General features: G+C 37.5%; 56 protein-coding genes. 49 read left to right on the forward strand and 7 right to left on the reverse strand.

Annotated elements, in window-relative coordinates; translation table 11 throughout:
• The first annotated feature begins 738 nt into the window (after positions 1-738).
• From MHB55_RS06740 to MHB55_RS06770, 7 genes are all read left to right on the forward strand, one after another.
• The gene (locus MHB55_RS06740) at positions 739-2,196 is read left to right on the forward strand and encodes a DASS family sodium-coupled anion symporter (RefSeq protein ID WP_340862866.1); all 1,458 of its coding nucleotides are present in this window, start codon (positions 739-741) and stop codon (positions 2,194-2,196) included.
• A gap of 40 nt (positions 2,197-2,236) precedes the next feature.
• Positions 2,237-5,032 (forward strand): 2-oxoglutarate dehydrogenase E1 component, encoded by a 2,796-nt coding sequence (locus MHB55_RS06745; protein WP_154311161.1) that lies wholly within the window; start codon positions 2,237-2,239, stop codon positions 5,030-5,032.
• A 23-nt stretch (positions 5,033-5,055) separates the two neighbouring features.
• Positions 5,056-6,288 (forward strand): 2-oxoglutarate dehydrogenase complex dihydrolipoyllysine-residue succinyltransferase, encoded by a 1,233-nt coding sequence (gene odhB / locus MHB55_RS06750; RefSeq protein WP_154311160.1) that lies wholly within the window; start codon positions 5,056-5,058, stop codon positions 6,286-6,288.
• Positions 6,289-7,024: 736 nt separating this feature from the next.
• Positions 7,025-8,293: an ammonium transporter gene (locus tag MHB55_RS06755; protein WP_340862867.1), complete on the forward strand. Its 1,269-nt coding sequence runs from the start codon at positions 7,025-7,027 to the stop codon at positions 8,291-8,293.
• Between the two features lie 63 nt (positions 8,294-8,356).
• Positions 8,357-9,310, forward strand: coding sequence for a DUF294 nucleotidyltransferase-like domain-containing protein (locus MHB55_RS06760; RefSeq protein WP_154311158.1), 954 nt, complete (start codon positions 8,357-8,359; stop codon positions 9,308-9,310).
• Between the two features lie 24 nt (positions 9,311-9,334).
• Positions 9,335-10,054 carry an exonuclease domain-containing protein gene (locus tag MHB55_RS06765; RefSeq protein ID WP_154311157.1) on the forward strand — a complete coding sequence of 240 codons (720 nt, stop codon included), beginning with the start codon at positions 9,335-9,337 and terminating at the stop codon, positions 10,052-10,054.
• Positions 10,055-10,536: 482 nt separating this feature from the next.
• Positions 10,537-11,403 carry an alpha/beta fold hydrolase gene (locus tag MHB55_RS06770; protein ID WP_340862868.1) on the forward strand — a complete coding sequence of 289 codons (867 nt, stop codon included), beginning with the start codon at positions 10,537-10,539 and terminating at the stop codon, positions 11,401-11,403.
• Positions 11,404-11,472: 69 nt separating this feature from the next.
• Here MHB55_RS06770 and MHB55_RS06775 read toward each other — a convergent pair whose 3' ends face one another.
• The 3 genes from MHB55_RS06775 to MHB55_RS06785 form a co-directional block, all read right to left on the reverse strand.
• Positions 11,473-12,663 (reverse strand): M14 family metallopeptidase, encoded by a 1,191-nt coding sequence (locus tag MHB55_RS06775; RefSeq protein WP_340862869.1) that lies wholly within the window; start codon positions 12,661-12,663, stop codon positions 11,473-11,475.
• A gap of 110 nt (positions 12,664-12,773) precedes the next feature.
• Positions 12,774-13,256, reverse strand: a complete 483-nt coding sequence (rraA, locus tag MHB55_RS06780) for a ribonuclease E activity regulator RraA (protein WP_340862870.1) — start codon at positions 13,254-13,256, stop codon at positions 12,774-12,776.
• Between the two features lie 166 nt (positions 13,257-13,422).
• Positions 13,423-15,108: an Rqc2 family fibronectin-binding protein gene (locus tag MHB55_RS06785; RefSeq protein ID WP_154311153.1), complete on the reverse strand. Its 1,686-nt coding sequence runs from the start codon at positions 15,106-15,108 to the stop codon at positions 13,423-13,425.
• A 284-nt stretch (positions 15,109-15,392) separates the two neighbouring features.
• Between MHB55_RS06785 and gmk the strand changes: the two genes are divergently transcribed.
• The 13 genes from gmk to spoVM all read left to right on the forward strand — a co-directional run bounded on the left by gmk (position 15,393) and on the right by spoVM (position 27,926).
• Complete coding sequence (gmk, locus tag MHB55_RS06790; RefSeq protein ID WP_144538004.1) at positions 15,393-16,013, forward strand: guanylate kinase; 621 nt, start codon at positions 15,393-15,395, stop codon at positions 16,011-16,013.
• The gene (gene rpoZ, locus MHB55_RS06795) at positions 16,014-16,238 is read left to right on the forward strand and encodes a DNA-directed RNA polymerase subunit omega (protein WP_144538005.1); all 225 of its coding nucleotides are present in this window, start codon (positions 16,014-16,016) and stop codon (positions 16,236-16,238) included. It begins immediately after the preceding gene.
• A 161-nt stretch (positions 16,239-16,399) separates the two neighbouring features.
• A complete protein-coding gene (coaBC, locus tag MHB55_RS06800; RefSeq protein WP_340862871.1) occupies positions 16,400-17,608 on the forward strand; it encodes a bifunctional phosphopantothenoylcysteine decarboxylase/phosphopantothenate--cysteine ligase CoaBC in 1,209 nt (402 codons plus the stop codon).
• A complete protein-coding gene (gene priA, locus MHB55_RS06805) occupies positions 17,605-20,016 on the forward strand; it encodes a primosomal protein N' (RefSeq protein ID WP_340862872.1) in 2,412 nt (803 codons plus the stop codon). The genes coaBC and priA overlap by 4 nt, the downstream gene beginning before the upstream one ends.
• Before the next feature lie 24 nt (positions 20,017-20,040).
• Positions 20,041-20,532, forward strand: coding sequence for a peptide deformylase (gene def, locus MHB55_RS06810; protein ID WP_144538008.1), 492 nt, complete (start codon positions 20,041-20,043; stop codon positions 20,530-20,532).
• Positions 20,529-21,470 (forward strand): methionyl-tRNA formyltransferase, encoded by a 942-nt coding sequence (fmt, locus tag MHB55_RS06815; protein ID WP_340862873.1) that lies wholly within the window; start codon positions 20,529-20,531, stop codon positions 21,468-21,470. The genes def and fmt overlap by 4 nt, the downstream gene beginning before the upstream one ends.
• Positions 21,467-22,819, forward strand: a complete 1,353-nt coding sequence (gene rsmB, locus MHB55_RS06820) for a 16S rRNA (cytosine(967)-C(5))-methyltransferase RsmB (protein WP_340862874.1) — start codon at positions 21,467-21,469, stop codon at positions 22,817-22,819. Before fmt ends, rsmB begins: the two co-directional genes overlap by 4 nt.
• Before the next feature lie 38 nt (positions 22,820-22,857).
• Complete coding sequence (locus tag MHB55_RS06825) at positions 22,858-23,604, forward strand: Stp1/IreP family PP2C-type Ser/Thr phosphatase (RefSeq protein ID WP_340862875.1); 747 nt, start codon at positions 22,858-22,860, stop codon at positions 23,602-23,604.
• A gap of 2 nt (positions 23,605-23,606) precedes the next feature.
• Positions 23,607-25,595, forward strand: a complete 1,989-nt coding sequence (gene pknB / locus MHB55_RS06830; RefSeq protein ID WP_144538012.1) for a Stk1 family PASTA domain-containing Ser/Thr kinase — start codon at positions 23,607-23,609, stop codon at positions 25,593-25,595.
• 16 nt (positions 25,596-25,611) lie between these two features.
• On the forward strand, positions 25,612-26,493 hold the full coding sequence (gene rsgA / locus MHB55_RS06835) for a ribosome small subunit-dependent GTPase A (RefSeq protein WP_151110593.1): 882 nt from the start codon (positions 25,612-25,614) through the stop codon (positions 26,491-26,493).
• 2 nt (positions 26,494-26,495) lie between these two features.
• A complete protein-coding gene (rpe, locus tag MHB55_RS06840; RefSeq protein WP_144538014.1) occupies positions 26,496-27,164 on the forward strand; it encodes a ribulose-phosphate 3-epimerase in 669 nt (222 codons plus the stop codon).
• Complete coding sequence (locus MHB55_RS06845; RefSeq protein ID WP_144538015.1) at positions 27,161-27,817, forward strand: thiamine diphosphokinase; 657 nt, start codon at positions 27,161-27,163, stop codon at positions 27,815-27,817. The genes rpe and MHB55_RS06845 overlap by 4 nt, the downstream gene beginning before the upstream one ends.
• A gap of 16 nt (positions 27,818-27,833) precedes the next feature.
• Entirely contained in the window at positions 27,834-27,926 is a 93-nt protein-coding gene (gene spoVM, locus MHB55_RS06850; protein WP_144538016.1) for a stage V sporulation protein SpoVM, read from the forward strand.
• A 61-nt stretch (positions 27,927-27,987) separates the two neighbouring features.
• Here the strand turns inward: spoVM and rpmB are convergent, their stop codons facing one another.
• Positions 27,988-28,176 (reverse strand): 50S ribosomal protein L28, encoded by a 189-nt coding sequence (rpmB, locus tag MHB55_RS06855; protein ID WP_093263405.1) that lies wholly within the window; start codon positions 28,174-28,176, stop codon positions 27,988-27,990.
• Between the two features lie 322 nt (positions 28,177-28,498).
• Between rpmB and MHB55_RS06860 the strand changes: the two genes are divergently transcribed.
• The 29 genes from MHB55_RS06860 (at position 28,499) to MHB55_RS07000 (ending at position 56,559) form a co-directional block, all read left to right on the forward strand.
• Positions 28,499-28,861 carry an Asp23/Gls24 family envelope stress response protein gene (locus MHB55_RS06860; RefSeq protein ID WP_144538017.1) on the forward strand — a complete coding sequence of 121 codons (363 nt, stop codon included), beginning with the start codon at positions 28,499-28,501 and terminating at the stop codon, positions 28,859-28,861.
• A gap of 16 nt (positions 28,862-28,877) precedes the next feature.
• Positions 28,878-30,533 carry a DAK2 domain-containing protein gene (locus tag MHB55_RS06865; RefSeq protein ID WP_154311149.1) on the forward strand — a complete coding sequence of 552 codons (1,656 nt, stop codon included), beginning with the start codon at positions 28,878-28,880 and terminating at the stop codon, positions 30,531-30,533.
• Between the two features lie 224 nt (positions 30,534-30,757).
• The gene (gene sdaAB, locus MHB55_RS06870; protein WP_144538019.1) at positions 30,758-31,420 is read left to right on the forward strand and encodes an L-serine ammonia-lyase, iron-sulfur-dependent subunit beta; all 663 of its coding nucleotides are present in this window, start codon (positions 30,758-30,760) and stop codon (positions 31,418-31,420) included.
• A gap of 11 nt (positions 31,421-31,431) precedes the next feature.
• Positions 31,432-32,331, forward strand: coding sequence for an L-serine ammonia-lyase, iron-sulfur-dependent, subunit alpha (gene sdaAA / locus MHB55_RS06875; protein WP_154311148.1), 900 nt, complete (start codon positions 31,432-31,434; stop codon positions 32,329-32,331).
• A complete protein-coding gene (gene recG, locus MHB55_RS06880) occupies positions 32,300-34,369 on the forward strand; it encodes an ATP-dependent DNA helicase RecG (protein WP_445678229.1) in 2,070 nt (689 codons plus the stop codon). Before sdaAA ends, recG begins: the two co-directional genes overlap by 32 nt.
• A gap of 97 nt (positions 34,370-34,466) precedes the next feature.
• Complete coding sequence (gene fapR, locus MHB55_RS06885; protein WP_144538022.1) at positions 34,467-35,033, forward strand: transcription factor FapR; 567 nt, start codon at positions 34,467-34,469, stop codon at positions 35,031-35,033.
• 15 nt (positions 35,034-35,048) lie between these two features.
• Positions 35,049-36,044 (forward strand): phosphate acyltransferase PlsX, encoded by a 996-nt coding sequence (plsX, locus tag MHB55_RS06890; protein WP_340862876.1) that lies wholly within the window; start codon positions 35,049-35,051, stop codon positions 36,042-36,044.
• On the forward strand, positions 36,037-36,987 hold the full coding sequence (gene fabD / locus MHB55_RS06895; protein WP_154311145.1) for an ACP S-malonyltransferase: 951 nt from the start codon (positions 36,037-36,039) through the stop codon (positions 36,985-36,987). The genes plsX and fabD overlap by 8 nt, the downstream gene beginning before the upstream one ends.
• Positions 36,980-37,726: a 3-oxoacyl-[acyl-carrier-protein] reductase gene (gene fabG, locus MHB55_RS06900; protein ID WP_340862877.1), complete on the forward strand. Its 747-nt coding sequence runs from the start codon at positions 36,980-36,982 to the stop codon at positions 37,724-37,726. The genes fabD and fabG overlap by 8 nt, the downstream gene beginning before the upstream one ends.
• Before the next feature lie 115 nt (positions 37,727-37,841).
• Entirely contained in the window at positions 37,842-38,078 is a 237-nt protein-coding gene (acpP, locus tag MHB55_RS06905) for an acyl carrier protein (protein WP_093263354.1), read from the forward strand.
• A gap of 177 nt (positions 38,079-38,255) precedes the next feature.
• Complete coding sequence (gene rnc / locus MHB55_RS06910; protein WP_151110581.1) at positions 38,256-39,014, forward strand: ribonuclease III; 759 nt, start codon at positions 38,256-38,258, stop codon at positions 39,012-39,014.
• A 3-nt stretch (positions 39,015-39,017) separates the two neighbouring features.
• On the forward strand, positions 39,018-42,572 hold the full coding sequence (smc, locus tag MHB55_RS06915; RefSeq protein WP_340862878.1) for a chromosome segregation protein SMC: 3,555 nt from the start codon (positions 39,018-39,020) through the stop codon (positions 42,570-42,572).
• Positions 42,573-42,585: 13 nt separating this feature from the next.
• Positions 42,586-43,605, forward strand: a complete 1,020-nt coding sequence (ftsY, locus tag MHB55_RS06920; protein WP_151110576.1) for a signal recognition particle-docking protein FtsY — start codon at positions 42,586-42,588, stop codon at positions 43,603-43,605.
• A gap of 73 nt (positions 43,606-43,678) precedes the next feature.
• A complete protein-coding gene (locus MHB55_RS06925; RefSeq protein ID WP_144538029.1) occupies positions 43,679-44,005 on the forward strand; it encodes a putative DNA-binding protein in 327 nt (108 codons plus the stop codon).
• A 13-nt stretch (positions 44,006-44,018) separates the two neighbouring features.
• Positions 44,019-45,374 (forward strand): signal recognition particle protein, encoded by a 1,356-nt coding sequence (gene ffh / locus MHB55_RS06930; RefSeq protein WP_151110574.1) that lies wholly within the window; start codon positions 44,019-44,021, stop codon positions 45,372-45,374.
• Positions 45,375-45,477: 103 nt separating this feature from the next.
• A complete protein-coding gene (gene rpsP / locus MHB55_RS06935; RefSeq protein WP_053590001.1) occupies positions 45,478-45,750 on the forward strand; it encodes a 30S ribosomal protein S16 in 273 nt (90 codons plus the stop codon).
• A 14-nt stretch (positions 45,751-45,764) separates the two neighbouring features.
• A complete protein-coding gene (locus tag MHB55_RS06940) occupies positions 45,765-45,995 on the forward strand; it encodes a KH domain-containing protein (protein ID WP_144538031.1) in 231 nt (76 codons plus the stop codon).
• Between the two features lie 118 nt (positions 45,996-46,113).
• Positions 46,114-46,629, forward strand: a complete 516-nt coding sequence (gene rimM, locus MHB55_RS06945; protein ID WP_144538032.1) for a ribosome maturation factor RimM — start codon at positions 46,114-46,116, stop codon at positions 46,627-46,629.
• On the forward strand, positions 46,629-47,360 hold the full coding sequence (gene trmD, locus MHB55_RS06950; protein WP_144538250.1) for a tRNA (guanosine(37)-N1)-methyltransferase TrmD: 732 nt from the start codon (positions 46,629-46,631) through the stop codon (positions 47,358-47,360). Before rimM ends, trmD begins: the two co-directional genes overlap by 1 nt.
• A gap of 128 nt (positions 47,361-47,488) precedes the next feature.
• Complete coding sequence (gene rplS / locus MHB55_RS06955; RefSeq protein WP_144538033.1) at positions 47,489-47,833, forward strand: 50S ribosomal protein L19; 345 nt, start codon at positions 47,489-47,491, stop codon at positions 47,831-47,833.
• A gap of 348 nt (positions 47,834-48,181) precedes the next feature.
• Positions 48,182-48,745 carry a signal peptidase I gene (gene lepB, locus MHB55_RS06960; RefSeq protein WP_144538034.1) on the forward strand — a complete coding sequence of 188 codons (564 nt, stop codon included), beginning with the start codon at positions 48,182-48,184 and terminating at the stop codon, positions 48,743-48,745.
• Between the two features lie 81 nt (positions 48,746-48,826).
• Entirely contained in the window at positions 48,827-49,681 is an 855-nt protein-coding gene (gene ylqF / locus MHB55_RS06965) for a ribosome biogenesis GTPase YlqF (RefSeq protein ID WP_144538035.1), read from the forward strand.
• Between the two features lie 101 nt (positions 49,682-49,782).
• On the forward strand, positions 49,783-50,559 hold the full coding sequence (locus MHB55_RS06970; RefSeq protein WP_144538251.1) for a ribonuclease HII: 777 nt from the start codon (positions 49,783-49,785) through the stop codon (positions 50,557-50,559).
• Entirely contained in the window at positions 50,556-52,391 is a 1,836-nt protein-coding gene (locus MHB55_RS06975) for a hypothetical protein (protein ID WP_340862879.1), read from the forward strand. The genes MHB55_RS06970 and MHB55_RS06975 overlap by 4 nt, the downstream gene beginning before the upstream one ends.
• Entirely contained in the window at positions 52,388-52,669 is a 282-nt protein-coding gene (locus MHB55_RS06980) for an EscU/YscU/HrcU family type III secretion system export apparatus switch protein (protein ID WP_144538037.1), read from the forward strand. Before MHB55_RS06975 ends, MHB55_RS06980 begins: the two co-directional genes overlap by 4 nt.
• Positions 52,670-52,808: 139 nt before the next feature.
• The gene (sucC, locus tag MHB55_RS06985; protein ID WP_144538038.1) at positions 52,809-53,969 is read left to right on the forward strand and encodes an ADP-forming succinate--CoA ligase subunit beta; all 1,161 of its coding nucleotides are present in this window, start codon (positions 52,809-52,811) and stop codon (positions 53,967-53,969) included.
• An 18-nt stretch (positions 53,970-53,987) separates the two neighbouring features.
• A complete protein-coding gene (gene sucD / locus MHB55_RS06990; RefSeq protein WP_144538039.1) occupies positions 53,988-54,890 on the forward strand; it encodes a succinate--CoA ligase subunit alpha in 903 nt (300 codons plus the stop codon).
• A 103-nt stretch (positions 54,891-54,993) separates the two neighbouring features.
• On the forward strand, positions 54,994-55,878 hold the full coding sequence (gene dprA / locus MHB55_RS06995; protein ID WP_154311140.1) for a DNA-processing protein DprA: 885 nt from the start codon (positions 54,994-54,996) through the stop codon (positions 55,876-55,878).
• Positions 55,879-56,343: 465 nt separating this feature from the next.
• Positions 56,344-56,559, forward strand: coding sequence for a RusA family crossover junction endodeoxyribonuclease (locus MHB55_RS07000; RefSeq protein ID WP_195762016.1), 216 nt, complete (start codon positions 56,344-56,346; stop codon positions 56,557-56,559).
• 81 nt (positions 56,560-56,640) lie between these two features.
• Here MHB55_RS07000 and MHB55_RS07005 read toward each other — a convergent pair whose 3' ends face one another.
• The 3 genes from MHB55_RS07005 to MHB55_RS07015 all read right to left on the reverse strand — a co-directional run bounded on the left by MHB55_RS07005 (position 56,641) and on the right by MHB55_RS07015 (position 57,627).
• Positions 56,641-57,021: an STAS/SEC14 domain-containing protein gene (locus tag MHB55_RS07005; RefSeq protein ID WP_154311138.1), complete on the reverse strand. Its 381-nt coding sequence runs from the start codon at positions 57,019-57,021 to the stop codon at positions 56,641-56,643.
• Positions 57,022-57,149: 128 nt separating this feature from the next.
• Positions 57,150-57,275, reverse strand: a complete 126-nt coding sequence (locus MHB55_RS07010) for a hypothetical protein (protein WP_340862882.1) — start codon at positions 57,273-57,275, stop codon at positions 57,150-57,152.
• Between the two features lie 145 nt (positions 57,276-57,420).
• Positions 57,421-57,627: a hypothetical protein gene (locus MHB55_RS07015; RefSeq protein ID WP_154311137.1), complete on the reverse strand. Its 207-nt coding sequence runs from the start codon at positions 57,625-57,627 to the stop codon at positions 57,421-57,423.
• Positions 57,628-57,671: the final 44 nt, after the last annotated feature.

A 57,671-nucleotide genomic window follows, 5' to 3' on the forward strand; every position in this document is an offset into this window, starting at 1 on the left:
GGAGAAAAATCATCCCAACTCATGTGAAGTTCTACAAAGTCGTTTAGCTCACTGAGGACAGACGCATCGATTGATTAGCTAGACACTTAATAATTCGAATTTACTTATTAAGTACTATTGAAAAAGTGGATTAAATGTGAGTATATACCTTGTAAACCATAAAAAAATGACAAAAATATGAACAAAAGATTAAAAAATATTGAAAATTTTATGAAAAAGATTGGTATATATAAACAAAAAGAATTTGTAGAGGTATACTTATTGTGAATTAATTCACATTATTTAATGATATATAGTTCTTCCGAGCTTACTAAGTAACAAAGAAAGGTAGAGATAACCTAACTGAAATGCATTTTTAATATCCTTTCGGAAGAAAATCTAAAAGTTAATAGTACATATGCAAGGAATGACAATATCTATTACCCCGAGAGAGGCATAGTAGTTTATAGTGAAAAAATTAGAGATTTATTCCAGCTAATTAGATCTTGGATTGAGTCGGAAAACGCCAGTCAAATTTGTTTAGAAAGCATCGTATAAAAATGACTTCTATTAGCAAAATAAGTAACGATAACTAGCATGGATTCTCAAAGGGTCATAATTAATGGAATAGGTAAGATTTTTGAAGAATCACAGTAATAGAAAGTGTACCCCTATAGTTTGCAAAATAAAACTATATTAAAATTTTAAGATATATTCTATTTTACAATAATATTCTATAGAAATAGAGGAGGAATTGTAATGAAAAAGAATAAAACGTTTTTTATTCTCCTAGCTTTTGCAGTATTTTTAATTATTGTATTATTTCCCAATCCTGAAGGACTTCCGGTTGCAGGGCAGAGAGCTCTAGCTATTCTTGCGTTGGCGGTAATTCTATGGGTAACGGAAGCTGTATCGTTTCCAGTGAGTGCGGCAATAATCATTGTACTTATTTCTGTATTCATCGGTCTAGCACCAACCATCGATGATCCTTCAATAGATTACACAACTTCAGGTGCTTTAAAGTTAGCATTAGGAGGTTTTAGTTCCTCGGCTGTCGGCCTAGTTGCTGGAGCAACATTCATAGCTGCAGCAATGGAACTTACTGGATTACATAAACGTTTAGCACTGTTCATCATGTCTAAGGTAGGTACAAAAACGAAAAGCCTAGTTTTTGGAACAATAGTTGTAAGTATCGTGCTAGCGTTATTTGTTCCAAGTGCTACAGCTAGGGCAGGTACTATCTTGCCTATTCTATTAGGGGTTGTCGCTGCCTTCAACCTTCCTAAAACAAGTAGACTTTCTGCGCTATTAGTAGTCACAGCAGTTCAGTCTATTTCTATCTGGAACATAGGGATTAAAACAGCAGCCGCTCAAAACATGGTCGCTCTAGGATTCATTGAAGAAAACTTTGGTATCAATATTACTTGGGGTCAATGGTTTATATATGCTGGGCCGTGGTCAATTTTAATGTCTTTCGTATTATTCTTCATCATGAACAAGCTTATTAAACCGGAGCTATCTGAATTAGAAAATGGCGATGTAGTCATTAAAAATCAATTAAAAGAATTAGGTCAAATAACTGGTAAAGAAAAACGGTTAATCATTATTTCAATTGCTTTATTAATTCTTTGGGCAACTGAAGGCATACTTCACCCACTAGATTCAACGACTGTTACATTTATAGCTGTAATGGTTATGCTCTTGCCGGGTATTGGAATTTTCACTTGGAAAGAAGTCCAAAATAAGATTCCTTGGGGAACTCTAGTAGTATTCGCAGTTGGAATCTCTATGGGAACAGTACTTTTACAAACAGAAGGTGCATCTTGGTTATCTGAAAATACATTAGAGGCAGTCGGGTTAACAGAAATGCCACTTATTTTCATTATCATGGTTCTCTCACTGTTTAATATATTGATTCACCTAGGTTTTGCAAGCGCAACAAGCTTAGCTTCGGCGTTTATCCCTATCGTTATTGCGTTGGTGGTTTCAATGCAACCTACTTCGTTTAACGGTCCAGGTCTAGTATTGATCCAGCAATTTGTTGTTTGCTTTGGTTTTTTGCTTCCAGTTAGTGCGCCTCAAAACATGCTCGCATATGGTACTGGAGCATTTACAACAAAAGACCTTTTAAAATCTGGGCTACCAATTACTATTATTGGGTACGCGTTAATCATTATCTTCAGTATGACTTATTGGCAATGGGTGGGACTACTTTAAGACGAGGTACGAACTAAAAAGATTAGGATGTGTTAGTAAAATGAAAAGTAATTTATATCCGTGGAATGAATTTCAAGGTCCCAATTTGGCCTACCTTTTAGAACAGTATGATCTATATTTAAATTCTCCTGAAAATGTTTCAGAGGATATAGCGAATCTCTTTAAACAATACGGGGCACCGGTCGATTCTTTAAACAAAAATGAAGCGGTTGTAGGAAGAGGGAGTTCGGAAAACCTAGAAAAGATTCTTCGAGCTATTGAATTAGCAGATTCCATTCGAAGACATGGACACCACAACGCTAATATTTATCCGCTTAATAACGGCATGAAGGACCCTTCTAGAATTGATATGCAAGGATATGGTCTTTCTGAACAGGACCTTATGGATGTACCAGCTGTACTAATAATACCTAATCCTCCTGGTGACATAGTTAATGGTCTACAAGCTATAAATTATTTAAAGTCTATATACACAGATAATATAGCATTTGAAATTGGGCATATAGTTAACTCTGAGGAACGACAATGGCTTCAAAAAAAAATTGAAGGAAATGCTATCAAGGCAAATCTTTCGACTGGGGAAAAGAAAGAACTTTTGAAGCGTTTAACCAAAATTGAGGGCTTTGAAAAATTCATACATCGTACGTTTGTAGGAGCTAAACGGTTCTCTATAGAAGGATTAGATTCCTTGGTGGTCTTAATTGATGAATTAGTATCTCAAGCAAATCTAACCAATACAAAGCAGATTAATATTGGAATGGCACACCGTGGTCGATTAAATGTACTAACACATGTTTTGAAAAAACCTTATGAAATGATGTTCGCTGAATTTGCCCACGTTCCATCTGAATCTTTTTTACCAAAAGATGGTTCATTGGAGATTTCAGAGGGTTGGTATGGAGATGTGAAATATCATAAAGGGGCAACCTATCATTCAGGTGATGGAATGACCATTAAACTTGCCTATAACCCATCCCATCTCGAAGTTGTAAGCCCAGTAGTAACTGGTCAAACACGAGCAGCTCAGGAAGTGAAAAATGTTCCTGGCTATCCAGAGCAAGACAAAAACGCGGCTTTCGCAATTTTAATACATGGAGATGCAGCTTTTCCAGGACAAGGAGTTGTAACTGAGGTACTAAATTATAGTCGTGTGCGCGGTTTTCAAACAGGGGGCTCTATTCATATTATAGCTAATAATATGATTGGATTTACGACAGAGCAATACGATTCACGCTCCACTAACTATTCTTCTGACCCTGCTAAAGGATTTGAAGTTCCGGTTATTCATGTAAATGCGGATAATCCTGAAGCGGTTATAGGAGTAGCTCAACTTGCGTTTGAATATCGTAGACAATTTGGCAAGGATATAGTTATTGACCTCATTGGTTATCGTCGTTATGGGCACAATGAGATGGATGAGCCTTCGGTAACTAATCCAATGATGTACCATATAGTCCATAAGCATCCTACTGCAAGAAAAATTTATGGAGATCAGCTTGTAGAAGAGAAGGTAATTGAATCGACTGAAGTAGATGCACTAGATGAAATGATCTTAGAGGAAATGCAACAGGCATATGATCGTGTCAAAGAGTTACCTCAAACAACTGCACATGAAGTGATTATTCCAGAAGCAGTGTTAACTGGTTATCCCAAATTTACAACAGGAGTAGAGGGTGAAAAGTTAAGAAAGGTTAATGAGGAACTTTTAACTTGGACAAAAGAATTTACTCCATTTAAAAAGCTTGAGAAAATATTGAAACGCCGAGAAGAGCCTTTTACTAGCAATGGTAAAATTGACTGGGGGCATGCGGAAACACTTGCATTTGCCACAATCTTGCAAGAAGGAATTTCCGTGCGTTTATCCGGACAAGACGCTCAACGTGGAACGTTCTCTCATAGACATTTAGTTTTACATGATGAAAAAAATGGTGAAGAATTAATTCCTATGCATTTTATTGACAGTTCAAATGCATCCTTCGTTGTCTATAATAGCCCATTAACCGAATCAGCTATTTTAGGCTATGAGTTTGGATACAGCCTAGAGGACAAAAATACTTTGACAATTTGGGAAGCGCAATACGGGGATTTTGCAAATATGGCCCAAGTAATGTTTGATAACTTTATTAGCTCCGCACGAGCTAAGTGGGGGTTAAAATCAGGGCTTGTTATGTTGCTGCCACACGGTGCTGAAGGGCAAGGAGCAGAGCATACAAGTGCAAGGTTAGAACGTTATTTACAGCTTTCTGCTGAAAATAACTGGACAGTGGCTAATCTTTCGAGTGCAGCAAACTACTTCCATATATTGCGCAGACAAGCGGCATCATTAAATGAAGAGTTTGTTCGTCCGTTATTAATCGTTTCACCAAAATCTCTGTTACGAAATCCTTTAGTAGGTGCTGATGTGTCAGATTTGACTGAAGGTAGTTTCCAAGTTGTGATTGAACAGTCTGGTCTTGGTGGACAACCTGAAAAAGTGAAAAAAATCGTCTTTGCAAGTGGTAAATTAGCAATTGATTTAGCAGAAAAAATAAAGGACAGCTCTGAATTTAATTATTTGCATATTATTCGCGTGGAGCAGCTTTATCCTTTCCCAAAAGAAGAAATTACTGATATTGTGAAACGTTACCCTAATGTAGAACAACTCACTTGGGCACAAGAAGAACCTGAAAACATGGGTTCTTGGAATTATGCTCTTCCGTATTTGTTGCATATAGCAGATGGAAGAAACATTGTTTATACAGGACGAGTTCATCGTGCGAGTCCCGCCGAAGGTGATGCAGATACTTATAAAGTAGAACAGGCAAGAATTATAGAAGAAGCATTGAAAGGCTTGTAAGCAACTAAGAGGAGGTAGTTTAAGTGGCTGAAATTATTGTTCCAGAACTAGCAGAGTCTATTACAGAGGGCACTATCGCTCAGTGGTTAAAAAAACCAGGTGATACTGTTGAAAAAGGTGAGTTCATTGTTGAGCTTGAGACAGATAAAGTAAATGTTGAGGTTATTTCGGAGGAAGCAGGAGTAGTTAGTGAGCTATTATTTGGTGAAGGAGATACAGTGCAAGTAGGAGAAGTTATTGCGATTGTTGGTGAAGGATCTGGAGCTCCTGCTTCACAACCTAAAAATGAGAAAGTGGAAGTAGAAGAGAAAGTACCAGAAATACCTAAGGCAGAAAATGCACCGATTACTAATACAGAAGGGACCTCTGATCATCAAGGTCGACCAATTGCTAGTCCTGCTGCACGAAAACTTGCAAGAGAAAAAGGTATTGACTTAAATGATGTATCACCTGTCGATCCAATGGGACGGGTTCGTGTACAAGATGTATCTGCTCATGGTTCAAAACAAACAACAGAGTCGCCTAAATTAGCATCTGCTCCTGTTAATGAAAATGATGGGCGTACCACTCGCGAAAAAATGTCTCGTCGACGCCAAACCATTGCTTCACGTTTGTTAGAAGTTAGACAAAGCACTGCAATGCTAACGACGTTTAATGAAATCGATATGACGAATGTTATGGCTTTACGCTCTCGTAAAAAAGATAAATTCTTTGAGGATAACGATGTTCGTTTAGGATTTATGTCATTTTTCACAAAAGCTGTAGTTGCTGCTCTTAAAAAATATCCTTATGTCAATTCTCAACTCGATGGAGAATATATTGTCAAAAACAACTTCTATGATATCGGTATTGCTGTATCTACAGAGGGAGGTCTTGTAGTACCTATCGTCCGTGATGCAGATCGCAAAAATTTTGCGGAAATTGAAGGAGATATTGCTGGCCTTGCTAAAAAAGCTCGAGATAACAAGCTAGCTCTTTCTGACATGACTGGAGGCTCCTTTACCATAACAAATGGTGGTGTATTTGGTTCACTCATGTCGACGCCAATCTTAAATGGGACTCAGGTTGGTATTTTAGGTATGCATACGATACAGAAACGTCCGGTAGCTGTGGGTCTCGAAATAGAAATTCGTCCAATGATGTATGTGGCTTTGTCTTATGATCATCGCGTAATTGACGGAAAGGATTCCGTGGGATTTTTAAAAACCGTAAAAGAGCTACTGGAAAACCCGGAGGATTTAATGCTTGAATCCTAACAAATCTAAGTGGGACAATAAAAGGAATTTTAAGGTTAACTCAGCTAGAAATAATTTGAAAAATAGAATTTAAATATCTTCCAAGGAATGGTGTGCAGTAAATAACCGTGTTAATTCCTAATGGAAAAGTGATTCACACAACATAAAAGCTTACTGGATAGATTGTATAATCCAGTAAGCTTTTTTTATTATTAAGAAACCGAAAACCGTATAAAGAAGTAACAAAGCGATAGAGTTATTATTTTCTGGGAAATACTTTTGCGTAACGGATAATTGAAATGATAGGAATAACACTGTATTTAAGTGGTGACACATTAAATTTTATTTCAATGGACATTTCATGTCTGCTGGTAGGTGATCTTTTAGATAATAAGCTCGAGGATTAATGTGGATTTGTGAAAGGCACTGAGATACATTTCATATGTCTGTACTAATTCCAATAAATTTGCATGCACCTCTCGACTATTCTTCTTTCTATTGGAGTTGTTTGTCATGTCATCTTTAAAAAAAGCTTAAAGCAGTTATTAGCCTTGTGTGACAAGGAAAAGGGAAGGATTTATTCATAAATCGTATTCACAAGTCCATGTCACATATATTCACATAAAATAAATTAAATTCAGAAAATAATATTGACATTCGTTATAAAACCAGTAAAATAAAAATATAAATAATTTATGTTATATTTCATAACATGATAAAGGGAGTAAACATAACATAAATAAAAGGGGGAGTTAGAATGGAAGATGTCATGTATTTGATGAACAGCTTATGGACCATGGTTGCTGCAATTTTAGTTATTTTTATGATTGGTGGATTTATACTTTTAGAAGCTGGTTCAACAAGAATGAAGAATGCTGGTCACGTTGCTGGTAAAACAATTTTTACATTCGGCTTGGCTTCATTAGTATTTTGGGCCGTCGGATATGGATTTATATTTGGAGGAAATGCTAACTTTTTTGTAGGAATGACTGATTTCTTCTATGGTGGTGGAATACAGGAGGGAGCGAGCGTTTCTCCGACTGTCTTTTTTGTCTTTCAATTAGCGTTTGCTGGGATTGCAGTTACCATTGCTCTTGGTGGATTTGCAGAGCGTGCAAAATTATCTGCGTATGTTATTTTTACCATTCTATTCGGCATAATCGTTTATCCGGTAATCGCTCATTGGGTATGGGGAGGCGGATGGCTAGCGGAGCATGGTAAGCAAGATTTTGCTGGATCTACAGTAGTTCATTTAACAGGTGCAGCGGCTGCACTTGCTGCAACAATGATTCTTAAGCCTAGAATTGGAAAATATAATAAAGATGGCTCTGCCAATAATTTAGCGGGTCATAACCAAGTGTATACTGCATTAGGCGTATTGATCCTATGGGTTGGCTGGTTTGGATTTAATGCAGGCAGTACTGTTTCTGTAGATGCGGCATTCTTTGGGTATGTAGCCTTAAATACTGCGCTTGCAGCCGGTGCAGGAGCTGTAGCGGCGACATTTATATCGTGGGTAGCTTTAGGGAAATCGGATATACCGACTATTTTAAACGGTGCTTTAGCTGGGTTGGTTGCTATTACTGCGTCTTGTGCTTTTGTGGATGTATGGGCGTCGGTTGTGATTGGTTTAATCGCTGGCGTTTTAGTATTTTATAGTGCGCGATTCTTTGAAAAGAGAAAAATTGACGACCCAATATATGCTCTTTCGGTTCATGGAACTGCTGGTATTTGGGGAACTTTATCAACTGGTTTCTTTGCTACAACAGAACTTGCGACTACTGGTAAACCAGGTTTATTTTATGGAGGTGGGATTGACCAATTATTAGTCCAATTAATGGGAGTAGCGGCGTGTGGAGTATTCGCATTTGCAGTGTCATATGCTATCCTATTTATAATGAAAAAAGTCATGGGTGGTATTCGAGTGACTGAAGAAGAAGAAATTATGGGCTTAGACATGAGCGAGCATGGAAACTATGGTTATCCAGAGCAAATGGTTTTAGAGGAAGCAAAAGGCACTAATTGATTCGAATAAAATAGAAACAAAAGCCTCTGGTTCAGAGGCTTTTTGCTTAAAGGGAGTGTGGTCGTGGAAACATATGAATCCATAAGAGAATGGAAGGACCGGCAAATAATGTCCTATTTGAAAGATACCATTTCTCTCAATGTTTTTCATGATCAAGTAATGCACAAAGTAATGGATGTTGCTAAAACCACGGCAGGAACACCTCCTTGTGATTTTACGTGGTTCATCACGGGGAGTGGTGGGAGAAAAGAGCAAGGCTTGATCAGTGACCAAGACCATGGAATTGTATACGAATGGTCGAGTGAAAAAAATGATACTTATTTTAAAACACTGGGAGATGAGCTTGCGCTTGGCCTGTACGTAGTGGGTTATCCTTATTGTAAAGGGAATATTATGAGTTCCAATCCTATGTGGTGCAAATCGTTTGAGCAGTGGCAAGAACAATTGGGTGATTGGTTGAGTGATGAAGGATGGGAAGCTATTAGATATCTACAAATATTCTTTGATGCAAGAGCATTGTACGGCAATCAAAGTTATACACATCAATTAAAATCTATTATTTGTGAATTCGTACGGCAACATCCTTCCACCCTTCCACGCTTCTCCTCCAATATAAAGCATATAAAAAATGTGATTGGTCCTTTTGGTCAAATATTGGTAGAAAGACATGGACCCTATCAAGGAAATGTGAATTTTAAGTACGCAGCTTTTTTGCCATATGTAAACGCAGTGCGCTTATTGTCGATAAAGGAATGTGTTTTGGAGACCTCTACTTTAAATAGGATGAATCAATTGACTAGGCTAAATGATTATAAAAAAATGCTTCAAAATTGCGAAAAAAATTTCATGGAGTTATTAAAATACCGGATGATTTTACTTCAAAAAGAAGAATATGAGGATACGCATTACTTAAATATAAACAACTTAAACAAGGAACAACTGCAAAATATGAAAAGAATATTAAAGGATGGAAAAAGGCTACATGCGGAAGTAATTGAACTAACTAGTATAAGTTAATGAAATAAAGGGTGTTGGTTGGCGATGGCTTTTGAACCGTTTATGCAAATATTGAGAGGGCTACAAGGGAAGCGGACAAATGTGGGTATTAGTGACGTACAAAATGCTCAGCAAATGGCATTTTTACGTAATTTGCAAAAGGAAATAACTCAAGATGTGCTGAATATCCCTTTGGAGAATTTAAATGTTGTAGTCTTTGATATTGAAACAACGGGCTTCTTTCCTGAAAAAGGTGATTGCATCATTTCTATTGGAGCTATTAAAATGACAGGGGAAAAGATTATAGAAGAAGATTTTTTTTATTCTCTTGTACATGTCAAACGAGAAATTCCTGATGAAATTGTTCAATTAACTGGCATTACAAATGAACAATTAAGGGATGCATTGTCACTTGAGGAGGTATTTATTAAGTTTCTTCAATTTAAACAAAATAGCACCTTGGTTGCTCATCATGCTACACATGAAAGGAACTTTATGGAACATACCAGTTCAACCTTATTTCGAACACCATTTAAGCATCGGATTGTAGATACATCTTTTCTTTTAAAAGTAATAGAGCCTAATTTGAATATAATAGCATTAGAAGATTTGTGTGATTATAATAATATTCCAGTAATTGGACGCCATCATGCTCTAGGAGATGCTAAAATGACTGCTAAGCTATGGAGTATTTATGTGAATAAAGCAAAAGAGGTTGGCTGCGAGACGTTAAACGATGTCTACCATCGCTTTGCAAGAATATGAGCGAAATAAAAGAGATTCAAGTAAGTGGACGGGTCAAAATCCAACATAAAAATTTATACGCCCTAAAAATTTATCGATTAGTTAATTTTTAGGGCTTTTTTCTACTGCATAGCCGTTGTTCTCCGTTGCGGCGGCAGCTTTCCTGGGGCATGGGTCGAGCCTTTAGTCTCTCCTGCGAGCTTGTCCCCTAGGTGTCGCCGTCTTCGCTCCGAACAACTATAGTTTTCTTCGACATCAAGTGAAAACTGTACATAATTTCAGGTATAAAAGAGGACAACTTCACTTAAATTAATATTTACGAAACAAGAAAATCACTCAGAATGAAGTGTCCTTTTGGTTAGAAATTATAACAAGAATCAATTCCCGGCATTTTTAACTAGCATTAAACTACTCATTTTCCAGCCTCATATTATTATTTTAGAAGAGGGTATCTCTATATTTAAATCGAATATATACAGGAGATGAAGATAGGGAGTGAGTGCTTGAAGGATAAACAACTATTAATAGATAGAAGAAATATTATTAATTACTATGAAGCTGGTGATAAACGAAATCCTTTAATTATTTGTCTACATGGACTGGCTGGGAACTCTATTTACACATACAGTGAGTTATCTGTTCTATTAGACAAGGATTTTCATCTTATCATGTTGGATCTTCCTGGTCATGGTGGCTCGAGCTCTTTAAAGGGAGAAGACGATTATTTATTTTCTTCATTGGCACAGTGGTTGCAAAAAGTTATTAAACAAATTACTATAAAGCCTTTTTATATAATGGGTCACTCCTGGGGAGCTGATTTAGCACTTCATTATACACGGTATCATCCTACGGATCTATTAGGGATTATTTTGTTGGATGGAGGATTTACATTTCCTGTGAATCAACCAGAAATGACATTTGACGTAGCGTTAAGTGGATGGGATACATATATGGATAATTCCACATTAGTAGATTGGGATACTATTATAAAGGAATACAAGACTTATACAAAACAATGGAATAATGAAAAGGAGGAGTTTGTAAGTTCACTTTTTCGAAAAGAAGAGAATCGATATACTTTAATCTCAACTAAATATACGGTCATATCGATTATAAAAGCTTTCTTCCTAGAGCCTTTTGCCGATACCTATCCATCCATACGTGCTCCATTATTGCTTATTCACGCAACCTATCCGAAGTTTTTAGATAAAGCTCGTTTACTAGGTATACATCAGATAGAAACAGCTATCAAAGACGTAACCATTATTGCTATGGAACATTCAGGACATATGCTTCAATGGGATGAACCAGAACAAACTGCAATTGTTATTAAAAAATGGATTTTAGAGAAAGAATATATAACCAAATAGAAATTATATTGTCGTATTCATAGGTTAAAGCACTTAATCCGGTTTCGCAAAAGGAAACCGGATTTTTGCTTACAAATATAAGGCTGATAGAAAGATTCCTAGTGCGTCCTCATAAATTTCATCAAATTGAGATAGTGGAAGGGGATTGGTACCAATGCCAAGCTCAATAGTGAATCCTGGCCTCCTCCAATCTTGTATGAACCAGTCTTTATAGCCAGCATAGCTATTAGTTGTTTCTACAGGAATATAGCCGCTAGCTTCACCAAATTGAATAGCGAGGACCTCGTTTTCAGGAGGCTGAAGATCTTCAAAACCCCAATATATGACTTGGCCTTGTGTGTGAAAAGGGAGTACTCGAGCAAAGTCTCTTTTTCTAGTTAAATCAGCCATTGCGATTGCCTCTGGTTCAGAAAGGGGGCTTTCTCCACCGTAATCTCTCGGTCCGGGAGTTTTAGGGTTTCTATCTCTTTCTAGCTCCCATAGTGCGGGAAACTGATCATTTAAGTCTACACCGTTTATATTGGCCTTCCATCCAGAAAAGTTAGTACTTCCGCTATTCCATTCGGTAACGTTGCTTCTATATGGCTCCTCAGTTGGAGGACCATTAATGACTAAGTTTACACCGTCTGGATTGACCATCGGCACTATAGAAAGGAAGGTTTGCTCATATAATGGTGTTGTAAGAATCCCTCTAATCGAACCTTGACTTGTCAAAGAGAGCAAATAGTCATTTAAAAAAGTCATAATAATTGGTGTGGTGATCCATTCATTTGCGTGGAAGGACCCATCATAATGGACTCGCTTGTTTCCATTGCCGATTATAATTTCTTGGAGGTCTTTGCCCATAACAGAGCTGCCAATCGAAGAAACTTTAATAAATGGATACACTGTTTGGAGGCGTCTAATATCGATAGACAATGCCTCGTAGTCGTAATTTTGTTTACCATTAACGACTCTCCATGTAATTCTTAGGGGAATTTTAATTGTTTGACCAATCTGCAAAGAGCTTGGATCAATATTGGGGTTAGCTAAAAGAATTTCATCTACTGAAACATTTCGACTTTGAGCAAGCGCCCACAGAGATTCTCCTCGTCTGATTTGGTAATCCAATCCTACGTATCCAGGGACTTGTATACGCTGACCTAATGGAATTTGTTGAGGGTTTACGCTTTGGTTAGAATCGAGAATTAACTGTAGTGGAATATTAAACAACTGACTATAATAATAAAGGGAATCCCCTTGTCTTACAAAAACATCCATGCCTTTCCTCCACTTCATTCTATACATCTTAAAAGTATATGTATGTAGGGAATGTAAGATGACTTTTTAAACAATACAAAGCGGCCAAAATATATTTCGACCGCTGTTGTTTAGTCAATCAATTTTCTCTTAGAAATAACTAGGCCATCCTCATCGACATAAACATAATCTCCTGGATGCCAATCAACCCCTAAGAAAAACAATGGGATATCTTCTTCACCGGTCCCTTCTTTTTTACTTTTTAAAGGATTGCTTCCAAGTGCTAGTATTCCAATATCTAGCAGAGACAAATCTTTAGAATCTCGAATACAGCCATTTATAATAATTCCGGCTAAATTTCGACTTTCGGCAGTCCTTGCTAGCCGATCTCCCAATAGAGCGCACTTTTTAGATCCCCCTCCATCGATTACTAAAACATTACCTGCTGGAATGCTTTCTAAAGCATGACTTACTAACACATTGTCCTCAAAAACTTTAACGGTACAAATAGGGCCAGAAAAGCTATGGATTTTACCGTAAGATTTAAATTCGGAACCTATTACCTGTAGCTCATTTGAATAATCATCACATAAATCAGCGGTTTGAAATGTCATAGAATTTGCCTCCTAGTTTATTAAAATTATATTTCTACTAATTTACTATTACTTTATTCTATTATCAAAGGTTATGAGATATAATTCTGAAAATATTTGTGTGTTTTATTGATGTATTAGACTAAAAAAACGACTGGCAGGGATAGCCCTATCAGTCGTTTCTAAATTATCTTTTCATCTGTCTTATTTTCTCCTCGTCTGGAGTAACGAACAGGGTAGTTTGTTCAAAATAAATGACAAATCCAGGTTTTGAGCCATTTGGCTTTTTTACTTGTTTTACAACTGTGTAATCAACTGGTACTGAGGAAGATTCACGTGCTTTACTATAATATGCTGCGAGGTTAGCTGCTTCTGACAATGCAATTTCTGATGGTTTATCAGAATGTATAACTACGTGGGAACCAGGTATATCCTTTGTATGCAGCCATGTGTCTGATTTCTTCGCTAGTTTGAAGGTAACATAGTCGTTTTGTTTATTGTTCTTTCCAACAGAAATTTCTGTGCCATCTGAAGCTATATACTTTTCAGGTGTTGGTTTTACCGGCTTTTTCTTCTTTTTTGAAGCACGCATTTTTAGTAATCCCTGCTCCATCAATTCTTCTCGGATTTCCTCTATATCCGTTGGAGAGGCTTGCATCACTTGCTGAAGTAGCAATTCAAAATAGTCGATATCTTCTTTAGTAATTTCAAATTGCTGTTCAATTTTTAATAAGGCAGTTTTAGCTTTTGTATAGCGGCTATAGTAGCTCTGTGCATTCTGTGTAGCCGTCTTTCTACTATCTAAAGGGATAACTATTGTTCCTTGTGTTTCATCGTAATAGTTAACGAGCTCAACCTCAGACAACCCTTTTTCGATCGCGTAAGCATTCGCCATCAGTAATTCACCGTATAATTGGAATGTATCTAATCTTTCGGCCTGCTCGAAATCCTTCTGGAGTTTTTTCATTTTTAGTTTTAGCTTATTTAGTTCGTTTTGGAGCCATCTTTCCAAGTCTCCTGCCTGCTGCTTCACTCTGTCACGTTCAGCCTTAGCAAAATAAACGCGATCTAGTAAATTACCTAGTGTTTGTTCATTGAATTTATCTCCATCCAAATGAGTAAGTGCGTTCGGAGAGTAATATGTTTTACCATTTACCTCTACAATTTGCTTAGCGATTCCACCTTTTACAAATTCGTCCATAAATGATTTATATATCATTAGACGATCAGAAACGCCATCCATACGATGAAGTAATTCCTTGGCATGAAGTGGAGAAAAACCCGAAATTTGCTCAACTATTTCTTTAGAATCCTGAACCGAAAGAATCACATTTTTCAGGTCCTCTGAATATACTAGTGGGTTGAGCTTGTTCTGAGATGGTGGCGAGATATAGGGTTGACCAGGTAAAATCGTCCGATAGCTGTTCATAGATGGTGATAAGTGTTTTATGCTTTCTAATATAAGATTTCTGCTAGGGTCTATTAAAAGTAGATTACTATGACGACCCATAACCTCCATATGAATCTCACGTGTAATCTCATCACCTATCTCATTTTTTCCGAGTATTTCAAGGACAATAATGCGGTCCGTTTCATGCTGGCGTACTGCGGTGATGATTCCTCCTTCTAAATGCTTGCGAAGTACCATGCAAAACATTGGGGGAGAAGATGGGTTATCGATTGTCTCATGTGTAATTTGTATGCGCGAGTATGAAGGATGAACAGAAAACAGTAATTTGAAATTCTTTCCTTGAGCACGGACTTGCATTAATATTTCCTGAGCGTTTGGCTGGTGTATTTTAGAAATACGGCCTGTTACTATTTGTTGTAATTCAGTTGTCATTGAGATAGTAAATAATCCATCAAAAGCCATAATAATTCCTCTTTCAAAAACATTTTTTTATCAATCGAGTGCTAGCTATAATTGTGAGAGATGTATATCTGTCTAATTTGCTAATCTTTAAAGTGATTCATCTAGCTCTACTTTTATAAAAAAGACTAGAAAAAAAGTAAAAAGTCATTGTTACATTATAAAAGTAACAAACAAGTCTTTGCTTTTCTTTTAATCTTATCATTTTATAGAGGACTTGTGTTATAATCAGTAAAGTATGTATTAAAGTTAGCAGTCTGAGATAGCATGTAATTGAAGGAGATTTTATGCGAAGAGAAAAAGGTATACTAATCGTATTATCAGGTCCATCCGGAGTTGGTAAAGGGACAGTGAGAAAAGAATTATTCTCGGAACCGGGAACAAACTACGAATATTCCATATCTATGACGACAAGACTTCCGCGCGAAGGTGAAGTAGATGGTGTGGATTATTTCTTTAAAAAGAAAGAAGAATTCGAAGAGTTAATTGAGCAAGGTAAGTTGTTAGAGTATGCCTCTTACGTAGGGAATTACTATGGAACCCCAATCGATTATGTGAATGAAACGCTTGACTCAGGTCGAGATGTCTTTTTAGAAATTGAAGTCCAAGGAGCTGCATTGGTACGTGAAAAAGCACCAGATGCGCTTTTTATATTCCTTGCACCTCCTAGCTTGAGTGAGTTGGAGCAACGTTTAATAGGTAGAGGAACTGAAACAGAAGATGTCATCAATTCACGTATTCTTGCTGCAAGGCAGGAACTAGAGATGATGCATCTGTATGATTATGTCGTGGAGAATGATGAAGTAACAAAAGCTTGTTCAAAGATTAATGCAATTGTTGCTGCAGAGCATTGTCGGCGCGAACGTGTAGAAAAAAGATATTTATCCATGTTGGAAGGGGAATTTTAAATGTTATATCCATCAGTAGATTCATTAAAAAATCAAATCGATTCAAAATATTCATTAGTAAGCGTTGCTTCTAAGAGAGCACGTCAATTGCAAGAAGAGGGTGGAGAGCGTCTCGGCATCTACGTTTCTGCAAAACAAGTTGGAAAAGCGTTAGAAGAAGTAGCAGCTGGCGAACTTAAAATCGAATCAGCTAACGAAAACGCTGTATACGAGGACGAAGTATAAAATAACCTTCATTTAGCTTAGATATTGTTAGCTAAAGGAATTGTTAAAAGCCTCGACGGATACCTTAGGAGTAAACCCGCAAGGCTAATCGGATGATGAAGACACCTCCCAAAGAATGTATCTGTTCTTTGGGAGGTTGTTGTTTAGAGAGGGGATTAATAATGTTAACTTCTAAAAGAATTCTTGTTTGTGTTACGGGAGGTATAGCTGTTTATAAAGCGGTTGCTTTAGTAAGCAAGCTTTCACAGGCTGGAGCTGAAGTAAAAGTGATTATGACAGAATCCGCTATGGAATTTGTAAAGCCTTTAAGTTTTCAGGCGATGTCACGAAATGATGTTTACTTTGACACGTTTGATGAAAAAAACTCTAAAGTCATTGCCCATATAGATTTAGCAGACTGGGCAGATTTAGTTATTGTTGCTCCTGCAACAGCTAATACTATCGCAAAGTTAGCAAATGGAATTGCTGATAATATGGTGACCACTACCCTTTTAGCAACTACCGCAGATGTTTGGATCGCACCTGCTATGAATGTACATATGTACGACAATCCTGCAGTAAAACGTAATATTGAAAAGCTTTCAAACGACGGTTATTCATTTATCGAGCCATCTGAAGGCTTTTTAGCATGTGGTTATATTGGTAAGGGAAGACTAGAGGAGCCAGAAAAAATAGTTAAGCTAGTGGAAGAACATTTTGCACCTTGTGATTTGCCTTTAAAAGGTAAAAGAGTAGTTGTCACCGCTGGTCCAACTAGAGAAAAATTAGATCCAGTCCGCTTTTTGACTAATTTTTCTAGCGGAAAAATGGGTTATGCAATGGCAGAGGCTGCATCTAGGCTAGGTGCAGAGACTATTCTCGTTTCGGGTCCAGTTGCTATAGAAGCGCCAAGGAATGTTAAGGTAGTTAATGTTGAAAGTACTGAAGACATGTTTGTTGCAGTACTGGAGCATTTTGATAGTGCATCAATTATAGTCAAAACAGCTGCAGTAGCTGATTATAAAGCGAAAGAAATACACCCTCAAAAGATGAAGAAAAAAGATGGTGAAGTCACTATAGCTCTTGAAAAAACTACGGATATATTGTCAGAGCTTGGAAAACGTAAATCACATCAAATACTAGTTGGTTTTGCAGCTGAAACGAATGATGTAGTCCATTATGCTAAAGGTAAATTAGAGAAGAAGAATGCAGACTATATAATAGCTAATGATGTTACTGAAGAGGGTTCAGGTTTTGGGACAGAAACTAATTCTGTTACGCTGGTTGGAAAGAACGATATAGAAGTTCATTTCCCTCAAAACAGTAAGAAGGAGCTTGCTCTTCAGTTATTTCACACTATTATTGAGCTTGAAAAAGATGAGGCTCTATGATTGTAGAGGTCATAGTTGACGTAGCTGCATATCCTATTGATCGGCCATTTGATTATGTAGTGCCAGGGCATTTAGAGGATTTAGTGGAGCGAGGAAGCCGTGTCCATGTTCCTTTCGGTAATCGAAAAGTGCAAGGATTTATCACGAATATAAAACGAGAAACAGAAGTAGATAGATCGAAGCTAAAGGAAGTTCAATCTATAATAGATGTAGAGCCAGTTATTACAGAGGAACTGCTCAAATTATCCAAGTGGATGACAAAGAAAACTCTCTGCTATGAAATTGATGCACTTCAAGTAATGCTTCCCGCAGCATTGCGAGCGTCTTATAAAAAAAATATTAAAATTGTAGACCCCACCCAATTGGAAAAAGAGATTCTAGAGCTTTTTGGTAGAAAAGAAGTGCTTCCTTATGAAGCTTTTGAAAAATCGGGAATGCTAAAGATGATGAAAAAGCATTTAACTGAAGGAAGTTTAGAGCTCGAAAATGTTATCAAGCAACAAGCAAGGGTCAAAACAGTTACTAAATATACGCTTGTAGATGATAAGGATTTTGTTGTTGGCCAGCTCAATAAACTCACAAAACAAGCAGTGAGACAAAAAGAGTTAATCGAGTGGCTATTAGCTCAAGAAAAAAACTCATTTACAATGCAGGAATTAATTCAGGCTGCAAATGTTAGTAATGCTACCGTCAATACTCTTATTAATAAAAAAATATTAGTGAAAGAGCAAGAAGAAGTGTATCGAGAGATTACTTCGCTCGATTATCAGGATCGTGACAATCACGTTCAGCTAACAGTTGAACAGGAAACAGCATTATCTCATATAACTAAAGCTCAAAACAACGAAGAGAATACAACTTTCCTACTTCATGGCATTACTGGCAGTGGTAAAACAGAAATCTACTTACATGCAATTGAAAAATCTATAGCAGAAGGAAAACAGGCAATAATGCTAGTACCTGAAATTTCCTTGACACCTCAAATGACACGCCGTTTCAAGCTTCGCTTTGGTGATCAGGTGGCTGTCATGCATAGCGGTTTATCTACCGGAGAGAAATTTGATGAGTGGCGCAAAATTTGGCGTGGTGAAGTTATGGTTGTTGTCGGGGCAAGATCCGCAGTATTTGCTCCATTTAAGAATTTAGGTGTCATTATTTTAGATGAGGAGCATGAGTCCTCTTATAAACAGGAGGACACACCTCGCTATCATGCTAGAGATGTGGCAATTTGGAGAAGTGAGTTTCACAAATGCCCCGTTATTTTAGGTAGTGCCACCCCCTCATTAGAATCATATGCACGTGCATCAAAGGGAGTTTATACACTATTATCGTTAAGCATGAGAGCAAAAGAGCAGGCTCTTCCAACAGTTAACATAGTGGATATGCGCGCGGAACTGAAAAGTGGCAATCGTTCCATGTTTAGTCTACCTTTAGCAGATGCAATTCGAGAAAAATTAGAAATGAAGGAACAAATTGTATTATTCCTTAACAAAAGAGGGTTCTCTTCCTTTGTACTTTGTAGAGATTGTGGGACAGTTGTAGAATGCGACCAATGTGATATTTCCTTAACCTACCATCGAGAAGGCGAGCGATTAAAATGTCACTATTGTGGACATGAGGAGCCTGTGCCCCAAGAGTGCCCTGAATGTCAAAGTGAGCACATCCGTTTTTTTGGTACGGGTACACAAAAAGTTGAAGAGGAAATAACTAAATTATTTCCTTATGCCAGAGTATTGCGTATGGATGTGGATACTACAAGGACAAAGGGATCACATGAACGTATACTTAAAAAGTTTGGCGATGGCGAAGCAGATATTTTATTAGGTACACAAATGATAGCCAAGGGATTGGACTTTCCTAATATTACTTTAGTCGGGGTTTTAAATGCAGATACAACTTTGCATATTGCAGATTTTCGGGCTGCTGAAAAGACGTTTCAGCTTATGACGCAGGTTAGTGGTAGAGCAGGAAGGCATGATAAAGAAGGAGTTGTATATATTCAAACATATACTCCAGAGCACTATGCGATAGAGTACTCAAAGGATCAGTTGTACGAGCCTTTTTATCACAATGAAATGATCATGCGTAAGCAATATGAATATCCACCCTTCTATTTCGTAACACTTGTGCAAGTGACTCATGAAAATGTACTCCTTGCAGCTGAATATGCGAAACTTGCTACCGATTGGTTAAGAGATAATTTATCAAGCACGAGTATGGTAATAGGACCAACAGCAAGCGCAATAAGCAAGATACAAAATAGATATCGTTACCAATGTTTGATAAAATACAAAAAAGAACCACTATTAATCGAAAAACTACAGCAACTGATTAAAATTTATCGTACGGAGTGGATAAAAAAAGGTATCGTGCTTACGGTAGACCTTGACCCATCCACAATTTTATAGGCTGTTTGAAAAGAGGACTAAGAAATGGCAATTAGAAATATTATTACACACCCAAATGATTTATTGACTAAAAAATGTGAAGAGGTTCATGTATTTGATGAGAAGCTTGCAAATTTATTGGATGATATGTATGACACGATGATCGCCTCAGATGGAATTGGTCTTGCTGCGCCACAGGTCGGCGAAACGATTCAAGTGGCTATCGTGGATCTAGGAGAAGGACAAGAGGTGATCGAAATGGTCAATCCAGAAGTCGTCGAAATAGGTGGATCAGAAGTAGAAGTTGAAGGCTGTTTAAGCTTCCCGGATATTTATGGAGAGGTGGAGCGACCTTTTTATGTGAAGGTAGAGGCACAGGATCGTGATGGCGCTTTATATGAGTTAGAGGCAGAGGACTATGAAGCAAGAGCAATCCTTCATGAAATTGATCATCTACACGGGGTTCTATTCACTACTAAAATTACTCGTTATGTTGATGTGGAAGAATTGGAGAATGAACTGGAGGAAGAGCTATGACATCCATTGTATTTATGGGTACACCTGCCTTTTCGGCTCCTATTTTACGCATGCTAGTGGAAGAGGGTTATGAAGTAAGTGCAGTCGTAACTCAACCTGACCGCCCAGTTGGAAGAAAAAAAGTTTTAACGCCGTCACCTGTAAAGGAAGAGGCTTTAGAACTTGGATTACCGATTATTCAACCTAACAAGTTAAAGGGCTCTGAGGAGCTCAATCAAATACTTAATCTTGCTCCAGATTTAATCATAACTGCTGCCTTTGGACAAATATTGCCGAAGGAGCTCTTAGAGGCTCCAAAATACGGTTGTATTAATGTGCATGCTTCCTTGCTTCCTTCCTATCGTGGAGGAGCTCCAATACACCAAGCAATAATAGATGGTCAAGATAAAACCGGGGTTACCATCATGTATATGGAAGAAAAGCTAGATGCAGGAGATATTATATCGCAACGTGAAATCCCTATTACTCATTTAGATGATACCGGAATTCTTTTTGATAAATTAAGCGAAGTAGGTACACTGCTTTTAAAAGAGACTTTGCCGCTAATCATCACAGGTCGAAACGAACGCATAGTACAAGATGAATCGCTTGTGACCTATGCGAAAAATATTTCACGTGAGCAGGAAAGAATAGACTGGACTAAATCTGCTTTAGAAATTCACAACCAAATACGTGGTCTTCATCCATGGCCAGTAGCATATACAACATTGGATGGACAAACAGTGAAGCTTTGGAAAGCGGATATAATAGAAGTAAATACAAATGAACTGCCAGGTACAGTTGTAAAAATAGAATCGGATTACCTTGTTGTCCAAACAGGCGCTGAAGAAGCAATTCGAATTGACGAACTACAGCCAGCTGGAAAGAAAAGAATGTCTGCAAATGACTATTTGCGTGGCGTTGGTTCTAAATTGCGAATAGGAGATAAATTTGAATGACAAAAAAGAACGAAAAAATATGGACTGGTAATGTTAGGGATGCAGCCTTAACTATTTTAATGGCGGTTGAAAAACAACAAGCATATAGTAACCTTTTGCTGCATCAGACAATTGAAAAGTACAATATTGAGCCAAAAGATCGAGCGTTGTTAACCGAGTTAACCTATGGAACACTTCAGCATAAAATGACTTTGGATTATTATCTAAAACCATTTATAAAAGGAAAGCTTGACGATTGGGTTAGACAGCTTCTTCGATTATCTCTATATCAAATCCATTATTTATCTAGAATTCCTGATCATGCAGCAGTGAATGAAGCGGTTAATATAGCAAAGAGAAGAGGTCATAAAGGAATTTCTGGAGTAGTGAACGGTATTTTGCGTTCAATTCTTCGAGAGGGGGTTAGTTCGACAGAAAGTATTGTGGACGATGTCGAGCGTCTTTCTATTGAAACAAGTCACCCTCTTTGGATGGTTAAACGATTTATATCAGAATATGGTTTCGAAACAACTAAGAAAATGCTTGAGGAAAACAATGAGCCACCAGTAACAACTTTGCGTGTCAATTTGTTTAAACGAACTGTAGAGCAAGTGATGCATTTGATGACACAAGAAGGATATGTCGTTGCACAAAGCGAAGTTATTCCAGAGTGTATTTATTTGTTTAATGGCCAGGCAGCAAAAACCACCGCTTTCCAAAAAGGATTTGTTACGATTCAAGACGAAAGCTCCATGATCCCAGCGTATGCCCTTCAACCTGAACCGGGCATGATTGTTTTAGATATGTGCTCAGCACCAGGAGGAAAAACAACACATATTGCTGAAAAAATGAAAAACACTGGTAAGCTTGTAGCTATGGATATCCATCAACATAAATTGAAGCTAGTAAAAGAAAATGCGGAAAGGCTGGGCTTTAGTTTCATAGAAACAGTTGAAAAGGATGGACGCAAAGCTTCTGAGTTATTCCCAGAGCAAACATTTGACCGTATTTTAGTGGACGCTCCTTGCAGTGGTTTAGGTGTTATGAAAAGAAAGCCAGATATTAAATACACAAAAAATGAAAAGGATTTTGATTCATTAAAGCCTATTCAGCTCAAATTGTTAGATGAAGCATATAAGCTATTGAAGCCAAATGGATTAATGGTTTATAGTACGTGTACAGTGGATAAGGAAGAAAATGAAGGAACCGCTAAACTATTTTTGGAAAATCACCCAGATATGCAACTAAAATCTTTTCCAGACGTTGTAAAAAATATAAAACAACAAGAAGAGGATGGTATGTTACAGCTGTTTCCTCAAGACTTAAGAAGTGACGGATTTTTTGTAGCAGTTTTTCAAAAACAGAGCTGATTGCAACGAGCTCTATCTATGAAGAGGTGAAGGTATAAATGAGGTTCGTTGTTAAAACTGATGTAGGCATGAAAAGAACGATCAATGAAGATCGTGTGGGTGTATTTCAGCGAGAGGATGGTCGTGTATTAGCGGTTGTTGCAGACGGAATGGGCGGACATAATGCCGGGGATGTAGCAAGTGAAATGGCCATTACAGAATTTGAAAAATATTTTCATGCTTATAATCCTTCTGTTGTTCCAGAAAAAGAATGGTTAATGTACACTTTCCAAACGATAAATCAGCTTATAGCTCAGCATTCTACCTCAAATACAGGCTGTGAAGGAATGGGGACTACATTAATTGCCGGCTTGTTTGAAAACAGTAAAGGCAGTAAAGGAATTATTGCGCATATAGGAGATAGCCGTGTTTATCAAATTACCGAAAATTTGGTTCAACAGATTACAAGAGATCACTCTTTTGTAAATGTACTGCTCGATTCAGGAGAAATTAATGAAGAGCAAGCAAAAACTCATCCTATGAAAAATGCAATTATGAAGGCTGTCGGAACAGAAAAAACTATTCATCCAGATTTTTTTGAGGTAGAATTTGTCGCTAATTCTTATTTTCTTTTTTGCACAGACGGATTAAGTAACAAATTAAGTGATTCCTTTATACAAAGCCTGCTTTACTCCAAGAAGTCTCTTCAAGTAATGGGAGATGAATTAGTGGAGGAAGCGAACAAGTCAGGTGGAGAAGATAATATCTCTCTGATTTTGTTAACAAACAAGGATGAGGAGGTGTAAGGATGTTAATCGGTAAAAGAGTTAGCGGCAGATATAAATTGCTAGAAATGATTGGTGGAGGCGGCATGTCCAATGTTTATTTGGCACATGACATGATTTTAGACAGAGATGTCGCGATTAAAGTATTGCGATATGATTTTTCTAACGAAGAAGAATTACGTCGTCGCTTTCAACGTGAAGCACTATCTGCAACAAGCCTTACACACCCTAATATAGTCAATATTTATGATGTCGGAGAAGATGAAGATATTCATTATATTGTTATGGAACATGTAAAAGGTGAAACGTTAAAACAATACATACAGAGTAATGCACCGGTTTCACCGATCAAATCAATCACTATTATGAAACAGTTAACTTCTGCAATTTCTAATGCACATAATAATCATATTATTCATCGGGATATTAAACCCCAGAATATTTTATTGGACGAGCAAGAAAATGTGAAAATAACTGATTTTGGAATAGCGATGGCATTGAGTGCGACCTCCCATACGCAGACCAATTCAGTATTAGGTACAGTACATTATTTATCACCAGAACAAGCACGTGGGGGCACAGCAACTAGAGAATCTGATATATATGCATTAGGTATAGTATTATTTGAACTTCTAACAGGACAGCTTCCTTTTTCGGGAGAATCAGCTGTTTCGATTGCCTTAAAGCACTTACAGGCTGAAACACCTTCAGTTAGAGCAATTAATCCTGCAATCCCACAAAGTCTTGAAAACGTAGTATTAAAAGCAACTGCAAAAGATCCTAGAAATAGATATCGTTCTGCTGAGGAAATGGAAAGAGACTTATCAACTGCCATGTCACCAGAAAGGTCTAATGAACCAAAATTTGTTGTACCGGTAGACGATGGAGCTACCAAGGTGCTTCCTATTATTAAAGAGCCTGTTTCTTTCGAGGATGTAGCAGAAACAAAAAAAATACCTACGGAGGCTCCTTCACCAGTATCAACAAAGAAGCCAAAGAAAAAAATAAAAAAATGGAAAGTTATAACAGGGATAATTGCTGGCTTGATTTTACTTGCATTAATCATCATTATTGCTTTCCCGGGATTGTTTAAACCAGACAAGATAGAGGTTCCACCTATTGCTGGGTTAGAATTAGAGGCTGCCATAAAGCTACTTGAATCAGAAGGCTTCGTCATTGGGGAGCAAATATTGGAATTTGACGATGAGATTGAAAAGGATCATGTTATTCGTACAACTCCGGAAGAGGGGAAAATGCGCGATAAAGAAACTGAAGTAGATCTTTACGTATCTCAAGGTAAAAAAACATCAGCAATGAGTAACTATGAAAACCAGGATATTGATCAGGTGAAGGCTTTGTTACAAAAGCAAGGATTTCGTAGTATCGATGATAGTGATAAAATATACTCTTCTGCTTCCGCTGGTACCATCTTAAAGCAAGAACCTGCAGCTGGAGAAGATATTATACCAGAAGAAACTGACATCTATTTCCAAGTTAGTCTTGGACCAGAAATGATTACACTAAGAGACTTAAGGGAATATAATGAAAAAAACCTTAACGAATATGCAACAAGTACAGGTATAAAGGTCGTAAGAACAAAAGAAGTACATCATGATAAGATTCCAAAGGGAGCAGTTGTAGAACAATCCCCTGCACCTAATGTGAAGATAGTTAAAGGGAGTACGGTAGAGGTAGTAATTTCTAAAGGACCTCAGCAAAAGAAGACTCAGACAGTTGTGAAAACCGTAACCATTGAATATTTACCTCCAGAAATAGATGGAGAGGACGGAGAAGAGGACGGAGAGATGGAACAGGAAGTGGTTCCACAAATTATTCGTATCTACATCCAAGACAAAAACCATAAATTAACTGATCCCCCTGTGGAAGAATTTGAAATTACTTCAACAATCGATAAAAAGATTTCATTAGAAATTGTAGAAGGCGAGACAGGTGGATACCTTATCAAAAGGGATCAAGAGGTTGTAGCGCAAGATAGCGTATCATATGAATAAATTAGGGAGGCATAGGATGCCAAACGGACAAATAAGAAAAGCACTTAGTGGATTTTACTATGTATATGACAACGGTAACATCATACAATGCAGAGGGAGAGGCGTCTTTAGAAATAGAGGCGAGTCTCCTCTAGTAGGTGATTTTGTCGACTATACGGTAGAAGGAGAAAACGATGGAACTATCACCGTTCTTCATGAAAGAAAAAATAACCTAGTTCGTCCGCCAATTGCTAATATTGATCAAGCGATTTTAGTTTTTTCTATTAAAGAACCAGATTTTAATACCATTTTATTGGATCGCTTTTTAGTAGTTCTCGAATCGTTTAATATTGAGCCAATCATTTGCTTGACGAAAAGTGATTTAATGGATGAAAAAATGAAAAAAACAATGGCAGTATATATTTCTGACTATGAAAAAATTGGTTATGAAATATTAATGACCTATAAAGATGATCCGGCTTTTCATGAAAAAATTTCCCCGGTTTTAAAAGGAAAAACCACGGTACTAGCTGGTCAGTCTGGAGTAGGGAAATCTACTTTACTGAATACAATTCTACCTTCGCTAGATTTAAAAACAGGTGTAATTTCTGATGCTTTAGGAAGAGGAAAGCATACGACCAGACATGTAGAGTTAATAGAGGTTTGTGATGGTCTTTTAGCGGATACGCCTGGTTTTAGTTCCTTTGAATTCGATTTAATGGAAAAAGAAGAACTATCTAGTTGTTTTCCAGACTTTGTAGAACGTCAAGATGGTTGTAAATATCGTGGATGCTTACACGTAAATGAACCTAAATGTGCAGTTAAGCAAGCAGTAGAGCTAGGAGAAATAAAAGATTACCGATATAAACATTATCTACAGTTTTATGAAGAAATCGTAGAAAGAAAGCCGAGGTACTAAAAATGATAAAAATTGCACCTTCCATCTTAGCCGCAAATTTTGCTAAATTAGGAGAAGAAGTTTTAGAGGTTGAAAAGGCTGGAGCTGAACTTATTCATATTGATGTGATGGACGGCCACTTTGTTCCCAATATTACGATGGGTCCAATTGTTGTGGAAGCTCTTCGTCCACTAACAAATCTACCGCTGGATGTACATTTAATGATTGAAAATGCAGACCAGTACATTGAAGCTTTCGCTAAGGCAGGAGCTGATTATATTACAGTACATGTGGAGGCTTGTCCGCATCTACATAGAACTATTCAACTGATTCGTTCCTTTGGAGTTAAGCCCGGGATCGTATTAAACCCACATACACCAATAGAAACTATTCAACATGTGTTAGAGGATATAGACATGGTTTTATTTATGACAGTGAATCCAGGATTTGGTGGTCAAAAGTTTATTCATTCTGTTGTACCGAAAGTAAAACAGCTTTCACAGATTATTAAAGAAAGAAATCTTTCTATAGAAATAGAGATTGATGGTGGTATTAACGAAGAAACTATTGTTCCTTGTGTAGAAGCTGGTGCAACTATTCTTGTAGCTGGCTCTGCTATATACAACGCACCAGATAAAGCTAAAGCTCTTCAAAGAATTAAAGCTGCTGGATTAAGCGCGGTTTCTAGATGAAACGTGTCTTCATTTGTTCTGGAGGCCCTTTAGAGGAAGTTGTTGATCTTAGACAGCTTCCTTTTTTTCAAGAAGAAACTATTTTCATTGGAGCAGATAGAGGTGCCTTTCATTTAATCAATGCTAACATTATTCCAAATGAGATTATTGGTGATTTCGATTCTATTAGCGAGGAAGAGCTGAACGTTTTACGTGAAAAAATAACTCATATATCTATTTTGCCTACGGATAAGGATGAGACAGATACACACTTAGCGTTATTAGAGGCTATGAAATATAATCCAACAGAAGTCATTTTAACTGGTGCAAGTGGCGCACGCTTAGATCACTATCAAGCTGCTTTACATGACGTTTATTACTTCCAGAAACGGTATCCAAAAGTATCCTTTTATATTCAAAACAATAAAAATAAACTTCAATTTTTACTACCTGGTACTCATTACATACAAAAACAGGAAGAATACAAATATATTTCCCTCTACCCTTTTGGTGAGAAGATTGGGAACGTGAATCTTGATGGTTTCTTATACAATGTAGAAAATGAAGTAGTGAATTATGGTAATGCGAAGTTTACTAGTAATGAACAAGTAGAACGAACAAGTACTATCTCCTTTGAGTCGGGCATATGTTTAATGATAAGAAGCAGTGACTAAAAGGGAGGAAATATGTGTGAAGGTCTACACTTTTAAATTACCTAAATCAGTTAGTAGTATTATGAAGGTATGTATTCGTCTGTTTAAAAAGGACGAGGAGAAAAAATAGTTTTAGACAGAAATAATGCCAGGTCGACGAATAGTCAACCTGGCATTAACTATGAGAGCGATTATACGCGCTCAATTTTTCCTGATTTTAAAGCTCTAGCAGAAACCCATACACGTTTAGGTTTACCGTCTACAAGAATACGGACCTTTTGAAGGTTTGCCCCCCATGTACGCTTGTTAGCGTTCATTGCGTGAGAACGAGCATTACCAGAACGAGCTTTACGCCCAGTGATTGCACATACTTTTGGCATTATAATTTCCTCCTTTAAAAAAGAAGCTGAAAGATTTTTCAGTTCGATATTTCACATACTTTAATAATTTACCACAGTCTCTTTTGATAAGCAAGTATATCAAGAAAAAAACCTTTACACTATAAAATAGAAAAGTTGGTTTGGCTTTGACTTGCAGTAATGGTCTTTACATAGTTACTATAGTATCAGGAATTGTATTTTCACGAAATGGCAATCTAATTACACTTTATGCAAAAAGTAGACGAATAGAAACGTGTCTTTTATAATTTTAAAGGGTGTAGTACAATAAGGGATAGTCAAAAAGGACTTGGGAGGTTTCAACATGTCAATAGAATTAACAAATGAATTCGGGCACATTGATATATCACAAGATACAATTGCACAGATTGCTGGCGGAGCCGCGATTGAATGCTATGGTATCGTAGGTATGGCATCAAAGCATCAAATCAGAGATGGTTTAACAGATATATTAAGAAAAGAAAATTTTACTAAAGGTGTTATTGTTAGACAGGACAAAGAAGATCTACATATCGATATGTATATTATTGTGAGTTACGGAACAAAAATTTCTGAAATCGCTTATCAAGTCCAATCCAAAGTGAAATATACACTGAATAAATCTCTTGGTATGTCGGTGAAATCCGTAAATGTTTACGTACAAGGAGTTCGCGTGGCAAACGTGTGATTAAGGAGAGAAAACAATGAAATCAATCAATGGTAATCAATTTGCAGATATGGTCAAGATGGGAGCACACCATCTTTTTCAAAACGCGGACTATGTCGATGCATTAAACGTATTTCCTGTTCCTGATGGTGACACAGGGACAAATATGAATCTTTCAATGACCTCGGGAGCTAAAGAAACTGCTGCCCACACGAGTGAGCACATCGGTAAAACTGCTCAAGCATTATCCAAGGGGTTATTGATGGGGGCAAGGGGAAACTCAGGAGTTATCTTATCTCAGCTTTTCAGAGGCTTCGGTAAATCTATTGAGCAATATGCTACTTTGGATGCGAAGCAATTTGCTCAAGCTCTGCAATACGGCGTGGAAACTGCCTATAAAGCGGTTATGAAGCCGGTCGAAGGTACAATTTTGACTGTTGCTAAAGACTCTGCTAAAAAAGCAGTGGAAGTTAGTGAAACTGTTACAGATATCCCTGAATTAATGGCAGCTGTTGTAGAAGAGGCAAAACAATCACTGAATAGAACTCCAGACCTATTACCTGTTTTAAAAGAAGTTGGGGTAGTAGATAGTGGTGGACAAGGCTTAGTATTTGTATATGAGGGCTTCTTAGCAAGCTTAAAGGGAGAAGAACTTCCTGAGAAAACGGTTAGTAACTCTATGGATGATTTGGTAAGTGCCGAGCATCATAAAAGTGTTCAAGGATTTATGGACACGGCAGACATTGAATTCGGATTTTGTACGGAGTTTATGGTTCGTTTCGAAGAAGGGAAAAAATCCTTTGACGAAAATGATTTCCGCAATGATTTAAGTGCATATGGAGATTCTCTATTAGTAATTTCTGACGATGAGATTGCTAAAATTCATATACACTCTGAAACTCCAGGTGAAGTATTGACGTATGGTCAGCAATATGGAGATCTTATCAAAATTAAAATTGAAAATATGCGTCAGCAACATACGGAAATAGTTGGTGAAGGCCATTCAGCTGAAGCTGCTGTAAAAAAAGCTGAAGTGCATCCATATGCAGTGGTTACTGTTGCAATGGGTACCGGAGTTGCAGAATTATTAAGAAGCTTAGGTGCTTCAGCTGTAATAGAAGGTGGACAAACAATGAACCCTTCTACAGAGGATATTGTAAAAGCAATTGAATCGGTAGGTGCAGAGCGTGTATTAATCCTTCCAAATAACAAAAATATTGTAATGGCTGCTGAACAAGCGGCTGAAGTATTAGGAATAGAAGCAGCTGTTGTGCCAACAAAAACGATTCCTCAAGGGATGGCTGCAATTTTGGCATTCAATGCTCAAGTAAGTGTTGAAGAAAACAAAAAGAATATGACTGCAGCATTTTCTCATGTAAAAACTGGTCAGGTTACCTTTGCTGTTCGTGATACGTCCATTGACGGCGTTGAGATTAAAAAAGATGATTTCATGTCTTTAGCAGAAGGTAAAATTATTCTTTCTCAGCCTTCTAGAGTCGAAGCAGCCACTAAACTGGCAAATGAATTGATTGATAATGATTCAGAAATAGTAACTGTTATATACGGCGAAGATGTTTCTGAAGAAGAAGCAGGCAAGTTTGCTGCTTATATCGAAGAACAATTTGAGGATGTTGAAGTAGAACTTTATAACGGTAAACAACCGTTATATCCATATATCTTATCGGTCGAATAAAGAAGAGCGACTCCGCGTGGGAGAAATCCCACGCGTTTTTTTTAAGATGTGAGGCTGAATTATTAAAAAAATATTTGCTGACATTTTCATCAAACAATTAGGATATGTTAATTTAATCATCCTTTAACAAGGATGAGTATTGTATTTCTTTCGTACAATACTTTTGTTTAAACATCCCAATAAGTGTAAAATAGAATTATTAACATGAAAGAGAGGTCTGTCAATTGAAATTCAAGTCTGTTTTTGACATAATTGGACCGGTTATGATTGGACCATCCTCTTCTCACACTGCTGGAGCAGCACGTATAGGGCGGGTGGCAAGAGATTTATTTGGAAAGCAACCTACATGGGCAAAAATCCATCTTTATGGTTCCTTTGCCGAGACATATAAAGGACATGGAACGGATGTCGCAATTATCGGCGGCTTACTTGATTACGACACTTTTGATGAGCGGATTAAAACTGCGTTTAGTGATGCAGAAAAAGTTGGCTTGTCTTATGAATTTATCCCTGAGACAGGACATACCGAGCATCCAAACACAGCAAGGATTGTGTTAGGAGACGACGAACGAGAAATGTCGATGGTTGGTATTTCTATTGGTGGAGGTAAGACAGAAATAACTGAACTTAATGGTTTTCCATTAAGGTTATCCGGCAACTTAGCTGCTATATTAGTAGTTCATGAAGATCGTTCAGGATGTATTGCAAGCGTTGCCAATTGCTTGGCAAAGTATGATATAAATATCGGTCATATGGAGGTTTCTCGAAAAGAGAAAGGGAATATGGCCCTGATGGTTATTGAAGTTGACCAAAATGTGAACGAGGATATATTAGAAGAACTTAAGACCTTGCCGAATATAACCAAGGTTACAAGGATAGTAGATTAAGGAGGGGTACGATGGAAGTCTTATTTCGGAATGTGCGTGAATTAGTAGATAGAGCTAACAAAGAAAATAAGCTGATATCTGAAATAATGATCGAGCAAGAAATTCTTATGACAGAACGCACCCGTGAAGAAATTTTAACACAAATGGATCGTAATCTAACGGTTATGGAAGAAGCTGTAGAGAAGGGACTAAAGGGAGTTCATTCAACTTCTGGGTTGACTGGAGGAGATGCGGTACTTTTACAAGCTTATATGCAAAAGGGGAACTCTCTTTCAGGAGAGTTAATGCTGGATGCTGTAAGTAAAGCAGTGGCAACCAATGAGGTAAACGCGGCAATGGGTACTATCTGTGCAACACCTACAGCTGGATCTGCAGGTGTTGTGCCAGGAACTTTATTTGCTGTCAAAAATAAATTAAATCCAACTCGTGAACAGATGATCCGATATCTTTTTACTGCAGGTGCATTCGGGTTTGTCGTAGCTAACAATGCTTCTATATCTGGAGCTGCGGGTGGTTGTCAAGCAGAGGTAGGGTCTGCAGCGGGTATGGCCGCGGCCGCTATTGTAGAGATGGCTGGTGGTACACCGTCGCAATGCTCAGAAGCATTTGCTATTACACTAAAAAACATGCTTGGATTAGTTTGTGACCCTGTTGCCGGATTAGTGGAAGTACCTTGTGTGAAGAGAAATGCAATGGGTGCCTCTAATTCTTTAGTGGCAGCAGATATGGCTTTAGCCGGGGTTACTAGTCGAATACCATGCGATGAAGTAATAGATGCTATGTATAAAATAGGTCAAACAATGCCAACAGCATTAAAAGAAACTGCTCAAGGAGGATTAGCTGCTACACCAACAGGAAAATGGTTAGAAGCAAAGATCTTTGGCGGGGCTGTGGTCAGCAGTGGAAAATAAGGTAGACGAATTAGTTACCTCTTTAAAGGGTGTTGGAAGTGGGACTGCTAAGGCGTTAGAAGAGCTAGGGATTATCACATTAGAGGATTTAGTGATGACCTTTCCTTATAGACATGAAGATTTTCGATTAAAAAACTTAGCAGAAACAGCTCATAATGAGAGAGTAACAGTGGAAGGAAGGGTCGAAAGTGAACCTTCTCTTCTTTTTTTAGGAAAAAATAAATCCAGATTGCAGGTTCGTTTGTTGGCTGGACAGCATCTGATTAAGGCAGTATTTTTTAACCAAGCCTATTTGAAATCTAAAATTACACCTGGATCTGTAATCACGGTTACTGGCAAGTGGGACAGAGGGCGTCAGGTTATTAATGTCTCTACCTTTTCTGCAGGACCGAAAACGGACCAACAGGATTTTGAACCTGTCTATTCGCTAAAAGGGTCCATAAGCCAAAAGATTTTCAGACGATTCATGAGACAAGCTTTAGATGAGTTAAAAGGGTATATTATGGACCCTTTACCGGAATCTATCCGTTCCGCTTATAAACTACCCGACATAGTAGAAGCTCTCGAGGGGATACATTTTCCGCAGGATGCCAATCATTCAAAAAATGCAAGAAGACGGTTTGTTTATGAGGAATTACTTAACTTTCAACTAAAAATGCAGGCGATTAAGAAAGTCCGAAAAGAACAAAATGTTGGGAATAGTATTGCTTTTGACAATGAACGATTAAAAATCCTCATTGAATCCTTACCTTATGAGCTAACGGATGCTCAAAAGAGAGTTGTCAATGAGATTTGTCGAGATTTGAAGGAGCCACATCGTATGAATAGACTTTTGCAAGGGGATGTGGGATCTGGAAAGACAGTCGTGGCCGCTATTTGTTTATATGCAATTATTACTGCTGGATATCAAGGAGCTTTGATGGCGCCAACAGAGATACTTGCAGAGCAGCACGCCGCTTCCTTAGATGCATGGCTCGCTCCGCTTGGAGTTAGAATTGCACTTTTAACAGGATCTACCAAACAAAAAGCAAGAAGAATTGTATTGGAAAATTTAGCAGAAGGTAATATTGATTTGCTCATAGGTACTCATGCATTAATCCAACCTGAAGTTTCTTTTAAAAAGCTTGGTTTGGTTATAACCGATGAGCAGCATCGTTTCGGTGTAGAGCAAAGAAAAGTATTAAAGGAAAAAGGAGAGAATCCTGATGTACTTTTTATGACGGCAACTCCTATTCCACGAACTTTAGCGATAACAGCATTTGGAGAAATGGATGTTTCTATTATCGATCAAATGCCAGCTGGAAGAAAATCAATTGATACACATTGGATGAAGGAGGACCAACTTCCTAAACTAATTAGTCGGTTGAAAAAAGAACTAGCAAATGGTAGACAAGCCTATATTATCTGTCCCCTAATTGAGGAGTCTGAAAAATTAGACGTTCAAAATGCTGTCGATGTTTACAATATGATGTCAAATGAACTTGGTAAAGATTACACTGTTGGCTTAATGCACGGTCGACTTCACTCCGATGAAAAGGATGAAGTGATGAGAGAATTCACGGATGGAAATATTCATGTGTTAGTTTCTACAACAGTTGTGGAAGTAGGAGTAAATGTTCCTAATGCTTCGTTCATGATTATTTTTGATGCAGAACGCTTTGGACTTGCTCAACTGCACCAACTTCGCGGAAGGGTAGGACGTGGAGAGCATCAATCTTATTGTATACTTCTTGCAGATCCTAAAACAGAAGAAGGAAAGGAACGCATGATGTCTATGACGGAAACTAACGATGGATTCGTTTTGGCAGAAAAAGATTTAGAACTTCGTGGACCTGGGGATTTCTTCGGGAAAAAGCAAAGTGGCTTACCTGAATTCAAAATTGCCGATTTGGTTCATGATTATAGAGCTTTAAATACAGCTAAAATAGATGCAGAACGTCTACTAGAATCTGAGCATTTCTGGAAATCCGATGAAATGGAAGGTCTTCGAAACACTCTGATAAATTCAAAAGCATTGGATGGAGAAAGGATTAACTAAAAAGAATGCATGGATGATGTGAAATCATTCCTTGCATTCTTTTTTTAATGTTTATATACTGATATTAGTACCAAGTGCTAAAATGGCGGTGAATAGCTTGAAATATACGAAAAAAGAAAGACAAAGGCTTTTATTAGAAACTCTAGATAAAAATCCTTTTATAACGGATGAAAATTTAGCATCTACCTTTAAAGTGAGTGTGCAAACTATTCGTTTGGATCGAATGGAGTTGTCCATTCCTGAGTTGCGTGAGAGAATTAAGTCTGTAGCTGCTCATAATTTTGAAGAAGAGGTTAAATCACTCCCAATCGATGAAGTGATTGGAGAAATTATAGATATAGATTTAGATAAGCAAGCAATATCCTTATTGGATATAACGCAAGACCATGTTTTTGCTAGAAATGGTATAGCTAGAGGACATCATCTATTTGCCCAAGCAAATTCATTGGCGGTCGCGGTCATTAACGATGAGCTGGCTTTAACGAGAAAATCCAACATTACATTTGTGCAGCCAGTGAAGGCTGGAGACCGAGTTATAGCAAAAGCTGTAGTTCTTTCCAGTGATCCTGAAAAAAACAGCACACTTATTAAAGTCACAAGCAAGGTAGAAAATGAAACAGTGTTTGTTGGCGAATTTAACATGTATCGAGAAACTATGACTTAAAAAAGGTGATTAAAAATGAAAATATCTATAGATGCAATGGGCGGAGATAACGCCCCTCATGAAATAGTTAAAGGGGTCTATGAAGCTTTAGAGGCTTTCGACGATCTAGAAATTATTATGTTTGGGGACGAGAATAAACTAGAAACGCTTGTAACTAAGCATGAACGTTTGAAGGTTGTCCATACAGATGAAGTGATTGAAGGAACAGATGAGCCAGTGCGTGCCATCCGTAAAAAGAAAAATTCCTCTATGGTCAAAATGGCAGAATCGGTCAAAAACGGTGAAGCGGATGCTTGTGTTTCTGCTGGTAACACAGGGGCACTGATGGCAGCGGGATTATTCATAGTCGGCAGAATTGACCAAGTAGATCGTCCGGCATTGGCTCCTACTCTACCAACAATTGATGGAAAAGGGTTTGTAATGCTTGATCTTGGTGCAAATGCAGATGCAAAGCCCGAGCATTTGCAGCAATTCGCAGTAATGGGAAGTGTCTATGCGGAGAAGGTTCGTGGGATTTCTAATCCGCGCGTTGGTCTTTTGAATATTGGAACGGAAGATAAAAAGGGAAATGAGCTAACGAAAGCCGCGTTTACACTTTTGAACGAGACCCCTGTTAATTTTATAGGCAATATAGAAGCTAGAGATTTATTGTATGGTGTGGCGGATGTAGTGGTTACAGACGGATTTACAGGCAATATGGTATTAAAAACGATTGAAGGTACGGCAGCAGGGATATTTACCTTATTAAAAGAAGCTTTTAATACTTCGACAAAAACTAAAATCTCAGCATTGCTTGTAAAGGATCAACTAAAAGTATTAAAAAATAAATTGGATTACTCAGAGTATGGTGGAGCAGGGCTTTTTGGCTTAAAGGCTCCTGTTATCAAGGCACATGGTTCTTCTAATGGACGTGCGGTATTCCATGCGATTAGACAAGCGCGAACAATGGTAGAAAATAATGTTTCCGACATTATCTACACAACATTACGAAAGGAATCCTCCAATGACTAAAATAGCTTTTATATTTCCAGGACAAGGTTCCCAGACTGTCGGGATGGGGCAACAGCTAATCGAAAGTAACAGTGAAAGAAAGAAATTTTATGAACGAGCAGATCAAAAGTTAGGGTTCTCCCTATCGGACATCATGTTGAATGGTCCATCTGAGGAACTTACTAAAACTTATCACGCGCAGCCAGCATTACTAACAACAAGCATAATGATTGCAAAATCTTTGATTGACATAGGTATTACGCCAGATTATACTGCTGGTCATAGCTTAGGTGAATACTCTGCGTTAGTAGCATCTGGAGCACTTAGCTTTGAAGATGCAGTTTCGCTAGTTCACCAGCGTGGTCTTTATATGAATGAAGCTGTTCCAGCTGGAGAAGGGGCCATGGCTGCAATATTAGGCCTCGAAGCTTCTTTGTTAAAAGAGGTCACGCAGGAAGTTTCAACCAATGGAGATATAGTGCAAATTGCAAATCTTAACTGCCCTGGTCAAATTGTTATTTCAGGAACAGCGGCAGGAGTAGAAAAGGCTTCTGCTAAAGCGAAGGAGGTAGGTGCTAAAAGAGCAATCCCCTTAGCCGTAAGCGGACCATTCCATTCCGAATTAATGAGACCAGCTGCACATAAACTAGATGCAGCAATTGATTCTATTAATCTTTCGGATGCAATACCTCCAGTTATTTCAAATGTGACAGCCTTGCCAGTAGAGAAGGCGGCAGATATGAAGGATCTATTAGTGGAGCAATTGTATTCTCCAGTCCGCTGGGAAGAGTCTATTCGACAAATGCTTGATCTTGGTGTGGATATATTTATCGAATGTGGTCCTGGTAAAGTATTAAGTGGTCTAGTCAAAAAAGTAGATCGCTCTGTTGCTACTTATTGTGTTTATGATGAGGCTTCCATGCAGCAAGCGATTACTGAAATAGGAGAGGTTATCAATGGGTAAATTAGATGGTAAATCCACAATTGTCACAGGTGCATCTCGAGGTATTGGTAGGGATATTGCACTTTACCTAGCAAGCGAAGGAGCAAAGGTAGCGGTAAATTATAGTGGGAGCAAAGAAAAGGCAGAAGCCGTAGTGAAAGAAATTCAATCGCGCGGTGGTGAAGCCTTTGCTATTCAAGCAAATGTAGATCAAGCTGAGGATGTCCAAAACTTGGTCAATCAAACCATTGAAACCTTCGGCTCCATTGATATTTTAGTTAACAATGCTGGCATTACTCGTGATAATCTACTGATGCGTATGAAGGAGCAAGAGTGGGATGATGTTTTGAATACAAACCTAAAAGGTGTGTTTCTCTGTACAAAGGCTGTTACGAGACAAATGATGAAACAGCGCAAAGGGCGTATTATAAATATAACTTCCATTGTCGGGGTATCTGGAAATGCTGGACAAGCCAATTATGTAGCTGCTAAGGCGGGTGTAATAGGTTTAACAAAATCCTCTGCAAAGGAATTAGCTTCTCGTAATATTACAGTTAACTCAGTTGCTCCTGGTTTTATCACAACTGATATGACTGATGCTTTACCTGAAGATATCAAAAAACAAATGCTTAGCCAAATACCTTTGGCAAAATTCGGTAATCCTGAAGACATTGCTAACGCGGTAGCATTTTTAGCATCAGACGATGCTAGTTATATTACTGGGCAAACTATCCACGTCAATGGCGGCATGTATATGTAATGCCAGACGGAACTTAAGTAAGCACTATCTGATTTAGAATGTATTATATTTCATGTGAAATAGCCTTTCATAGACAAGAAGTTTTTTGTATAATCATTGAGGGGAGGTGACAAATGTGTCAACAGTTTTAGAACGTGTAACTAAAGTTATCGTAGATCGTCTTGGAGTAGACGAAAGCGAAGTAAAATTAGAAGCATCCTTCCGTGATGATTTAGGTGCCGACTCACTAGATGTAGTTGAGTTAGTAATGGAGCTTGAAGATGAGTTCGATATGGAGATTTCGGATGAAGATGCTGAGAATATTTCAACTGTGGGTAGCGCAGTTAGCTATATTGAAAGCAAACAAGGCTAATATCAAATAGTCACATTTTTATATAGTTGCTCTATATACGAAGGTGGATAAAGTTAAATAGCAACAGAGACGTTTTTTATTCTTCCGAATAAAAAGCGTCTCTATTTCTTTTTGCACATTGCTTTATAAACAGGTAAACTTAAACAGATAGATGTTAAGTAAGAAAGGCAGATCAGGATGAAAGTAAATAGAAAAAACAACCACCCTAAAAAAACGGGGTTCCCAGAAAGCGTTAAACAACAGTTCCAAAAATTTCAAAATCATTTTGAAATCCAATTCAATAATCCGACATTATTGTATCAAGCCTTTACCCATTCATCCTATGTGAATGAGCATCGACGTAAGTTTTTCACCGATAACGAACGCTTAGAGTTTCTTGGAGATGCCGTATTAGAATTATCGGTTTCTCAGTACCTATTTCAGCAATATGAGGTAATGAGTGAAGGTCAGCTTACTAAGCTTCGCGCAGCTATTGTATGCGAGCCTTCTTTAGTTGTATTTGCCAATGAATTAGGATTTGGTAAATATGTATTGCTTGGTAAAGGAGAAGAATTAACCGGCGGGCGTGAAAGACCGGCACTTTTAGCAGACGTGTTCGAAGCATTTATCGGTGCATTATATTTAGATCAGGGATTAGAGGTAGTCGTTTCTTTTCTAGAAAAGATTGTCTTTCCTAAAATCGAAGTCGGTGCTTTTTCGCATGTGATGGATTATAAAAGCCAGCTACAAGAAGTAATTCAACAAAAAAACAATGGTACACTTAGCTATGAAATTGTAGAGGAAAAAGGTCCGGCACATAACCGTACCTTTGTTTCACGTGTTATTTTAAATACTAAAGAACTTGGCGTCGGTATAGGACGTTCTAAGAAAGAGGCAGAGCAGCAAGCTGCCAGACTGGCGATACTCGCAATAAAGGATCAAGAACAGGAGGAATAATCGTTGTTCCTTAAGAGATTAGAAATTATTGGATTTAAATCATTTGCTGACAGAATTGGAATAGATTTCGTTCCAGGGGTAACAGCAGTGGTAGGTCCAAATGGTAGTGGGAAAAGTAATGTAACGGATGCTATCAGATGGGTACTAGGGGAACAGTCTGCAAAGTCGCTACGTGGAGCAAAGATGGAAGACGTAATCTTTGCAGGAAGTGATTCTAGAAAGGCATTAAACTTTGCAGAAGTAACCTTAATACTAGATAATTCTGATAATCGCGTCCCTCTTGATTTTGCTGAAATCAGCGTAACAAGAAGAGTTTATCGTTCTGGTGATAGTGAATATCTTCTGAACAAGCAACAGTGTAGATTGAAGGATATAACAGATTTATTTATGGATTCAGGACTTGGAAAAGAAGCGTTCTCTATTATTTCTCAGGGACGAGTGGATGAGATATTAAACAGTCGTCCAGAGGACAGAAGAACGATATTCGAGGAAACAGCAGGTGTTCTAAAATACAAGCAACGCAAGAAAAAAGCAGAATTCAAACTTATCGAAACCGATGACAATTTAAACCGAGTGCTCGATATTCTTCATGAGCTAGATGGACGAATGGAACCTCTGAAAATTCAATCCTCATTGGCTTCTGATTATTTAGAGATGTCTACGGAACTAAAGGATATTGAAATAGCGGTCATTGCTCATGATTTAAATCTTTTTAAGCAGGAAAGTGCAGAGCTACATAATCAACTTCAGCAAATAGACGAACAGAAGAAGCTTCTTCTAACACAGGTTAGTGAGGCAGAAGCTGATATTCTTACTGTTAGAAGAATTATTGGTACAACTGATGAAAAGCTAGATAAAGATCAAGGGGAATTACTTGAAGTAAGCTCTGAGCTAGAACGTTTAGAGGGAAGAAAACTGCTACTTGCCGAGAAAAAACAGAATGCAAGTCAACAAATATCACAGCTTAAAAGAGCTTTGGAAGAAGAAAAGACCAAGCTGCAAACATTTGAAAAGCAATTGGAAGAAAACGTAGTATCCAGTTCTGAGAAAAAAATATTATTAAAAGAACTAAGAGCAAAGAAACTTCAAATAGACCATGTACTTAGCAAATCGGCCTCCGAAGTAGAAGAAGAAATCGAAAACTTGAAGGGCTCTTACATTGATTTGTTAAACGAAGAAGCAACGATGAAAAATGAAATGAAGCATATGGAACAGCAGCTTCAATTTGAACTAGTTTCTTCAGAAAAAATGGTAGAGGATTACCGTGAGATTAAAGAAGAGCTCGAAAAGCTTACAAATAGAAAAAAAGAGATAGAGAAGCAGCTAGAAAGTTGTCAAAAGAATTTGGCGCAAAAGGTGCTAGACTTTAAAACTAAACGAGAAACCTCTGATAAATTAGAGGCCTCCTATGAAGAACAACAGTCAATGCTTCAAAAAGCCTATCAAATGAAGCATCAAATGCAGGCAAGAAAAGACTCTTTGGAGGAGCTTGAGTCAGAGTTTTCCGGATATTTCCAAGGAGTTAAGGAAGTACTGATGGCTCGCGACAAAAAAGAACTAAAAGGTATTCATGGAGCAGTTGCGGAACTAATTCAGATTCCATCGGATTATATGAATGCAATTGATACGGCCATAGGCCAGCAATCGCAACATATTATTACAGATACAAGTCAAGATGCTCGACTGGCAATTGAATGGTTGAAAAAGAAAAGGGTGGGAAGAGCTACCTTCCTTCCATTACAGGTTATGAAGTCTCGTAAATTAACGGAGCAAGCATTGGCCCCTATTAAACAGCATCCATCATTTGTAAATACTGCTGATATGCTAGTGAATTATAATCCTGATTATAAAATTATTATCGAAAGCCTGCTAGGAAATATTATTATAGCGACTGATCTAAAGGGTGCTAACGAAATGGCAGCCCGATTACAATATCGATATCGTTTTGTAACGTTAGATGGAGATGTAGTAAATGCTGGCGGTTCCTTGACTGGGGGTTCCGTGAAGCAGCAGTCATCCGTCTTTACTAGAAAAGCTGAGCTAGAACAATTGAATGACAAGCTAGTGGAGCTACAACAATCTGTTCTACAAGCCGAAAAATCCGTTTCCTTTAAAAGGCAACAGGTTCAGCAACTGAAAATAGAGCTAGAAGAAGCTCGTCTATCCGGAGAAGCATTGCGCGAGGAAGAGCATAAGCTATTATCAGAAGACAGAGAATGTGTGGCAATTATTTCTCGGCTGACCAATCGATTATTAGAGTTTGACGAGGTGCAGACTGAAAAAAATCACCTACATGAGGATTTAGTCCGCAAAAAAGAACAAACAGCTAAACGTAGTGCAGAAATTAATGAATCCTTAAATTCCATTCAGCAAACAATTGATCAATTGCAATTATTAAAACAACAGTCGATGCAGGAAAAAGACCAAGTACAAAATGAGCTTGGTGAACTTTTATCCTCTATTGCTGTAGTCAATGAACAAGTAAATCAGCAGGACAAAGAAAAGAAGCAACTGGAACAAGAGATTCAAAATTGTTCACAAAAAATCGGTACATTAGAAAAAGAAATTAGCTGGTTTGAAAATGATGATCAGTCTGGACCATCACCGGAAGAAATCAGTCAAATGATTATAAACTTTAAAGAGAAAAAAGATTATTTGATTGATCAAATCAAAACTGACAAAGAGAAAAGACTAGTACTTTCTCAAAAAGTTAATGATTCCGAAAATCATCTAAAGCAACTTCAGCAGCATGTAAATATATACGCCAATGATGAGCGTACATTAGAATTAAGGCTTGGAAAGCTAGAAGTAGAATCTAACTCGCTTCAAAATCAACTAGAAGAAACATATGAATTAACTTTAGAAGAAGCAAAACGAGATTACCCATTTAATATGGATGAGGAGCTTGCTCGTAAAAAGGTCAAATTGTTAAAGCGTTCTATTGAAGAGTTAGGTCCTATTAACTTAGGGTCTATACAAGAATTTGAACAAGTAAGTGAACGCCATTCTTTCTTGACTGAACAACGGGAAGATTTGCTTTCTGCTCAAGAGACACTTCATGAAGTCATTAAGGAAATGGATGAAGAAATGACCATCCGTTTCGAAACTACCTTTAATGAAATTCAAAGGAATTTTAAAGTGGTATTTAGACAATTATTTGGTGGAGGACAGGCAGACTTAGTGTTAACGGATCCTAGTTCAATGCTTGATACTGGTATAGATATCGTGGCGCAGCCACCAGGCAAAAAGCTCCAAAATCTTTCTCTCTTATCTGGTGGAGAGCGTGCGCTAACAGCTATTGCCTTATTATTTTCTATCCTGCACACACGTCCGGTTCCATTCTGTATTTTGGATGAGGTGGAGGCTGCACTGGATGAAGCTAATGTAACTCGCTATAGTGATTACTTGAAGAAATTTAGTCATGATACGCAGTTTATCGTTATTACTCATCGCAAGGGCACTATGGAGGGAGCGGATGTCCTGTATGGAATCACTATGCAGGAATCAGGAATATCCAAGCTCGTTTCTGTAAAATTAGAAGAAGAATTAGTAACTTAAAAGGAGTTTAACTATGAGCTTTTTTAAAAAAATGAAAGAAAAGATGTTAGGTTCTACACCAGAGGCGGAAGAAACAGTCTCCATTACCAATAAATTTAAAGAAGGTCTATCGAAAACACGAAATCAGTTTACTTCTAAAGTAAATGACTTAGTAGCAAAGTATCGTAAGGTCGATGAGGATTTCTTTGAGGAATTAGAAGAAATTTTACTTCAAGCAGATGTTGGATTTGAAACAGTAGTGGAGTTAATGGACAAACTCCGCTTTGAAGTTCAACGAAAAAACATCAAGGATACAGCTGGTATTCAATCGGTTATTTCAGAAAAATTGGTAGAAATTTATGAAGCTGGAGATAAAGATTTAACAGAGCTTCAGCTAGAAGAAGATGGGTTGACTGTTATTCTTTTTGTAGGAGTAAATGGAGTAGGAAAAACTACGACCATTGGCAAGCTTGCACATCGATTAAATAATGATGGCAAGAAAGTTATGCTTGCTGCTGGAGATACATTCCGTGCGGGCGCAATCGATCAGCTTCAGGTATGGGGAGATCGTGTAGGAGTAGAGGTTATTAAGCAGGCGGAAGGATCGGACCCTGCTGCTGTTATGTATGATGCAATTCGAGCTGCAAAGACAAGAAAGGCGGATGTCTTGATTTGTGACACTGCTGGTCGCCTACAAAATAAGGTCAATTTAATGAATGAATTAGAAAAGATCCATCGTGTCATTTCAAGAGAAGTACCAAATGCCCCTCATGAGGTATTATTAGCTCTAGATGCCACTACAGGTCAAAATGCGCTTGTTCAAGCTCAAACTTTCAAGGAAGCAACAAATGTTACCGGAATTGTTTTAACAAAGCTTGACGGCACGGCTAAGGGCGGTATAGTACTTGCCATTCGTAACAAACTGCATATTCCAGTTAAATTTGTTGGTCTGGGAGAGCAAATGGATGACCTTCAGCCTTTTGATGCAGAGAAATACGTATATGGATTATTTGCAGAAGGCTTAGAGTTAGAAGAAACAACAGAAGACAAGTAATTTTACTTGACAGTTAAAGACTCTGTTTATAAACTATAAGATGAACCATTACACATGGTAAGGAGAGATGGGCATGATTGAAAAAACAACTCGCATGAATTTTCTCTTCGATTTTTACCAGGCTTTATTGACAGATAAACAACGAAGCTATATGCAGCTTTATTATTTAGATGATTTATCACTTGGAGAGATTGCAGAAGAATATAATATCTCTAGACAGGCTGTTTATGATAATATTCGTCGCACTGAAGCAATGTTAGAAGAATATGAAGATAAATTAAATCTTCTATCTAAGTTTGAAAAACGACAAGAAACCATTAAACAGCTTTTACAAATAGCAAAAGATAAATCATCAGTAGAACTGACTCAACTCATTGAGCAATTAAAAGAATGGGATTAGGAGGCGAGCTTGCATGGCATTTGAAGGATTAGCTGAGCGTCTTCAAGGGACGATTCAGAAAATCAAAGGAAAAGGCAAAATTTCTGAGGCTGATGTCAAAGAGATGATGCGTGAGGTTCGCTATGCGTTATTGGAAGCGGACGTTAACTTAAAGGTAGTAAAAGAGTTCGTCAAAAATGTTTCAGAACGAGCTGTTGGTCAAGAGGTTATGAAAAGTCTAACTCCAGGTCAACAGGTCATTAAAATTGTAAAAGACGAATTGACCCAGTTGATGGGTGGAGAACAAAGTCAAATAGCTTTCTCTTCTAGACCACCAACTGTGATTATGATGGTGGGGCTTCAAGGTGCCGGTAAAACAACTACTACAGGTAAGCTAGCCAACGTACTTCGTAAAAAATACAATAAAAAACCTTTATTGATTGCTGCGGATATTTATCGTCCTGCTGCTGTTAAGCAGCTTGAAACGATTGGAAAACAGCTTTCTTTACCTGTTTTTCAACTTGGTACTGATATTTCACCAGTAGAAATAGTTAAAAAGGGTCTAGAGCATGCAAAAGAGGAGCATTATGACGTTGTGATCGTCGATACGGCTGGTCGTCTTCATATTGATGAGACTTTAATGCAAGAGCTTAAAGATATTCGCGCCTTAAAAGAACCAGATGAAGTATTCTTAGTAGTAGATGCAATGACAGGGCAGGATGCAGTCAATGTAGCTAATAATTTCAATGAATCGATTGGAATAACTGGGGTAGTTCTTACAAAGTTAGATGGGGATACTCGAGGAGGAGCAGCTCTTTCCATACGTTCAATCACTCAAAAACCGATTAAATTCGTCGGAATGGGAGAAAAAATGGATGCTCTAGAGCCGTTCCACCCGGAGCGTATGGCTTCTCGGATTTTAGGCATGGGCGATATGATGTCTCTAATTGAAAAAGCACAAGCGAATGTGGATGAAGAAAAGGCGAAGGAATTGGAAGAAAAATTCCGTACGCAGTCTTTTACATTCGATGACTTTTTAGAGCAGCTTAGCCAAGTTAAACAAATGGGTCCACTAGATGAAATTTTAAAAATGCTTCCAGGAGCAAATAAAATTAAAGGGTTGGAAAATGCAAAGGTCGATGAGAAGCAAATGGATCGTGTAGAAGCGATTATATACTCTATGACTACGCAAGAGAAGACGAATCCTGAGATTATTAATGGACCAAGAAAGAAAAGAATTGCTAAAGGGTCTGGAACAACAATTCAAGATATTAACAGACTTTTGAAGCAATTTGAAGACATGAAAAAAATGATGAAGCAAATGACTAATATGCAACAAAAAGGAAAGAAAAAGATGAAAATGCCTGGTTTTGACTCTCTTTTCAAGTAAATTTCCTAGAAAAAAATAAGGTGTTAAGAAAAAACACTTTACAAACAATTAAAACCTTGATAATATACTATCTTGTGTGAAACTATTCGGAGGTGCAATAAAAATGGCAGTTAAAATTCGTTTAAAACGTATGGGAGCAAAAAAATCTCCTTTCTATCGTATTGTAGTAGCAGACTCTCGCTCACCACGTGACGGTCGTCAAATTGAAACAGTAGGTACTTACAACCCACTTACTAAACCAGCAGAAGTTAAAATTAACGAAGAATTAGCGTTAAAATGGCTTCAAGATGGTGCAAAACCATCTGATACAGTACGTAACTTGTTCTCTGAACAAGGTATTATGGAAAAATTCCATAACGCAAAACTCGGCAAATAATCGGAGGGGACATTGTGAAGCAGCTGATCGAAGCAATCGTTAAACCATTAGTTGATTATCCGGACAAAGTTCAGGTGGAAAAGGAAGAAAGTGCAAACCGTATAGTTTACAAACTTTCTGTACATCCTGAAGATATGGGAAAAGTAATTGGCAAACAAGGAAGAGTAGCTAAATCTATTCGTACTATTGTTTACTCAGCAGCAGGCAGTCACCAAAAGAAAACATATGTCGACATATTAGATTAACTTCATTTTAGAATGAAGCTAATACCACTAGCGAATATATTTTGCTTTAGGTAAATGTAATATTAAGAAGAGGGAGAACAATTTGTTCTTCCTTTTTTGATAGGAGGAAATATATTATATGGAATGGTACAATGTTGGAAAAATCGTCAATACCCATGGGATTTGGGGAGAGGTACGTGTCATTTCTACTACAGACTTTCCGGACGAGCGTTATCAGGTAGGAAATGAACTTGGACTTTTTAAGACAGATGGCTCTAAGCCGATTATCGTAAAGATTACAAGTTACAGAAAGCATAAAAACTTTGATTTGCTAACTTTTGAAGGTTATACATTGCTTAAGGATGTGGAAGCTTTCCGTGATGCGACATTGAAAGTATCAGAGAAATATCTGACAGAGTTAGACGAAAATGAATATTACTACCACGAAATTATTGACTGTACAGTTATTTCTACTGAAGGAGAAACAATCGGAACAGTTACTGAAATTCTACAAACGGGTGCGAACGACGTTTGGACAGTGCAACCTTCTAAAGGAAAGGCGCACTACATCCCTTACATTGAGGATGTAGTGAAGAAAATAGATGTGGACAAGAAGGAAATCACGATTGAAGTGCTAGAAGGTTTATTATCATGATGAAAATTCATATTCTTTCGCTATTTCCAGAAATGTTTACAGGTGTATTTAATTCATCTATTTTGAAAAAAGCGCAAGAGAAGAATGAAGTATCTATTGATGTAGTAAATTTCAGAGAGTATTCAGGAAACAAACATCATCAGGTGGACGATTATCCTTATGGTGGTGGAGCAGGTATGGTATTAAAGCCAGAGCCTATTTTTAATGCAGTAGAAGCTCTTCCTCCAAGTACTAATGGGAAAAGAAGAATTATATTGCTATGTCCCCAAGGAGAGCGTTTTAACCAGCAAAAAGCAGAGGAATTAGCGAAGGAAGAGGAGCTTGTTTTTATATGCGGTCATTATGAAGGATATGATGAGCGTATCAGAGAGCATTTAGTGACAGACGAAATTTCGATTGGCGATTTTGTTTTGACAGGTGGAGAATTAGCAGCAATGACAGTAGTGGATAGCGTTGTGAGATTACTGCCAAATGTTCTCGGTAAGGCTGCATCTCATGAACAGGACTCTTTCTCGACCGGACTTCTTGAGCATCCTCATTATACACGTCCAGTAGAATATCGTGGATATAAGGTACCTGATGTTTTATTGTCAGGTAATCATGCTGCTATAGATAAATGGAGAAGAGATCAGTCCTTAAAACGGACGTTCGATAGAAGGAATGATCTACTAGAGAATGCTGATTTAACTGAAGCAGAAAAACAAATGCTTCAATCTATCAAAGGGTTATAAATTATGATTGCATATTGCTAGTAGGTATGATATATTTTACTATGTGCTTTTATGTAAAGTACTGATTTTGGGTGTTCCGCTGCAACAGGTAATGTGTGTAAGAGCATTCTATATAAGGAGAGAAAATGATGCAAAACATTATTTCAGAAATCACAAAAGAACAATTACGTACGGATCTTCCAACTTTCCGTCCTGGTGACACAGTACGTGTACACGTTAAGGTTGTTGAGGGAACTCGCGAACGTATCCAAATGTACGAAGGTGTTGTAATCAAACGTCGTGGAGGCGGAATTAGCGAAACTTTTACAGTTCGTAAAATCTCTTCCGGTGTTGGTGTAGAACGTACTTTCCCAGTACACACACCAAAAATTGCAAACTTAGAAGTTATTCGTCGTGGTAAAGTTCGTCGTGCTAAATTGTACTACCTACGTGAACTACGCGGTAAAGCTGCTCGTATTAAAGAGCGTCGCTAATAGTGTAAGTAAGGCAGAAATGCCTAATGTAAATGTTGTAGTGGAAGTGAACTCACTTTTGCTACAACATTTTTTACTTTTAGGAATTTATAGTATAGGTGTTTTATTAATCTAATATATAATTCTTGCGTTTTAGGGCATATATAATTAAATAGCTTTTAAAACTATGTCAAAAAACGCATTCATTTACCTCTGTTTGTTGTAATTACAATAATGGAGTACATAGTTCTAAATTTAAAATGACTTAAGCATTAAATTTATGAGAATTTATTATTGTCGATGGAAATCTTTTTGCCTCTCTAACATTTTCCTTGTACAATATAAAGAGTATATAAAGGGGGCAAATGAATGAGACAAGCACAAAAAGAAAAGAAGAATGAGTTATGGGAATGGTCAAAAGCACTTTTAATTGCTTTTGGACTAGCGGCAATAATTCGCCTCTTTTTGTTTACCCCTATAATTGTGGACGGAGAATCAATGATGCCGACCTTAGAAAACGGGGATAGTATGCTAGTTAACAAAATTGGTTATATAGTTGGTGAGCCAAAACGATTTGACATTGTTGTATTTCATGCTCCTGAGCAGAAAAATTATATCAAACGTGTAATTGGACTACCTGGTGATCATGTTGAATACAAAAATGACCAACTTTACATTAATGGTAAAGAAGTATCTGAACCCTATTTAGACCAGTATAAGGATGATATAACTGAGGGAACACTAACCGATGACTTTACTCTTGAAAGTATAACTGGGGATAAAGAAATTCCGGAAGGTTATGTTTTCGTAATGGGAGACAACCGCAGATATAGTAAAGATAGTCGAATGATTGGTTTAATTGAAATTGATGAAATTATAGGAAAAACAAACTTTGTTTTTTGGCCAATTGGTGAGGTTGGCTTTGTTAAATAAGCATTTACGAAAGTAAGGAGGTAATTACCTCTTCCGGCTATTTTGACGAATTAGCTGAGTGCTTCAAGAAGGAGGTGCGATATGACGATACAATGGTTTCCAGGTCATATGGCCAAAGCGAGAAGAGAAGTTACCGAAAACCTAAAGCTAGTAGATATTATATTTGAATTAATTGATGCACGTTTGCCTTTGTCTTCAAGAAATCCAATGTTAGACGAGGTAGTCCATCAAAAGACAAGGCTACTTATTTTAAACAAAATGGATATGGCAGACGATACTCAAACAAAAAAATGGATAGCGTATTTTGAATCAAAAGGGCATCCTACAGTAGCGATAAACTCTTTAGAAGGAAAAGGTCTACAAACTGTTTTTAAGGCCTCTAAAGAGCTTTTAAAGCCTAAATGGGACCGTATGAAAGAGCGTGGGATTAAACCGAGAGCTATTAGAGCCATGATAGTGGGTATTCCGAACGTAGGGAAATCCACATTGATTAATCGATTCGCTAAAAAGAACATTGCTAAAACTGGAAATACTCCAGGTGTAACAAAAAGACAGCAATGGATTAAGGTTGAGAAGGAAATAGAGCTGCTGGATACTCCGGGTATTTTATGGCCGAAATTTGAAGACCAAGAAATAGGTTACAAGTTAGCTCTTACTGGCGCTATTAAGGATGCGGTCATAAATATGGAAGACTTGGCGATATATGGACTGCGCTTTTTGGAGAGCCATTATCCGAGAAGAATGGAAGAACGATATAAAGTTACAACAGTGAGTGAAGACCTAGTGGAAACCTTTGATCATATCGGGAAGCTAAGAAGATGCTATGGACCCGGTGGAGAGGTTGACTACGATCAGGTTGCTGAGTTAATTGTTCGTGATATTAGAAATCAGCAATTAGGAAAGCTAACTTTTGACTTTGTAAATGAATATGAGTGAAAAATTTTACCCTTTTTACCTTTTGGTAAAGAGGGTTTTCTCGATTTATAATATTTTTAGCCGATACATATATAAATTGAAAGAAAGATGAAGTGAATAAAATGCTACGTTTACAGGAATTAAAAGAAAAATTAAACTTTGCAGATGGTACAGAATCGTGGATGAAAGAATTAGAACAGGATCCAAGGGCAGGGGCGCAGAAGTTATTAGGAAGCTGGAAGAGAAAACAGCTAATTCAGCAACTAGAAAGAGAAGCGCATATAGAGAAAGTAATGTTTGATAAGAGTTTTGACATTAACCAAAGTGGACTCATTGCAGGAGTAGATGAGGCAGGCAGAGGGCCATTAGCGGGCCCAGTTGTCACTGCCGCTGTGATTTTAAACGACAATACAGATAGCTTAATTGGACTAAATGACTCTAAGCAGGTTTCTAGGGTTAAAAGAAACGAACTAGCTATGAAGATTAAAGAAAATGCTATAAGCTATTATGTACATTTTCAACCTGTTGAAAAAATTGATGAGTTAAATATTTATGAAGCAACGAAGCAATCGATGGTGGAAGCTGTCTATAACCTAAAAAAACAACCTGCTGTTGTATTAGTAGATGCTATGAAGTTGCCAATAGAAATAGAGAATCATTCCATAATTAAAGGCGATGCACAAAGCTTAGCGATTGCAGCGGCTTCCATTCTTGCCAAGACGGCAAGAGATGAATATATGGACGAACTTCATGAAAAGTTTCCTGTCTATCTATTTAACAAGCATGCTGGTTATGGAACGAAAGAACATATTGAAATGATTATGCAGCATGGTCCAACCGTGCACCACCGTAAAACTTTTGAACCGATTAAAACTTTATTGAGCGAGGTGAAACTATGACTGGATCCTCTTTTTCATCTATTCAAGCGCATATGCCAAACGCCATTTCTTCGAAAATGCCAATGACTATGAAAGATGGACAAGTAGTACATGGTACTATTAAGAAGCTTTTCCCAAATCAAACAGCAGAAGTTCAAATAGGTAATCAAAAGATTATTGCTAAGCTAGAGACTCCTTTGAAGGCAGGAGATGCTCACTTTTTTCAAGTAACTAAATCCGAACCTGAAGTACAGTTGAAAGTAGTCGCAGGTCCCTTAGGCGGAAACACAGCAGTACAACAGGCACAGCAACTGCTACAGGCGATGAACCTGAACAAGTCTAGTGAACTACAAGCAATTGTTCAGTTTTTTATAAAAGAACAAATTCCTATTTCCAAGGAATTGCTATTACAGGCAGAACAGCTGATCAAGCAACTTCCTGCCAATATTTCTGTAAGAGAAGGATTGGAAGCAATTCAAAAAATGATAGACTTGAAGGTTCCTTTGACATCAAATATGTTTGAAACAATATTGAGTGGGAAATCTACTGATGGTTTTTCTTCCTTAATTGCTAACATGAAAAATGTATTACAACAGGATCAAATACTCTCTCCCTCCTCTAAAACACTTATTCTTCAAAGTCTACAGAAGGTAGGAGAACCTTTTAACATGCCCGTGGCAGGTGCTATTTTAGGTAAACAGCTGGAAATACTTCAAAATTTACAGCTTCCTACAAGCACCCGACTACCAATATTACAACAGTTGAAAAATGCTGCTATTTTACCTTCAGAAGCTACATTAAATAATCCTGTGCCAACTTCAAGCAAGCAGGCACTAACACAAACAGCGGGTGAAATAGTTAGTAAATTAATACAACCTAATATAGAAAATAGAGGTGGGGCTATAGAGCAAGTGCGTCAATGGATTCAAGCTCAGCCTTTGCTTACAGCAACACAAAAGGATCAAATTTTAGCAACCTTGAAAAATGGGGAAGTTAGTCCGAATGTTGTAGCACAATCCTTGGTAAAAGTTTTTTCAGAGCAAAGTCAACAAGCCATTTTTATGAGGGACTTAAATGGGTTTACGCCTAAAGACCACTTAGTTTCTTTGTTAGGAAAAGGTTCTTCAAATGAAATGATTAACCAATCCTTAGACCAAGTAAGCCTATTAAGTAAGGACTTATCCTTTGCTACTCAGAGAAATCATGCAGAGCAAGCAGCGCTAAGTCAATTAGATGGCAAGGCTTTTGAACACGCGATGAAAGAAGTATTAAAATCTCTTGGCTTTAGCTATGAGGGGAGTCTTGGAAGTGAAAAAGAAAATGTTAGACAACTAGCAAACCAGTTAAAGCCACAACTTGTTGAGCTACTGCAAATGTCTAATTTACCTAATGTCATTAGAGAAGGAGCAGAATCAATTCTTGGAAGAATGAATGGCTTGCAGCTCCTTTCTGGAGAAAATGGTCCACAGCATCAGTTACTAATGCAAATTCCGTTAGAATTTTTAGGCAAACGAATGGATGCGACATTAGAATGGAATGGAAGAATGAAGGAAGACGGGAAGATAGATTCAGAATTTGCAAGAATCATGTTCTATCTTCAATTAGACTCTCTAAAGGAAACGGTTGTTGATATGCAAGTTCAAAACAAGATTGTCACTATTAATGTCTTCAATGATGATCAAACGATTGGTATGATTGCTAATCAGTTTAAAGCTTCACTCAAGGATGGTCTCGCTTCCACAGGGTATCAATTATCTGGAGTTTTCGTAAAAACATTTGATGAACAGAAATCTAATGCGCTATGGAAACAAAAAAACACTTCTATAGAGCAAGGAGTGGATATACGAATATGACAGAGGGGAAGTTCGTCAGAAAAGAAGCAGTTGCTTTAACTTATAAACCAGGGAACAATGAAGCTCCAACAGTTGTAGCAAAGGGAAAAGGGAAGATCGCTGAGAACATATTAGAAAAAGCTAAAGAGCACTCAGTACCTATACAGGAGGATGCTAGCCTAGTGGAGCTCCTTGGACAACTAGATATTAATCAATCTATTCCAGAAGAGTTATACCAAGCAGTAGCTGAAGTCTTTGCATTTATATATAAGGTGGATAAAGAAAAGGGCAAAGTATAATATTTTACCTTTTTCGACATCTATTTTGAATATTCTATGTTTTTAAGAATCATTAGACTTTTGTGGACAAGTTGTGACAGCTTTATTACAATGATAGAGGTAGCAGATTAGTGACATTAGTTTGAGGGAGGATGTATAAATGAATATCCATGAATATCAAGGTAAACAGCTCCTTAGACAATATGGCGTAGCAGTTTCTAATGGAATCGTTGCTTTCTCACCAGAAGAAGCGGTGAAGGCAGCTAAAGAATTAGGCTCTGACGTTATTGTTGTAAAAGCGCAAATCCACGCAGGTGGACGTGGTAAAGCTGGTGGAGTTAAAATTGCAAAAAATTTGGACGAAGTACGTGAATATGCTAAAGAACTTTTAGGCAAAGTTCTAGTTACTCACCAAACAGGACCAGAAGGTAAAGAGATTAAACGTCTACTTATCGAAGAAGGTAGCAAAATTAAAAAAGAATATTATGTAGGCTTAGTATTAGACCGTGCAACTTCACGTGTAACATTAATGGGCTCTGAAGAGGGCGGTATGGACATCGAGGAAGTAGCAGCAAATTCTCCAGAAAAATTATTTTATGAAGAAATTGATCCTGTTGTAGGATTAACTGGATTCCAAGCTCGTCGTATGGCATTCAACATGAATATTCCAGCGAAACTTGTGAACAAAGCAGCTAAATTTATGCTTGGTCTATACCAAGTGTACAAAGAAAAAGATGCATCTATCGTTGAGATTAACCCATTAGTAGTAACTGAGGACGACAATGTTTTAGCGTTAGACGCAAAATTTAACTTTGACAGTAATGCATTATACCGTCATAAAGACATTTTAGAACTTCGTGATTTCGATGAAGAGGATCCAAAAGAAATCGAAGCATCTAAATATGACTTAAGCTATATTTCTTTAGATGGGAATATCGGATGTATGGTTAACGGAGCAGGTTTAGCTATGGCAACTATGGATACAATTAGCTACTATGGCGGCTCACCCGCTAACTTCCTGGACGTTGGGGGCGGTGCTACAGCTGAGAAAGTTACTGAAGCATTCAAAATTATCTTAGCTGATCCAAACGTTAAAGGTATTTTCGTAAATATTTTTGGTGGGATTATGAAATGTGACGTTATTGCTGAGGGTGTTATCATCGCGGCAAAAGAAGTTGGACTTCAAGTACCACTAGTAGTTCGTTTAGAAGGAACTAATGTAGATTTAGGTAAAAAATTATTAAATGAATCAGGCTTAAACATTGTTGCGGCAGATTCAATGGCAGACGGTGCTCAAAAAATCGTTAATCTTGTAGGATAAGAAAGGCAGGGACATAAAATGAGCGTATATATTAATAAAGATACTAAAGTAATTGTTCAAGGAATTACGGGCTCAACTGCTCTTTTCCATACAAAACAAATGCTAGAATATGGTACAAAAATCGTTGCTGGGGTTACTCCTGGTAAAGGTGGAACAGAAGTAGAAGGCGTACCTGTATTCAATACAGTAACTGACGCTGTAAAAGCTACAGGTGCTAATGTATCTGTAATTTATGTACCAGCACCATTTGCTGCTGATGCGATTATGGAAGCGGTTGACGCTGAGCTAGATATGGCTATTTGTATTACAGAACATATTCCAGTTTTAGACATGGTAAATGTGAAGCGCTATATGGAAGGTAAGAAAACACGTTTAGTGGGACCAAACTGCCCAGGTGTTATCACTGCTGATGAGTGTAAAATTGGTATTATGCCAGGATATATTCATACAAAAGGTCATGTAGGAGTTGTTTCACGCTCTGGTACTTTAACTTACGAAGCTGTTCATCAACTAACTCAAGAAGGCATTGGTCAAACTACTGCCGTTGGTATTGGTGGAGACCCAGTAAACGGCACAAACTTTATCGATGTATTAAAAGAATTTAATGAAGATGAAGATACTTATGCAGTTGTTATGATCGGAGAAATCGGTGGTACTGCTGAAGAAGAGGCTGCTGAATGGATTAAAGCTAACATGAAAAAACCAGTAGTTGGATTTATCGGTGGACAAACTGCACCTCCAGGTAAACGTATGGGTCATGCTGGAGCAATTATCTCTGGTGGCCAAGGTACAGCAGAAGGTAAGATTAAAGCAATGGAAGCAGCTGGCATGAAAGTAGCGGCTACACCATCTGTAATCGGTGAGACTTTAATCGAAGCTATTAAAGAAGCCGGAATTTACGACGCTTGTAAAACACATTAATAATATTTGTGCGGCTCATCAATGATGGGCCGTGCTTTTTAATAAAAATTAAAACAGCTAGTTATAATCATCATTAACAATCCAATTAAAAAGGAGCAAATAGATGACAGTACGATTTAAAAACCGCATACTTGCCCTCCATTATGTATTCCCAGTCCCTCTTCCCAAAATATACTCACTTCTTAAGCAAGATCCAGATTTATCACAACTTGAAGAAATCCAACCAAGCCTTCTAGCAAAATTGTGTAATATTACTATAGAACGAGCTATTCATCTGAAGAATATGTACAAAGAGTTTATTCGACATCCAATCCTCGAAACATATGAGAAGCACAATATCCTTCCGATTATTTACAATGATGATATTTATCCAGAAAGTCTTCTAAATTTGTACGATCCTCCAGCTATTTTATACGTACAAGGGGATATTCGTTTCCTAGCAAACAAAAGGAAGATTGCTATAATAGGTTCTAGAAAGGCAACCTCTTATTCAGAAACTAGTATTGAGAAGATATTACCTCCTCTAATTGAAAAAGATTTTATCATAGTAAGTGGACTAGCAAGCGGTGCAGACACAATAGCTCATCGGAAAACGATTGAAATGGGCGGCAAAACAATAGGAGTGCTAGGCACAGGGCTTTTTAATATGTATCCAAAAGATAATAAGGAACTAGCTAATTTTATGTCGAAGCATCACTTATTAGTAACAGAATACCCTCCATATATTACCCCTAAAAAGTGGAATTTCCCCATGAGGAATCGAATTATTAGCGGTTTGTCGTTAGGTGTCGTTATTACAGAGGCGAAAAAAAAGAGTGGTACAGTTTCTACAATGGAGCATGCCTTAGAAAATGGAAAAGAAATTTTCGCAATCCCGGGTTCAATCGATTCAGATCTTTCAGAAGGGCCACATCACCTTATTTTAGAAGGGGCAAAGCCAATTTGGAACGGCCATCAAATCATAGAAGAATTGATCAAAATCACCTAAATTTTGCTTTTTAAAAATTGCATTTCTCAGAAAAATGTTATACTTTTTTGGAAATCTCATCAATACCAAGCTGAGTACCGCAAACTAGAGGTCGATTATCGTAAACAAAGTACTGAACTTGCTCGAGTAATAAGTAATGCTTGAGAAGTTAAAATACACCGCTCAAATCAATGTGAGATAAATGAAGCATCATAGAACAGGCAGATTTGATGGCTACTAGGATGTGATCCACATTGCTAATCCCAACTATGTACATGGCCGTGGACCGCCAAGTGATGACAGTTAGTGGACATTTAAACAAACAAGAGATTAGTAGTTTTAAACGGAGGGTTGGCGATTAGAACAACCACAAATCAATAAAACAGGAATACCAGTACAAACCTAGAGGAGGGAACATTCAAGAAACCAATTATCGATTTAAATACATTTGCAAGTGGTGCACTAGCTGAAAAGGTAAATATCGAGTTGCAGATAGCTCTTGATAACATTGCTGACCCAAATACGGACCATAAGAAAGCTAGAAAGGTTACAGTTAGCTTAACACGTAAGGCAAATGAGAAGCGTAACCTAGCTGATGGAATGAGTAAAGTGATATGGCATGATGATGCTCAAATTGTAAAAATGAATGTTCGTAAATTTTACTCGGAGAATCCGAGGGCTGTAGTGAAGGTGGAATGGTAATTATCAACACTATTACCACAGCTGTGGATAATTTATTGAAAATTTAAAAAACGTGGTGTTATGAGATGGTGAATTAGGAATCTATTGCCTAAAAGTACTAAGCCAGTCAAATAATTGCTCATAGTTACTAGAGAATAATACATTCTCCTTGCTATTAGAATTTTGAAGATGATTTAAAATATCCCCTTCTTCTAATAAAAAAGCGATTGCAATAGTGTTGTCTAGTATATTATTAGAAAAAAATTTATCTTTCCATAATTTTTGAACAGAAAAATGTTCTGGAGTATAACCTTTACGATTAACGAACAACTTAAACTTTTTTTCCTGACTAATAAAGGGATAGCATGCTTTCTCGAATGAATTAAACCAAGTATCTACATCAGTAGTGGTTATGTAACCTGTCAAATTAGTAATAATAATATCTTCATAAAAAATGGATGTACTCAAATTTTTAATATTCAAGTGAAAATCAACTCCTTACCATTATTATAAAGTAATGTAGCGAAAAAAAAGAGCCATAGAGGCTCAGAAGCAAACTGATTAAGTAATGGATATTCTGTTCGATTTAATATTTACATCTCATAATCGCACTATACACCGCTTGAATCACTGACAACAGCCTTTATTACTTCAACTTTTTTATCAGCATGTGCAGGTGAGGAAACAACTAAAATAAGTGCAGAAGTTAACAATGCTGTAGTAATCCACTTTTTCATATTTTCACCTCCTTCAACACTAATAATTAAACTATATAATATTATAAATATTTTGAAAACACTGAATGAGTAATAGGTAAATAGGCTAGTTGATTAGAAAGTAAGTGACTTATAGGTCGCACTAGAAACATAATGAGCAACAACTCTATTTTCTTGCATCTTCATATCTAGCATCTTTATTTCTAAATAGAAGCCAAGTAAAAAAAATATTTAATGAAACCATGATGATGTCATGACCAAGTTGCCCACCGTCAATTGTATGTAAATTATTCATTATGGCAATTGGGATTACAAGCAATAATAAAATGGACAAAGCAATCCAATGTAAATTAATACATATTTTTCTAAACATATTTCCACTCCTTATAAGAACGCTTACCAATTTTAATTGAGTGT

Source organism: Psychrobacillus sp. FSL K6-1267 (assembly GCF_038003265.1).
GTDB lineage: Bacteria > Bacillota > Bacilli > Bacillales_A > Planococcaceae > Psychrobacillus > Psychrobacillus faecigallinarum.

Bases quoted from the DNA above. Each gene is read 5' to 3' on its own strand.
- MHB55_RS06775 (WP_340862869.1), bottom strand. From the start codon at position 12,663: ATGGATGTTTTTGTAAGACAAGGGGATTCCCTTTATTATTATAGTCAG.
- ylqF (WP_144538035.1), top strand. From the start codon at position 48,827: ATGACGATACAATGGTTTCCAGGTCATATGGCCAAAGCGAGAAGAGAA.
- rpe (WP_144538014.1), top strand. From the start codon at position 26,496: ATGATAAAAATTGCACCTTCCATCTTAGCCGCAAATTTTGCTAAATTA.
- def (WP_144538008.1), top strand. From the start codon at position 20,041: ATGGCAATTAGAAATATTATTACACACCCAAATGATTTATTGACTAAA.
- MHB55_RS06860 (WP_144538017.1), top strand. From the start codon at position 28,499: ATGTCAATAGAATTAACAAATGAATTCGGGCACATTGATATATCACAA.
- MHB55_RS06980 (WP_144538037.1), top strand. From the start codon at position 52,388: ATGACAGAGGGGAAGTTCGTCAGAAAAGAAGCAGTTGCTTTAACTTAT.
- coaBC (WP_340862871.1), top strand. From the start codon at position 16,400: ATGTTAACTTCTAAAAGAATTCTTGTTTGTGTTACGGGAGGTATAGCT.
- ftsY (WP_151110576.1), top strand. From the start codon at position 42,586: ATGAGCTTTTTTAAAAAAATGAAAGAAAAGATGTTAGGTTCTACACCA.
- rpsP (WP_053590001.1), top strand. From the start codon at position 45,478: ATGGCAGTTAAAATTCGTTTAAAACGTATGGGAGCAAAAAAATCTCCT.
- MHB55_RS06755 (WP_340862867.1), top strand. From the start codon at position 7,025: ATGGAAGATGTCATGTATTTGATGAACAGCTTATGGACCATGGTTGCT.
- MHB55_RS06845 (WP_144538015.1), top strand. From the start codon at position 27,161: ATGAAACGTGTCTTCATTTGTTCTGGAGGCCCTTTAGAGGAAGTTGTT.
- rimM (WP_144538032.1), top strand. From the start codon at position 46,114: ATGGAATGGTACAATGTTGGAAAAATCGTCAATACCCATGGGATTTGG.
- MHB55_RS06740 (WP_340862866.1), top strand. From the start codon at position 739: ATGAAAAAGAATAAAACGTTTTTTATTCTCCTAGCTTTTGCAGTATTT.
- pknB (WP_144538012.1), top strand. From the start codon at position 23,607: ATGTTAATCGGTAAAAGAGTTAGCGGCAGATATAAATTGCTAGAAATG.
- rplS (WP_144538033.1), top strand. From the start codon at position 47,489: ATGCAAAACATTATTTCAGAAATCACAAAAGAACAATTACGTACGGAT.
- MHB55_RS06925 (WP_144538029.1), top strand. From the start codon at position 43,679: ATGATTGAAAAAACAACTCGCATGAATTTTCTCTTCGATTTTTACCAG.
- rpmB (WP_093263405.1), bottom strand. From the start codon at position 28,176: ATGCCAAAAGTATGTGCAATCACTGGGCGTAAAGCTCGTTCTGGTAAT.
- rnc (WP_151110581.1), top strand. From the start codon at position 38,256: ATGAAAGTAAATAGAAAAAACAACCACCCTAAAAAAACGGGGTTCCCA.
- trmD (WP_144538250.1), top strand. From the start codon at position 46,629: ATGAAAATTCATATTCTTTCGCTATTTCCAGAAATGTTTACAGGTGTA.
- plsX (WP_340862876.1), top strand. From the start codon at position 35,049: ATGAAAATATCTATAGATGCAATGGGCGGAGATAACGCCCCTCATGAA.
- MHB55_RS06975 (WP_340862879.1), top strand. From the start codon at position 50,556: ATGACTGGATCCTCTTTTTCATCTATTCAAGCGCATATGCCAAACGCC.
- MHB55_RS06825 (WP_340862875.1), top strand. From the start codon at position 22,858: ATGAGGTTCGTTGTTAAAACTGATGTAGGCATGAAAAGAACGATCAAT.
- MHB55_RS07015 (WP_154311137.1), bottom strand. From the start codon at position 57,627: ATGTTTAGAAAAATATGTATTAATTTACATTGGATTGCTTTGTCCATT.
- MHB55_RS06745 (WP_154311161.1), top strand. From the start codon at position 2,237: ATGAAAAGTAATTTATATCCGTGGAATGAATTTCAAGGTCCCAATTTG.
- fabG (WP_340862877.1), top strand. From the start codon at position 36,980: ATGGGTAAATTAGATGGTAAATCCACAATTGTCACAGGTGCATCTCGA.
- MHB55_RS06970 (WP_144538251.1), top strand. From the start codon at position 49,783: ATGCTACGTTTACAGGAATTAAAAGAAAAATTAAACTTTGCAGATGGT.
- rpoZ (WP_144538005.1), top strand. From the start codon at position 16,014: ATGTTATATCCATCAGTAGATTCATTAAAAAATCAAATCGATTCAAAA.
- sucD (WP_144538039.1), top strand. From the start codon at position 53,988: ATGAGCGTATATATTAATAAAGATACTAAAGTAATTGTTCAAGGAATT.
- rraA (WP_340862870.1), bottom strand. From the start codon at position 13,256: ATGACATTTCAAACCGCTGATTTATGTGATGATTATTCAAATGAGCTA.
- lepB (WP_144538034.1), top strand. From the start codon at position 48,182: ATGAGACAAGCACAAAAAGAAAAGAAGAATGAGTTATGGGAATGGTCA.
- MHB55_RS06765 (WP_154311157.1), top strand. From the start codon at position 9,335: ATGGCTTTTGAACCGTTTATGCAAATATTGAGAGGGCTACAAGGGAAG.
- dprA (WP_154311140.1), top strand. From the start codon at position 54,994: ATGACAGTACGATTTAAAAACCGCATACTTGCCCTCCATTATGTATTC.
- ffh (WP_151110574.1), top strand. From the start codon at position 44,019: ATGGCATTTGAAGGATTAGCTGAGCGTCTTCAAGGGACGATTCAGAAA.
- fabD (WP_154311145.1), top strand. From the start codon at position 36,037: ATGACTAAAATAGCTTTTATATTTCCAGGACAAGGTTCCCAGACTGTC.
- sdaAA (WP_154311148.1), top strand. From the start codon at position 31,432: ATGGAAGTCTTATTTCGGAATGTGCGTGAATTAGTAGATAGAGCTAAC.
- sucC (WP_144538038.1), top strand. From the start codon at position 52,809: ATGAATATCCATGAATATCAAGGTAAACAGCTCCTTAGACAATATGGC.
- priA (WP_340862872.1), top strand. From the start codon at position 17,605: ATGATTGTAGAGGTCATAGTTGACGTAGCTGCATATCCTATTGATCGG.
- MHB55_RS06785 (WP_154311153.1), bottom strand. From the start codon at position 15,108: ATGGCTTTTGATGGATTATTTACTATCTCAATGACAACTGAATTACAA.
- fmt (WP_340862873.1), top strand. From the start codon at position 20,529: ATGACATCCATTGTATTTATGGGTACACCTGCCTTTTCGGCTCCTATT.
- rsgA (WP_151110593.1), top strand. From the start codon at position 25,612: ATGCCAAACGGACAAATAAGAAAAGCACTTAGTGGATTTTACTATGTA.
- MHB55_RS07010 (WP_340862882.1), bottom strand. From the start codon at position 57,275: ATGAAAAAGTGGATTACTACAGCATTGTTAACTTCTGCACTTATTTTA.
- rsmB (WP_340862874.1), top strand. From the start codon at position 21,467: ATGACAAAAAAGAACGAAAAAATATGGACTGGTAATGTTAGGGATGCA.
- MHB55_RS06865 (WP_154311149.1), top strand. From the start codon at position 28,878: ATGAAATCAATCAATGGTAATCAATTTGCAGATATGGTCAAGATGGGA.
- gmk (WP_144538004.1), top strand. From the start codon at position 15,393: ATGCGAAGAGAAAAAGGTATACTAATCGTATTATCAGGTCCATCCGGA.